Raw genomic sequence first — 57,671 nt, 5'->3', positions numbered from 1 at the left:
ATCACTAGAAAAGCCTACGGCGGTGCATACGATGTAATGAACTCTAAGCACATCGGAGCAGACATGAATTTTGCATGGCCAGGGGCTGAGATAGCCGTGATGGGAGCCAAAGGAGCTTCTGAAATCATATTTAAAAAAGAAATTTCTGAGGCAGCTGACCCAGCTGCGAAACTAATAGAGAAGGAAGCAGAATACGCCAAACTCTTCGCAAATCCTTATACTGCTGCCGAAAGAGGATTTGTCGACGAAGTGATAGAGCCACGTTTCACTCGAAGAAAACTCATTAAAGCCTTCGCCATGCTCGAAAACAAAGTAGATCATTTGCCCAAGAAAAAGCACGGGAATATTCCGTTGTGAGGAGGATTTAGTTTGTATTTTGTCTGAAATTGTTAGACAATGCTTTATAAAAGCAATGACTCAATTTGAAAATTGCATTCCGACCACGAAGTGGTCAAATATGAATAGCCCCGAATGAAATTCGGGGCTATTCGTAAATATGGAGTTTCGAGACCCTGAAAGGGTCTAGTTTTTGGTTACTTTTATAATGATTGGATATGTTTTAGAATTCATTTCGTTTAAATATTCAAATATTCATTAACTTTATTTCAAAATAATAATCGAATTATGAATTTTAAAGAATTGTATGCCACATCCAAAGAGAGTGTAGAGAGTGTTCTTACAAGTGAACCACTGGACTTTAGATTAGAGCAAGCGACAAAGAGTAAAGATGATGAAACTTGGGAGGTTGTTGTTTCATATTTGGTCAACAATTTGAATAAACCAGCAGCTTCACCTCTCACGGCGGCCTTTGGTACAACTAATCTTCCATATGAGCGAGTTTTTAAATTGATTAAAATTAGGAATAAAGACGTTTCTGAGTTTTTAATCTATGAAAAAGTTTGAAGCTAAAATAATCAATGATAATTCTGGATACCAACAGTTTACTCGTTTTGACATTGGGTTTGGTTAATCCAAATATTGTAAATTCTCATGAAAGAACTTCTATTTATTCAAAGGAAGATTTCGATTTTCTATTGGAACAAATCAAGGACTTTAAAAGGCTTGTTATATTTCCAAACGTATGGACTGAATTGGACAACTTAATGAAGAAATATCCATTGATTTCCCGAAATAAATATGTGGAGACTTTGAAAGTTTTAACCAAGGAAACCACAGAAGAGTTTGTTCGGTCAGTAGAAGGTCTTGAAATGTATTCTTTTTATAAATTAGGGTTAACAGACTCAATTATACTTTATTATTCTACCAATTTTAAATGCGATTGCGTAATTACTTCTGATAGCAATCTTTCAGACCATTTAATTGCACACGGAGTAAATGTTATTGATTTGGTTAAGATTAAAAACTCAAAATATTCATATTAAACCGCTCACCCCTCTACAATCTCCTTAGTAGGGTCAATAAAAAACCACAGAGCGGAGGCTACAATCAAGCAGCCCGCTATCAGAAAAAGTGGATAATTGAAATTACCAGTTTGCTGAACAATTGTACCGAAAATAATTGTGATGAAAAATCCTCCCATTTGTCCTGAGAAATTCATGGCCCCAGTTACTGTTCCAGCGTTTCGTTTGCCGATATCCACACACACAGCAAAAGCAACTGGGAGTGTGAGATCCTTTAAAAAAACGCAAAGTGCGAGTACATATCCTGCTATTTGATTGTCAGTTGTCATTCCAGCCCAAAGAAAACAGACGCTGGAAAGTCCTAATCCTGTGACGCCAACAATTCTTCTGCCTAGTTTTAAACCAAATTTTTTGCTCAAAAAATCACTCGCAAATCCGCCAACAATACAGCCAATGGCACCTAGAAAATAGGAGAGCGAAATGAAGTTTTTGGTTTGATCTTCGGTCATCATTCGGCCTTCCTGAAAATAAGTAGACGACCAGTTGGTAAAGAAATAGGAAGCGTAAAAAAACAAATGACACATAATCATCAGAAGCCAGATGTTTGGATTTTTGATGATGGTTTTCCAATGTATTTTGTGAGAAATCGGGGCGTTTTTTCTGGCACTTTCTATTTCATCTATCTCTTTTTGCGTAGTGCCCTTATGCTCAGATGGATTATCTCTAAACCAATAATACCACACCGCGGCCCAAATACTTCCTACAATTCCTAGTATAAAAAAAGCCATTCTCCAACCCACCAAATGAACCAATGGAATAACCAAAAGCGGGGTCAAGGCTCCACCGATACGTCCTGCAGCCCAAATAACAGACTGTGCTCTGCCAACCTCTACAGCCGGAAACCATCGAGCGATTGCAATTGAAGCGTTCGGATAAGCACCAGCTTCGCCCATTCCAAATAAAAACCTGACAATGAGTAAGTAAACAAAGCCAAAGGCTGTACCGGTTAAGGCTGTAAATCCCGACCACCAAAGCACTACTCTGGTGAGGACTTTTCTTGGGCCGATTCTATCGCCAAGAATACCTGTTGGGAGTTCAAACAATGCATAAGCCAACGAAAATGCCCCAAGAATATATCCAAAAGATTGATTGTCAAGGTCAAGGTCTTCTTTTACATACTTGCTCACTACGTTCATGCAAACTCTATCCAAAAACGTAATGATGGATAATAGGAACAAGAAAAAGAGAACTTTGTGGCGTATTTTCATAGTTTTGGGTAAGGGTTATTCAAAAATAAGGAAGATGTTCTATTTATCCTATTTCCGTTTCCCAAACCTGAAAATTCTATTCTTTTAGACCATCAATCCAGTCTGAAATGAGTTTTACTCCTTCCTTGTGAACACTCACACGACCTATCTCAGGCATCATAATGCCCGGATGCGTGCTGTTCATGCGGTAAGTAAGGATGGATTCAATCCCCTTACCTGGATTGATATCGTATTTAAAAGTTCCGGCTCCGATTCCTGCCGCCACCGGTGATTTTTTTACTCCCCAGTGATAAGGATCAGTTTCTTCGAAATTTAATCTAAGTCCTGAACTTGCAGCTGGGCCATAAGTGCTGTGGCAATGGCCGCAATTTACATCTAGATACGACCTTGCTTTGGAATCCAGACTAGCCGTGGCATCGTTGATGGATTTTAGCCCATTTATTTTACTTTTATCAGGCAAACTGCTCAAATAGCCTACTTCTACCCATTTATCCAGCTGATTTTTCTTTTCAGTGCCATAGCTTATTTCGTGGTTTAGTTGTTTGGTTTTTGGTCCAATCGGGCTAAATGTACCGTTTCGGTTGTGGCAGCTTTTGCACTGATTTTTGTTGGGCATGGCATACTTTATGTTGTGCATTTCTCCTTTTTCGTCTTTCCACGAAACTGGAATAACTCCACCAATTGATTTGTAATCAGCATCTTGTTGGTCGTTAGTCCATTTGTAAGGAAATGCCTCCCACTTGTTGTTCTTTTTTACCAAAAGTCTGGTTTCTAAGATTCTTTTATCTCCTTTTGGCTTAGAAAAGTCCGCGGGATAATAAAAGTTTTTGACAATAATGGTCTGTTCAGGGAAATCAAACGGTTTGTCTTGGTCATTGATATCAAAATTAGCTTTTGATCCCTTAGGTATCCAAACAAAGCGGCTCTTGTGGGCATAGTCGGTGAATAAGGATGCTGCTGGTTCATACAAAAGTACCCCTTCGTTAGCTTCCAAATTGGCTAAATCACCTTTGAAAAAGCCGTATTCAGAGAGTTTTTTGTAGGGCAGCTTTTCAAAGTCTATTTCCGAAGGAATTCTGCTTTGTTTCATCTTAAAACAGGAAACACCAATCCAGATGAACAAAGCAAAAAGGGTAAGTTTTTTTACAGAATTCATAAATTTCAGATACCTTTTACATCCGTTTTTACTTCAACTTTGCATTTGTTGAAATTCTCCAAATCGCTCACCACCGCTATATCCATGATTCCTCCATGGTCTGGAATGACAAAACGTGTGAAACGAAAATCAGTAGATTTTTCGTTTATACAGATATTCATTGGATTTTTAGTTGGGTCTTTGCCGATTTTTTCGTCTATAATTCCGTCATATATTACATCTTGTGGTTTACGACACTTGGCCGTTATGAGTTTTCCAAAATCTTTGGACATATCAGGAATAGCCATTTTTCTTTCAAAAACATTGTCATGAAAATATATATCGCTAGAGTAAGGAGACCAGCCCGGATGATTAGGTACTTTCAATTCCGTAATTTGATAATCCAGAATAGCCACACCGGTGGTTTTGTGGTTAATAATTTGATTTTCATATACTTCCACGTTTTTTCCAGCCATTATTATCACTCCGCTTCCTGGTGGAATCATCGTAATAGGGTTACCATTTTCAGAAGCTACCCCTTGGGCGAAATTGTCGTGATTATTGTCTTTAATGAGGTTTTTATACACTTTGGTATTTACTCCAAAAGCCTTTGGCAATCCAGGAAGATTAAACACTAAAATCCCAGAAGTATTGTTGATAGCTCTGTTCTTATATACTTCTGCATTGTCAGAGTTTTCGATTTCTATTCCTGCCACATTCTCAAAAACATAGTTATTTCTCACCACAATATTTTCAGATTGCCCCACATAAATTCCAGCATCTCTTGAGTGTGAAACCTCACATTCTTCTATTAAGACATTTTTACATTGAACCGGATAAATGCCGTAAGTGCCGCTTTTAGCCAAGTCAGAATGCGTCCAAGTTGTATTTACTCGTCTGAATGTCAGGCCTGTACACTTTTGGGTTTTTATGTCGTCGCCAGGAGCATCCATTACCGTAAAGTCTTCTAGGGTTATGTTGTTCCCTGCTATTTTCATACCTTCGCCACCTGTGCTGAGGGTTTTAAAAGAAATTACACTTTTGTACATTCCGGCACCTTTTACAGTGATGTCGTTCAAACTGTCTAAAATCAGCTGAGTGCCAATTTCATAAAAACCTTCAGGAATTTCTATGACATCACCATCTTTTGCATCAATAAATTTGGTCACCAAGGCTTCAATGTCTTCTTCTGAAGCTTTTTTTAGATTTGTAATATCGAGTTTAGAAGTAGTTTTTTCGCCTGAATTACAAGCGATTAACATTGAAATGCTAAGCAATGCAAGTAGAAGATTTCTCATTTTATTGATGGGTTAAATAGAACTCTTGCAAAGCTATTTGAAATTTCACGAAATTTATATTGATAAAAGTCAAAATCAAGACTTCTTAGCCCTTATGCGGCTCAATGTTTCATTCGAAACACCCAAATAGCTGGCAATATAGTGGAGTGGAACACGGTTGAATATCCACATTTTTTCTTGCTGGAGTTTATCAAAACGCTCGACGGCAGTCAAATAATGAAAATCATAATGATAGGTTTCGGTGCTAAGCAAATAACTTTCGGCTACGAGTCTACCCATTCTTTCAAGTTTATGAAACTTACTGTAGAGCTCTTCGAGTTTTTGTTTTTCCAAATAAAATCCCTTCGAATCTTCTAAAGCTTGAAGGCCAGTATTGCTTCCTTTAGAATGTATCAGGCTAGAGAGCGAAACAACAATATCACCTTCAAAACCAAACCAAACGGTAACTTCCTTTTGGTCTTTGTCGAGTATAAATTCACGAATGGCTCCATTCGTTAGAAAATAAATTTTGTCGCATATTTGACCTTTTTTAAGCAGAAAATCTCGCTTTTTAAAACTGAAAGGGTGCAGATTCTCAGAAATAGCTTCCTCTTCTGCTTTTCCAAATAAAGCAATTTTCTTTAAATTTTCAATTAAGGCATGTTTTATAGTTTCCAGATTCCAAGGGTTTTAAATTGCTTACAAGTTAGAAACAATTTTTCAGATAAAAACCAATTTTACCTGCCAAAAAACTCAATTACGGCTTGTTGACCGGCAGTCATCATCATTTGTTTTTCTTGGTCGGGCACTTTTCTAACTCGGGCACTTAATCCGTTGTCGTTGATGAAGATGGTTCGCTCCAAATCTCTTTTATTGGGAGCATTGACATTTCTCATCATTAGTCCACCCAAGGCATCCATGTAGGAGCTTATATCGTTGATATTTTTTATGGCCAAACCTTCTTTTTTAGCCAATTGATGGTCTATTTGAGTGCATTTTTCAAGTCTCAAACCTATCGTTTGTTCGTTAAAAATTTCTTTATCACCTTCGTGGCTTATATATTTTACTTTATCAAAAATATCAATTGGATAGTTGAGCATAAGTCCACCATCGACAAATAGACTACACTTTTTGTTGGCTGTAGGCTCCTCATACACAGTGCCTTCCTGGTCTATCCATATACTTTTATAGTAGAGAGGAATGGACATCGAAATCCTTACCGCATCTGCAATTCGCATCTTTGGGTAGGTTTCGTATGAAAAAACTACCAGTGATTGCTCCGTAAGATTGGTGCCTGTTACGTACAAATCTCTGAAAGGTGTTGCCTCTGCCAGTCTATGCAATTCTTCAAATGTTAAATTTGCATTTCCCGTTCTTTGATAGATAACATTTTCCATGGTTTTTAGGAAGTTTTCTCCTTTAAACCAACCGTATTCTTTGAAAAGTCTTTTTGTGCCTTTGGCCACAAAACCGTCGTCGTTGAATGTCTCTATGGGTGTTTCATTTACTATTCCGATAATCTCTTTCGGTGTGTATCCTACTGATAATAAGCAGGCTTGTATGGCTCCGGCTGAAGTGCCGGCCACTCTGGTGATGTTTTGCAAAATGCCTTTTTTTTCTAGTTCAAGTAAAGCCCCACCGTAGGCAATACCTTTTATCCCGCCGCCTTCCATTACCAGATTGCGATAATTGTTTTTTTGAGAGAAAGCAGTTGACGAAATTAATAATGCAAAAAGAAATGTGATTTTTATTCTCATTATAACAAATACTGATGATAAAAAACAACTTCGAGAATCGTGAAATATTGTTTAAATGCCATGGATAAATACCGAAAAGACCAAATTAGTGGTATTTTTGCAGCGGCAAATAAACCGCCAGAGATGAAATTCAGTATTATCACAGTTTGCTACAACAGCATTAGTACCATAGAGCATACCATTCAGAGTGTTTTAAATCAAGCATTTACGGATTTTGAATATATTGTGGTTGATGGTGGTTCGAAAGACGGCACTGTGGAGGTTTTGGAGAAATATAAAGATAGAATTAGATACATTTCTGAGAAAGACAAGGGGATTTATGATGCCATGAATAAAGGCCTCAAAATGGCCGAAGGGGAGATCATAGGTATGATTGGTTCGGATGACTTTTACCCTTCAAATGATGTTTTGGAAGTGGTTTCGGCGGGTTTTGATACCTATAAAGCAGATGCCATTTACGGTGATAAGCAGTTTGTAAATCCTGATAATATTGACAAAATAGTTCGCTACTGGACTGTTGGCGAGTACAAAAAAGAATATTGGCTCAAAGGCTTTATGCCACCACATCTTTCATTTTATGTAAAAAGAGCCTGTTACGAAAAGTTTGGCAATTATCGCACAGACTTTACCTGTTCGGCAGATTATGAGTTGATGTTGAGGATGTTGTATAAAAACGATGTTTCGGCCCATTACATTCCCAAAGTATTGATGACGATGAGAAACGGAGGGACCAGTACGGCCTCATGGAAACACAGATGGGTGGCCAATCAAGAAGATAGAAAAGCATGGAAGGTGAACGGATTGAGACCAAAATGGTACACACTTTGGTGGAAACCGCTTTCGAAGATTGTGCAGTTATTTAAGAAAAAATGATTTTGTTTAAAATTTGATTTTTTAAAAATGAGAATAATAATTCTTACACAAGACGACCCATTTTATTTGGGAAAAAACATTGATTTTTTGGTAAAAAATATGCCAAAAGATGCTGAAATAGTTGGAACAGTGCTGTTCGAGGTTTCGCCCTTTGGTAAAAGAGAGACTTTTTTTCAGAAAATGAAAAAGACTTTTGATGTTTTCGGACTAAGTTTTTTTCTGTATTACAGCTTCAAATTTTTAAAGTCGAAATTGAGTGCTGAAAATTCGGTTGCAAAGGTTTTGGGAAAGCATGGAATTCCACTAATTCATATTGATAGAGGGATAAATGCAAAAGAAAATCGAGAAATTCTTAAAACTTACAAACCAGATTTATTGGTATCAATCGGTGGAAACCAGATTTTTAAAAGACCTTTGTTGGACTTGGCCACTTATGGATGTGTAAATCTCCATACCGCACTTTTGCCAAAATATAGAGGTTTGATGCCCTCTTTTTGGGTGTTGAAAAACAACGAAAAATATACGGGTGTATCTGTTTTCTTTGTAGACGAAGGGATAGATTCGGGTCCAATACTGGTGCAGAAAAAAGTAGAAATTGGCGATAGAAGTCAAGAAGAATTGATATATCATACCAAGCAAATTGGTATGGAATGTATTATAGAAAGTGTAGAATTGATTCAAAAAGGTGGATACGATTTGATTCCAAATCCAGCGGAAGACATGACCTACTTTACTTTCCCGACTAGAAAGGATGTGGACGAGTTTTACAAAGCTGGAAAGCGTTTTTTTTAATCTGATTCAATTAGTTATTCTTTACAAAATTACAAATTGCTGATCCTTAGTGGCATAGCGTCTTTGCGGTAAAACAAATGAAAATACTCACTTTCGACATAGAAGAATGGTTTCATATTCTGGACAACGACGCTACCAAAACAGAGGCCGAGTGGGAGGGATTTGAGTCGAGAATCCATGGAAATATGGACAAAATTCATGGAATGTTGGGTGATCAAAAAGCCACCTTCTTTTGTTTGGGTTGGGTAGCTCGAAAATTCCCGGAAGTTTTAAAAGAAATTGATCGAAAAGGGCATGAAATAGCTACGCATTCTGACTTACACCAATTGGCTTATGAGCAAAATCGCCAGACTTTTGAGCAAGATTTGGAACGCTCAATCAAATCCATTGAAGATGTTGTAGGTAAGAAAGTGAGAGCCTATAGAGCTCCAGGTTTTTCTTTGATGGAGCAAAATAAATGGGTTTTTGAGGTTTTGATGAAAAATGGAATTGAGATTGATGCCTCCATTTTTCCAGCTGAGCGTTCACATGGTGGATTTGCACACTTTGGTCATGCCGAGCCTTGCTGGATCGACATTGACGGTATGCGAATGAAGGAGTTTCCGATTAATCTTTCTTCTTTCGCAGGTAAAAACCTCATTTTTTCTGGGGGTGGATATTTCAGACTTTTTCCGTATCCATTGTTGGATATAATGACCAAAAACTCAGATTATGTGATGACTTATTTTCATCCCAGAGATTTTGATGCAGAACAACCGATGGTGCCAGGTTTGAATTTCATCAGAAAATTCAAATCGTATTATGGACTAAAAGGCTGCCTGCCAAAACTCGATAAACTTATCAAAAAACACGAATTTGTAGATATTCATACTGCCGAAGCGTCTATTGATTGGGAAAAGGCAAAAGTGGTAAAGTTGTAATAAAAAAAAGACACGAATAGAAGCCTATCCGTGTCCAATCTATTAAATCAGTGTTCCAAAATTATCCCAAAAACGGATATTTATAATCAGTGGGCGAAACAAAAGTTTCTTTAATTGTCCTAGCATTTACCCAACGCAAAAGATTAAGTTTTGAACCTGCCTTATCGTTAGTTCCTGAGGCTCTGGCTCCACCAAATGGCTGTTGACCCACTACTGCTCCAGTTGGTTTGTCATTGATATAAAAATTACCCGCAGCGTTTTCTAAAGCCTTTGTCGCTTGGTCAATAGCATACCTATCTTGAGAGAAAACTGCACCTGTGAGTGCATAAGGAGAAGTGGTGTTTACTAATTCCAAAGTCTCTTCCCAAGCGTTTTCCTCATATACAAAAATACTTAGAACTGGGCCAAAAATCTCCTCACACATGGTTTTGTATTTTGGATCTTTGGTCAAAATCACAGTAGGTTCTATGAAATAACCCACGGATTTATCAAAACCACCGCCAGCTATAATTTCTGCATTCTGAGCATTTTTAGCTGCTGATATATATCCCGATATTTTATCAAAAGCTTTTTCATCGATAACTGCATTTACAAAATTGGAGAAATCTTCTGTCGGTCCCATTTTTATATCAGCCAAATCTGCCAACATGTGTCTTTTTACATCTTCCCAAATATTAGAAGGAATATAGGCTCTCGATGCCGCCGAGCATTTTTGTCCTTGGTATTCGAATGCACCACGAACTAAGCCAACTGCAACGGCCTTGGCATCAGCAGATTTATGAGCAATCACAAAGTCTTTACCACCTGTTTCACCCACAATTCTTGGGTAAGATTTATACTTATGGATATTATCTCCAATCGTTTTCCAGATATTTTGAAAAACGCCAGTGCTACCCGTAAAGTGAATTCCAGCAAAATCAGCATGATTAAAAACTATATCGCCCGTAACCGGTCCATCAACATAAACCATGTTAATTACACCATCTGGTAAGCCTGCCAATTTGAAAACTTCCATGATGACATTGGCTGAATATATTTGCGTATAGGCTGGTTTCCAAACTATTACATTGCCCATCATGGCCGCACTTGCAGGGAGATTTCCTGCGATGGCTGTGAAATTGAAAGGCGTAAGTGCAAAAACAAATCCTTCCAATGGTCTATATTCCAATTTATTCCAAACGCCTTTCGACGATTGTGGCTGTTCTGCCATTATTTCTTGATAAAAAGCTACATTGAATCTCAAAAAATCTATCAGTTCACAAGCGGCGTCTATTTCTGCCTGATACGCATTTTTTGATTGCCCCAACATCGTGGCAGCGTTTATTTTTGCTCTAAAAGGACCTGCCAACAAATCTGCTGCTTTTAAGAAAACTGCGGCTCTTTCATTCCAAGGAAGATTTGCCCAATTATTTCTGGCTTCTAAGGCTGCATCTATGGCTGCTTTTACATGCGAAGCATCACCTTCAGAGGCAAAACCCAACACATGTTTGTGGTCATGAGGGGGCGAGAGTTTTATTTTTTTATCTGTAAAAACTTCATTCTTGCCAATATACATCGGCACTTCTAGGGTTTTTGAACGAAGTTCTGATATTGCTTTTTTAACGTTTATGGTTTCCACACTTCCAGGAGCGTAGTTAAGTACTGGCTCGTTCTGAGGAAGCGGAACTTGGTATATGGCATTATGCATTTTCTGAGGTTTTATTGATGAGTATAAATCTGCCTGCAATTTCCGTAAAAATCTATTAAAAGAAAATCGTAGCTACAAAAATCTTTCCTTCAACTCTTTAGTGGGTATCCAACAACTCTCCCTTTGGCCAAACCATTTCAAACGGTTTTTGGAAACAATATCATAGAAAAAGTCAGAAATAAGAACTGGTAAGAAGTTGAAAATACGCAGCCAAGCGTATTTGGGTAGATATTTAGCTATTTTAAAAACTGCTTTTGATTTTACAAAAATTTGGTCATTTTCTATTAAAATTAGTGTCCCGAAGTTTTCAGTTGGCAGTTGTTGTGTTTTTAAGAAATCTTGGGCGAAATTAGACTGTAAAGACGCAAATTTAAAGATGTTTCGGCTGTCATTTTTCAAAACAAACTGCACTGCCCCGTTGCACAGGTTACAAACGCCATCGAATAAAATGATAGGTGAGTGCATAAAAAAAGCCCCTTTCGGGGCAATATTTTTAGAATAATCTTTCGAAAGGAAGTCTACTCAAAATAAGTATAAGAGCCAAGCCAAAGTAAATCATCGATACTTTAAATTTACGTCCATTTCCTACTGCTTTTTTAGATTTGGCATTTCCAATAGTAGCAAAAACAGCGGCAAGAATGTTCACAAAAGGATGCTCGACAACAGCTTTTCTTACAGCCCCGTCTTTCATAGCAGCTCCCATATCAGCAAATGCGTTTTGTGCAATAGGCGAAATAATCAAAAGAATTATTCCCAAAAGCAACATGGTATGTGTAGAAATCAAAGCGAATAAGTTGATTTTTCTGTTCGAATCATCAAATGCTTTTTCTGAATTTGAGCCAACCGCTCCGTTTATAGTAGCATAAGCCAACAACACCAAAGCGATGAATGCAATCCAATGGTGAGCTTGTAAAATGATAGAATACATAATTTTTGGTTTAAATGTTTGTCAAAAATAATTGAATATTTCAATATAAACACCCAAAAACCGCATTTTGGTTTAGCGTCGTTTTTTTATTATTTATTTTCGGACTAAATTACCGTTCAATAAACCTGATAAACCTGAATGAAAAAATGGTATGAGTATATTCCACATCCTGTAATTATTCTTTTTGGAATGATAGTTTTGGCATGGCTTTTTACTTATCTCTTACCTGCTGGGGAGTTTGATAGAGTGGAGATTGATGGTAAAATGAAAGTAGTTGCTGGTTCATTTCATTATGTGGAGTCTACCAAACTGAGTCCATCAGTTGTTTTTCAATCTATGCCCAAAGGTTACAAAGCGGCCATTGAAGTCATATTTATCATCGTTGCCAGTGGAATAATGTTCGGAGTTTTGAATGCTACTGGAGCTGTTGAAAACGTGGTAGGGTCATTTGTAAAAACGCTCGGGAAAAACAATCAAAACGTGCTTATCGTAGGTATGACCTTTGTTTATGGGGTTCTGGGCATGTTTATAGGTTATGAAAACAACATAGCGATGATCCCAATTGCAGCGGTTTTGAGTTTGGCCATCGGTGGAGATTTAGTATTGGCCACGGGCATTGCGGTTGGTGGCGTAACTGTCGGTTTCGGCCTTTCTCCATTTAATCCTTATACGGTCGGTACGGCTCAACGAATTGCTGACCTGCCACTTTTTTCTGGAGCTTTATTAAGAATTGTTTTGTGCGTTCTTGGACTTGCTACCATGGCTTGGTACAATATTTCTTATTTCAAAAAAATACAAGCCAACCCTGAAAAAGGGCTTGGGTCCGGACTAGATTCTTCTGGTTTTTCTCTTTCAAAACCCATAGAATCTTTTAAAATGCATTGGAAGGATTGGTTGATTTTGGGAGCTTTTGTTATAATGTTGACTATCATGATTTACGGCGTTTTTGAATACAAATGGTATCTCAACGACATATCTGCATTGTTCCTAATTTTAGCTTTCTTTCTTGTCTTTTTCTTGAAAAAAAGTAGTATTGAAGTCGGAGAATTGGTACTTGATTCTGTAGCAAAAGTAGCTCCAGGGGCTTTTATGGTAGGCTTTGCAGCAACGATTAGAATTGTGATGGAAGAAGGCAAAGTGAGCGATTCTATTACCTATTATTTGGCAAATTCATTGGAAGGTTTGCCCAATTATCTTTCAGCTATAGGAATGGTGATTACACAAAGTTTGATGAATTTCATGATTCCAAGCGGTAGTGGACAGGCATTGGCCACCATGCCGATTCTGATTCCTTTGGGTGAAATGTTGCACTTGACCAAACAAACTGTGGTATTGGCTTTTCAAGTGGGGGATGGTGTAAGCAATTTGGTGAATCCAACTTTCGGAGGACTCATTGCCATGATTGCTATTTGCAGAGTACCGTTTGAGCGTTGGCTCAGATTTATTGCTCCAGTTGTAGCAATTTTGGTTGTATTGACCATTATTTTTGTGGTCATTTCGGTATTGATTAATTATGGACCAGCGTGATTTTATCAAAACATAGTCATTATTATAGTGGAGAAAAACCAGTGCTTATTTCTTAGAATATTAAAAAATAGCAATTTCAAGTCTTTATAAAGCAGATTAGATAAATCTTCGCGTCATTCTGTCTTGGCGGTAAATTAAAAAAAATGAAACTTCAGAAAACAAAAGAAATTTTAACAGACTTGGTGGCTTTCCAAGTTTTGGGTGGACAAGGAAATCTTGTAATTATAGATTATTTGAAAGAATACTTAAACTCTCAAGATATTGAATTTCAGGTTGTTTCCAACCTAGAGGGCAATAAAGCACTTTTGCATTGCCGAATTGGGCCAGCAGTAGATGGTGGCGTAATTCTTTCAGGACATACCGATGTGGTTCCGGTAAAAGGGCAAGATTGGGTTACGGAACCATTTGTATTGACCGAAAAAGACGAAAAATGGTATGCCCGAGGCTCATGCGATATGAAAGGTTTTTTAGCCTGTTTTTTAGCAAGTGTGGATCTTTTTAAGAAGTCAAATCTTAAGAAACCGATATATTTTGCTTTTTCTTATGACGAGGAAGTGGGTTGTCTTTCTGGTTTTGAAATGGCTTGTGCCATAAGAGATTTTTATACAGAAAAACCAAAATATGCAATAATCGGGGAGGCGACGATGATGCAGCCTGTAGTTGGTCAAAAAGGAATATGTGTTTTGAAAACCACGGTTCACGGCTCAGCTGGACACAGTAGCCGCATCAAACGTGAAGTGAGTGCTATTCATGTTGCTGCCAAATTGGTGGTTTGGCTCGAAAACAAAATGAACGAACTTTTTGAGTCGGGTGAAATAGATGAACGATTTACCCCAAATCATACTTCAATACATGTAGGGCAGTTTAATGGTGGAATCGCTCCAAATGTCATTGCCGACAAATGTACTTTCTACTGGGATGTCAGAATCATTCCAAAAAGTAGTCTTGAGAATATACTGAAAGACTATCACAATTATTGCAAAGAATTAGAAAAAGAACTACAACAAAGATTTGATGGTGCAAGAATCATCACAGAAGAAGATCATCCACCCGTACCTCCTTTGGATACACCTGAGCATTTTGAAGTTGTACCTTTTATCCAAAAAATCTCTGGAAATCAAGAATTAGGTACTGTAGCTTATGCTGCAGAGGCTGGCCAATTTGCTTTGGCTGGTTTCGAATCAGTCATTTGTGGCCCGGGAGATATAGCCCAAGCACACAGAGCCAACGAGTTTATTGCCATTGACCAAGTTGAAAAATGCTTGATTATGATGGAGAAATTGGCGGAGGAATTGAGTTGAAATTGAAGGAGTATTTTTGGACTCCTTCAGTTTGTAAGTTTTCTCTTTCTTTGTCTATTTGTTACGTATTCTTGAACAGCACTTTTTGTAGTTACCCAATTTTTGCCTTCTTTGTATGCGTCAATTTTGCCTTGACGAGCCAGTAAACTAACATATTCCATTCCATAGGCTATTTCTGGCTCTTCTACAATTCTCTGAATGGGCAGATATTCTTCATAGGTGTTATACAAATGACTCGTATAAATATCTAAAGATCGTTCTGCCGCTTGCAGTACTAAAAGTAAGAGCTTAGAGTAATCACCATTATTTGCCTTGTTAAGAGCGTCATAATATTTTTTTCTATCGTTTTTTAGAATTATGGCTGGAGGAAAACCTTCTTTCATCAAAATAATATTAAAAAGAAGCCGAGCAGTTCTCCCGTTCCCATCAAAAAAAGGATGAATCCATACGAAGCGATGATGAAATATGGCCGATCTTATTATCGGATGAAAGGCCAAAGACTCCGAATTTGCCCAAATCACTAAATCTTCTACCAAGTCTGGTACTTTCAATGCATTTGGAGGTACAAAGTTTGCTCCCGAAATTCTCACTCCAGAGGTGCGAAACCTTCCTGCAAAATCTTTTTCTATTTTCTGTAAAACTAGAGCGTGAACATCCAGAATATCCCTGTCATTGAATTGATAATCCAGTTTTACAAGGTTTTCGACATACTCAATGGCTTCCTGGTGGTTTATTACTTCAAAATGTTCTCGAAGTGATTTGCCTTTAATTGTAAAACCTTCTTCAATTACCATTTTTGTTTCTTGCAATGTCAAGGTATTGCCTTCTATACTATTGGAGTTGTAAGTCCACTCTATGGTTAGGCTCTCCTTTATTCTTGCCAATGCATAGTTTGGTATTGGCCTTTTATTGTCCAATAGTGTCTTTTTTGAATCAATTCTATTCAAATACTCTTGAAGACCATCAAATTCAAACGCATGTTTTTTCCATTCCATCCCCAAAGCTACTAAAATTTTCTTAATATCGGATATTTCTTTTAATTTTTTGTGCCGATATTAAGATTGTTCTGAAAAAAATAAGTATCCTCTCATAAAAGATACTTATTTTATAAAAATAATTTTCAATCTCACCTCATGCCAGCCAAGTACTCTACCAAGTCACGAATCTCTCGTTTTGAAAGAATATCGCCCATTGGAGGCATGCTTGATGGCATATTTTCCCTTTTTGATATTCTCGATAAGGCAACTTTGGTTGGCTCAGCGTCAGAAGTTGCCAATACTATTTCGTGCTCGTTTTCTGACATCAAAGTTCCTGTTATTTCTTGTCCGTCTTTTAGTGTCAAGCTTACCTGACCAAAACCTGGTGACAATCTATTACTAGGTTTTACTAAGGCTTCGAGTATAACTTCACGAGTAAGTTTGCTGCCAATTTTACCTAGATTTGGTCCAACTGTTGAAGCCGCCCCAGGATTTGTGGTGTGACACCTAACACATTGAGCAGTAGAGTTGTTGTTGAAAATATTCCTACCTTCTCTAAAATCTCCTCCGAATAATGCCACTTTGAATTCTTCAAACCAATCGTCTGATTTTTTGTTCGCATTCAGTTTTGTCAAAAGCGTTTCAGAGTTGGTTTTCTTTACAGCTTCGCCCAAGTCTAATAACAATTCTTTGTCCAGCTTTTCAGCTGCCATTAAGTCTATCATCGAACCCAATACTTTCTCTGTTTTGGAGATTGGCATATTTGCCAATGTGTTTATCAACCTTTGTTTTTCTCGGATTAAACCTTTCTCAATTATTGGTTTCACAATTTCATTCAGGCTATTCTCGTCAATATTTAGTTTTGATAATGCACCAATCGACGCCACTCTGACTTCTGATTTTTCGTTTTGCAAGCCACTCTGAACTATTTTGTCCAAGCCGCTATAGTTCAAATTCGAAAGAGCTTCTATGGCAGCGATTTTTACTTTAGGATCTTTGGCGTTTTCAAAAATATTGACCAGCTTGTCGTTAAAATTATCTATTTTTAAGTTAGAAAGTAACTGACTGATAGCTATTTGGGTTTCAGGATTTTCTGCATTTAGGAAAGCTGACAAATGCGGTTCTATTGTACTTTTTACGCTGGCCACATCTCTCAAAAATATTCCTCTGTAACGACCATCTACCCTATCCAAAACCGATGGATCAGCCCAAGTGCCCAATGCCGCAATGGCCTCAGCTCTTAGTTCGTCAGTTATTTTTTCTTTTTTGGCATAATTTATCAATTCATCCAACGATGTTTTGTCGCCTACACGCAAAGCCACATTGATGGCTCTTCTGAACAAAGGCTCTGAAGTAAATTTGTCATTGCTCAGCAATTTCACTAAAGCTGGAAACGCATTCGGAATCGACAAATCATCATTGATGGCTCTTGCAGTTTCTTCCACTATAAACTCATCCTCATCTTGCAAGAAAACCTGAATCTTATCGCTTTTTAGTCTTCTCAAAACCAACACTGCTGCCAATCTCAAAGATTTGCTTTTATTTCCCGCCAAAGCAACCATTTCAGTTTCTGCACCTAATTTACTTAGAGCAAATACGCCAGCATGTCTCAAATAAACATCTTCGTCCTTGTTTTTATCTATCATGCTCAGAATGTTGGCGATGGCAGATTTATCATCCAATTTTCCGAGAGCCTCGGCGGCATAGAATTTTACTCTTGAATTATCACTTACTAATAGACTTTTTAGTTTTTCTACGGCACTTTTATTTCTGATTTCCCCCAAAGTTTTTGCAGCCTGAGCTTGTATTTCAGTGTCGGTATCATCTAAAACTTTCAAAAGTAATGCTGAATATTTAGCATCGGTTCTAGCCAACATTCCAATTCCCCAAATCGCATGAATCTTGGCCAATTGGTTTTTTGAAGTGTTCAGCGTATTTTCAAAAACAACAAAGCCTTTTTGTCCACGATTTACCAATTCAAACTGAGCTTTTTTACGAATCCTCATGTCTTCAAAACCCAACAAATCAGCCAGCATTGGGTCAGTTTGCAATGGATATTTCAAAGTCATGTAGGACAGTGTTTTCTTTCTCAATGCTTCCAAATCGTTCTCTTTTTCGGTAACATCGATTTTCCAAACTCGACCATAATTTTTTGTATCCCAGCCATTTACCCAGTCGGCGGAATACAATGCTCCTTCGGGCCCAAACTGTATAGCGGTTGGTAAAATTCCGCTCAAAATATCTTTGTCTCCATCCAATTCAAACGAAGCACCTTTTTGTTTCAAACCAAATGACCAAATATGTGAACCAGTTGGCGTTCCTACGAATTCTACTAAGAAAAATTTATTCAGCCAATTTTTGCCAAAAGCTGTGCCAGGGTTAAACTGCATTCCCGTTGGGCCATTGTGAAAGTTCATAATTGGTGGAATAATATGGGCCGCCTGACCTTCCCAGCGAGGTACTGAAAGACGCTCGTCCATCCACACTTTGTATTTATTGTTTTTGTTGTCGGTGTATTTTCCATACTGCCAGTTAGATCTCCAGCCCAAGTCGGCACCTTCTACTAAATGCACCAAACGCTCTCTTTCAGTAGGATGATCGCCGTCGTTATCTGACGAAATGATGTTGCCGTAATTATCAAAAACAAACTCGTGTGTATTCCTAATTCCCGATGCAAATACTTCAAAATCAGTTCCGTCTGGGTTAGAACGTACCAAAACGCCTTCATTGGGATATTCAAATCTTTTGCCATCCACAGAAGTGATGTTGGCACCGATATCGCCTATTTGCCAATAAATTTTACCGTCAGGACCTTCGATAATCCCACTCATTCCATGGCCTCCAAAGCCAATGTGTACGGCATATCCATGGCTAATCGATTTCTTGGTTTCATAAAAACCGTCTTTGTTTTTGTCAGTTAAACGCCACAAATCTGGGCCAGTAGCGATAAAAGCGTCTTTTTCTCTTACCAAAACTCCGCCAGCCACATCAGTAATTTCTTCGTACAAATCGTTGAAAACACGAGTAGAAACATCAGCAATGCCATCTTTATTTTTATCTTCTATCTTCCAGATTTCTTCTTTTTCTACGGCCAAATCTTTCCAATCGTGCACGCCGTCTTCGTTCAAATCGCTCAACCAGCTATTCTCAGTACTTTTTTCAGGAGCAAAAGTTTTCCTAAGGAAAGCTCTTCTGTCTTCTACAGTTTGCAAACCAATTGAAGCCGTCATCCAGTTTTGGTGACCTCTGATGTCAAACTCAGAATGTTTTTGGCGGTTGGTTCTTGTCAAATATACCGCACCGTTGTCGTCAATAGACATAGCGATGGGGTCAGGAGCCAAGGTATCACTGGCCCAAAGTTTAATTTGGAGACCATCAGCTATTTTTATGGGCATTTTGTCTCTAACTTCTTGTGCTTTTTTTATGGGGTCTGGCGAGTTGTCGCTGATTACTAGAAACTCTTCATTTCCAGTGTTTTTTTTGCAAGAGTTTGCTAAGAAAATAAAGGAAAGTGCAACAAAGAGACTCAGAATTTTAGATGTACTAATCTGCATCGTTTGATAATTATGGTTGAAAATTCTACAAAAATATTTAAAAAAAGCTATATTCGAATTCGGTTCTGTTTATAAATTTGTAATTAGTTATTACATGAGAAACTTTCTAAAGAAATCAAGTTCATTTGCGGTTTTAACCATCTTTATTTTAATCAATTATTCTTGTAAACCCACTGCACAATCTATTGTGGATGAGTGTATTGGGTTTCATGGGGGTAAAAAATATGATGACCTTTGCGTAGATTTCGATTTTAGAAATATGCACTATACTATAGAAAATAAAAAAGGCCAATACATATACACACGTATGCAAGTAGATAGCTTAGGGCATAAAATCGTGGATATGGTAACCAATGATTCGTTTGAAAGAAATGTTGACGGAGTAAAAACTACTGTTGCAGACTCGATGGCTAAAAAGTACACGAATTCAGTAAATTCTGTTGCTTATTTTTTCTTGTTACCGAAGCCACTGAACGATCCAGCCGTAAACAAGGAATTGCTCGGCACAACAAAAATCAAAGACAAAGAATATTACAAAATCAAAGTAAAATTCAATGAAGAAGGCGGTGGAAAAGACCACAACGACGTGTTTATGTATTGGATAGAAAAACAAACCAAGTCGATGGATTACTTTGCATATTCCTACGAAACTGATGGTGGAGGTATCAGATTCCGAGAGGCTTTTAACCAGAAAACTCAAAATGGAATCAAATACAGCGACTATAAAAATTATGGTTTTGAAGATTTGAAAACTAAACTGGAGGATTTGGACGTACTTTTTGAACAAAACAAAATACCTTTGAAATCTGAAATTATCAACCTTAACGTAAACATAAAATGAAAACCCTTTTATTTGGATTATTTTTAACTTCTCTACTTTTTGCATTCAAAGCCGATACGCCAAAGAAAATTATATTTTTTGGAGATTCTATAACTCAAGCAGGTGTAAATCCAGGTGGGTACATCACCATGCTAAAGGAAATGTACACAAAAGCAAATGACAAATCGGAGCTGATTGGTGCCGGAATTGGTGGAAACAAAGTGTACGATCTTTTCCTAAGAATGGAGGACGATGTTCTTTCAAAAAAACCTGATGTGGTGGTGATTTATGTCGGTGTAAACGACGTTTGGCATAAAGCCAGCTACGGAACAGGTACGGATGCAGATAAATTCACGAAATTTTATACGGCATTGATTAAGAAAATGCAATCGCAAGGAATCAAACTTATTCTTACCACTCCAGCTGCGATAGGTGAAAAAACTGACCATAGCAACCAACAAGACGGTGACTTGAATCAATATTCAAAAATCATCCGTGACCTTGCCAAAGAACATAAATGCGGCTTGGTGGATCTGAGAAAAGAGTTTTTGGCCTACAACCTTGCCAATAATCCTGAAAACAAAGGTCAAGGTATTCTCACCACCGACCGAGTACATCTTAATGAAGCTGGGAACAAACTTGTTGCTGAGCTGATGTTTAAGGAGTTAATGAAGTGATTTTTTAGTAACCTATAGTTTTTGTCTGAGTTTCTAAATTCGCTCAAATTCGAGATTTAATCTCTTTCACCAGTTGATTTCGGTAATTGAATTTACGTGCGATTGTATAAATCACCAAAAGGATTATTGCCAAAAGCAACAGTACATAATTGTCTTTAAGTGCATAAGTTGAGAAAGCTACTATGAGTATTGCAATTACTAAGGTTGGATAAAATATTTTTGGAGCAAAGAAAGTGTCGTTAAGTGTTTTTTCTTCTTTGTAAAGCTCCTCGACGGTCATTTCCGAGAGTTTTTTGTTGGTGTTTATAGCCATAGTATTTAAACTTTATTGAAATAGTTTAGGGTTTTGTCAAACTGAGTTAAAAACTTTGATTTAAATAAGTGAAGCATTTAAATCGTCGTAAACTAAAGAAAAACTCAAATTTTAGAATGGTCTAAATATCCTTTTCGAAAAACAAATGGATATAGATGGCGTATCCAAAACCGGTGGAAGTTGTAGAAATAAGTCGGTACCCATTTTTAGAATATTCGTCCAACTTTTTTTGGATTTCCTCTTGCGATGATTTGGCGATGTGGTTTTTGTCAAATGTAAATTTTGAATAAAAAATCAGAGTTTCTACCTTGGTGTCTTTCATTTGTTATTGTGTTTGTTTTTCATTTTTAATAAATACTAAATTAGTAAAAAATAGACTTCTTTAAATACTTGAGTGTTCTTTTTTGTTTTCTTCATTCAGTTTTGAGATTATTTCAATGTAATTAGTTCACCTCTTCAATGCCTCCATCAGCAAAGGATAAAACTTCTCGGGTTGTTCGTACATCGGGAAATGGCCGCAGTGGTCTATCCATTTAATGCTGGTTTTGGGTGCGTTGCGTTTGTATTCCTCCGTTAGAAATGCCAGCGGATCTTCTTTACAAGTAATGATGGTTATCGGCATCGCCAAGGTTTCAAGCTTGGCCGAAATATCAAAATTTTGCTTTTTTTGGTCGTTTCTTAGCAATGTGAAGGTGGTATAATTATTGGCTCCTCTCATTATTTTTTGTTGTTTCCACGCTAAGTTGGTAGTGTCGTAGGTATTGTATTTTACACCTAAAACAGCTACAGTATAACGTTCGTCCTTGCTCCATTCAGTCGAGTTTTTGCTTGATATTTCGTTGAATATTGCTAGTTCAGAACTGTCGAGTTTTGCTAATCTGTTTTTTATTTTTATTTGGTCATTTTCAGGCGAAATTTTGATATCACCCACACCCGTAAGAGCCAATAATTTTACTTTCTCTGGGTACAAAACAGCAAAGGCAGAGGCATAAACTGCTCCCCAAGAGTGTCCATAGAATTTGGCTTTCTTGATTTTTAAACTGTCCATCACATACAAGATATCTTTCATGTAAGCCTCCATGTTGATGCTGTTTGAGTCCAAAGTTTTTGGCATGGAGCGGCCAGTACCACGTTGTTCTAGTAAAATGGCTCGGTATTTTTTGCCAATTTCTATCGCCACGTCCTCTTCTTGCATACAGTTGTTGCCTGGGCCACCGCTCAACACAAATACGGGTTCGCCTTTGCCATAAATATTAAAATGTATAATACTACGATCATACGGTTTACTTTGGGCGAGATTCTCGAATGTGGTAAGGAACAAGAAGAAAAATAGTATAAGGTTTTTCATGTGTTTAGTTTTTACCGTTAGGACGAAAAGATGCAAGGAAATAATTATTTTCCAATTTAGCTAAAACCTAGATAAGGATATTTCTCATTAGCTACGACCGTTCGTTAAGCGGCAGATTTTCCGAATAATCAAATAATTCACCCTCCAAAATATGTTCTTTTTTGCCGTAGGAATAGAAAGCTATCCAACCGACAACTGGCAAAAACATAACCGCCAATCCCCAATAAAACTTGGCTCTAGGCGGATAGAATTTCTTTTTACGAATGTTGAAAAACCAAATGGCAAATGAGATAATCCAGAGCGGCATGGTGGTGGGGTTTATGTGAAAATTAGTTTTTTTTCAAAGAATTTAAAGTTGTAAAGTTAAAAGATTAAAACAAATTAGCAAGGATTAGATTTGTAAAATGAGTTCAAATAATCATCTTGGAATCTCAGATATTTTCATATTCAAAATTAAGTTTTCAGGAGTGCATCGGGAAATCAAAAAGGAATTATTTATTTTTGATTAAATATTCATATTTTCGTTGTCTGAGCGTTGGTCATTGAGCAAGTTGAAATGAGTCGAAGACAAAAATGGAAGGCCGTAAACAATGCCAAACTGTAATAAAAGATCGTATTTGACTGAGAATCTTGCTTTAGATGCTCTGATTGAAGCCCGCATTCGGTTTTTACAGAATTCCTCTGTAACGGTCTATCAATGTGAAGATTGTGGGCAATGGCATTTGACGTCTCGTGGTAATGTACACCCAAGATTGGCCAAAGAATTGGAGTCTGGGAATGTGGCAAAAAGTAGGCTGGCGTATCAGTGGGAGAAGAAGCTGAGATACTGAGTTGTTTTTTATGTATCGGTGTTTTTTTACCACTGAGTTTCTCAGAGTGTTTTTTGATTAACGTGGCGTTTTTGAGTTTCCCAGAGTTTTCGCTTCGCTAAATGAAATAAAACCTTTTCTTTGCGTCTCTGCGGCTTTGCGAGGAATTGATTTTGAAAAATAGAACCCTAGCGTCTTAGCGGTAAAAAAATATAAATAGGAAATTTGGAATTTGTAGCGATAGATTTTGAGACCGCCACTTGGCACAAAGATTCTGCTTGTGCGGTGGGAATCGTTCATGTCAAAAACGAGGAAATTGTGGAGGAATTTTATACACTCATTCAACCTCCGGGCAACGAATACATGTACCACAACACCAAAGTACATGGCATTACGGCTAAAGATACCTTTTCAGCACCGACTTTTGAGGAGGTTTATCCCAAAATAAAGAGCCTCATGCAAGGCAAAATGGTGGTGGCACACAACGAATCTTTCGATCGAAATGTGTTGTATCACACCATGGAGTCTTACGGACTCAATTACTCCGATCTTCAAATAAAATCTCGTTGGGAGTGTACGGTAAAGATTTTTAGAAAAAAAGGCAATTTTAAGGTGAATCTTGCTGCTTGTTGTGCCAGATACGATATTCCGCTGGATCACCACAATGCACTTTCTGATGCTCGGGCATGTGCTAAGCTTTATTTGATTCATAAAATGCCTTTGTTTCATTAGGCTTCGGCTCTTTTATTGGAACACGGATGACATTCCGATAGCTATCGGAACTAGCAGCACGGATTAGTACGGATTTTTTTCTATTTATTAATACTTTAATTTTTATAATTCGCTATTCATGAGTGGGTTAAGTTTTTAGAATTCTTCTTAATTATAAAAGGTGTAAATTGCGGAGCATTATAAAAATACAGATGAACGAAAAAGAAATTATAGAACGCAGCGGTGGCGTGTGTGAATTATCGGGTGCAACTGACAACTTACAGATTTACGAGGTAAGCCACGCTCCAGACGAATCCAACGATTCTTATGCTTACATTAGCGAAACATGTATCGAGCAAATAGTGGACAAAAATGCCACAGATGCTAACTTTTGGAGATGTTTAAACGACAGTATGTGGAGCGAAGTACCTGCCGTTAAAGTATTGGCTTGGAGAATGCTTGATAGACTGAAAGGCGAAGGTTGGCCGGGAGATTTGTTGGATATGCTGTATCTCGATGAAGAAACTTTGGCTTGGGCTCAAGCTGGTGCAGATCAGCCAGAAGGCGAGGGCGACCCTGTACACAAAGACAGCAATGGAGCTTTATTGGCTGACGGCGACACGGTGGTTTTAACAAAAGACCTCAACGTAAAAGGCACTACTTTCACTGCTAAACGTGGTACTGCTGTCAGAAATATAAGATTGGTGGATGACAATCCCGAGCACATTGAAGGCAAAGTAAACGGCACGCAGATTGTGATTTTGACTAAGTTTACAAAGAAGTCTAGTTGATTTATAAGAAATTAATAAAGAGCAGATTAGAGGTGTAAAAGCCCCCAATCTGCTTTTTTATTTAAACACAATCGGCATGTGATAGTAGCATCGTGCATTCCTGTATCTGATTTGTCCCGGTTTCCATTTGGGCATCAGTTTAATGACTCTTTTGGCTTCTTCGTCGCAGGCTGGGCATAGGCTACGCAAGATTTCTACATCACCAATGGAACCGTCTTTTTCTATTACAAATCTCAAATTGACCCTTCCCTTTTTGGTGGCTACGGCTTCGTTGATATTCTCAGATATAAATTTGTACATTTCTGTTAGACCGCCGATATATTCGGGGCTTTTGTCCACACCTATAAATATAATATCATTTGGGTGGTCTTTGGGATTTTTGAGTGTGTCTGCTATAGTTTCATTCTTTCTTGCTAGTTCCTTTCCAAAACAAAAAGAAGCCATCAAGCAAAGACAACCGAAGACAATACACTTACTTTTTGTCATCGGTTTTGATGAAATTGGTTTTTGTTTTTATCAAAATAACGCCGTCTTTGGCTCTTGGGCCGTAGAGTTGTAGTTTGGCAGGTTCTTTTATAACCGACATGGACTCTATTGTCTCGGGTTTAACCGAACTTAGTCCATCCATTCCTAAGAATAGTTCTTTTCCATCAACGAAAACCATTGGTTTTGCTTTGGATCCATTGAGAGTTGTTATTCCATTGCTGGATTTTACGTAGGTATAAGATTCTTTTGGCTCTTTATCGTTTCTCAAAAGGTTAAGCTTTTCAACTGGTTTAGTGTCATCATGAAGGAGGTTTTGAGGTTGAAAGGCTCTTTTTTCGGGAGCCTCGATTTCGTTCGGATTGTTGGTCTTTATTGTATGTTCGCCAGATTCTGTCCTCTTTATTTGAAACAACATACTTTCGTTCGACTTAATATTACTCAATTTCTTATTTTTAGAAACAAGTAAAATTGCACCATCTTTGGCTTGATTTCCGTAAAGTGGAATCGCCTTTTGTGGAATCAGAAATTTGAAAGAGGAATAGTCGCTATTTATCATTTTTATATCAATTCCTCTGGTATCTTTTATTATTTCGTTATCGATTATTATTATTGGGTTTATTTTTTCATTGCCAAGTTTAAACTTCGGTGATTTGTTTTTGGAACTCGGGTAGGAAACTACACTAAATTTTCTATTCTTCGTAGCTTCTTCGTGTTCAATGACCATCATGTGTTCATCAACAACATTTTTGTGCCATTTAAATACTATCGGTATATTATAATAAATCGCTACTGGATACCCATTTTGCATTGCGGGTTTCCAATTCGGCATAGCTTGTAAAACCCTAGCGGCTTCCTCATCACATCCGTATCCGATTCCTTTCATAACCTTAACTTCTCCAATTTCACCATTGGCTTCTATTACGAATCTTACATAAACCCGACCTTCAATTTTATTATTTTTGGCTTCTAGAGGATATTTTATGTTTTTTGCAAGCCATTTATAAAGTTCTGCTTGCCCGCCTATGAATTCAGGGTTTTGTTCTGCTGTGGTAAATATTTGTTTATTCGAATTGTTTTGAGGAAATGTATCTACTTCTATTGATGGAAAACTCAAGTCTTCTACCCCAGCAACTTCATTATCGGGTAGGAAATTTAAAATATTATTATTACCAGACTCAATAGTTTCCCCAGTTTCTAAAATACCAACTTCTTCATTTACAAATGCTTTTGTGGATGAAGGGAAACCCAAATCTTTAAAAGAGTTTTGGTTGATTTCATTGTTCAAATTGTTAAAAATGTTTTCCATTTTTGGGTTATCCACTACCGTAAACGAACTTATAGCCAACATCACAAAGAAAGCGGGTGCTAATAACCCATATTTCAATAAAGCGGTTTTTTTAGATGGATTTTTTGATAACATGATGATTCGAGATTTAAGCGTTGAATGATTGAAAAAATGTTGGGTGAATACCGTAGCGGGTTGAATGCTAAACTGTTTGCTTACCAAAAGGCTTGCGTAAGCTATTTTGTCTTGGGCTATTTTACTGGCTTCTTCGTCGGCCAAAAACTCATGAATGATGCTTATTGATTTTTTGTAGAAATATATCACTGGATTAATCCAAAATACAATTTGAAGCATTTCAAAGAATATCAAGTCCAAGAAATGCATTTGCTTTACATGTATGTCTTCATGTTTAAAAATCACAGATTTCTGCTCTAAATGGTTGTCTATGAATATTTTACCCAGAAATGAAAATGCTGTTCCATTGACCTTTTTATTGGTTTTTAACCAAAATATGGTTTTTGTGATTCTTGCTAATAGTGTTATTCCAGCTACAATCAAACCCAACAAGTATGAGTATTTCAGTATGTCAAAATAACTGTAGGTTTCTACAGCTGAGCTGACAATCACCTCTTCGCTTTGGAAATACAATTCATAGGCAACTGACTTTATTTCGGTCGAAACTATTTCAGGTTTTTGCATTTGGCTAGACCTGACAAATGGCAAAAGCAAAGCAATAATGGCCCCGAGAACCAAAAAATATCGGTTGGCTTTATGGAAGGTTTCGTTTTTGAAAAAACAAAAATAGAAAGCATAAAATACCACCAAAAAGATATTGGCTTTGAGAAAGTAAAGGAGTATTTCCATAATGTTGTATTGCCGTTTTAATCTAATTTATAAACAATAGGCATGTTGTAATATACACGCACATTTTTGCCGTTTTGCACACCTGGTTTCCAGCGAGGCATACTTTTTACAACTCTTATAGCCTCTTCGTCGCAGCCGAATCCAATGCCCTTCATAACCACCACGTCACCAATAGAGCCATCATCTTCTACCACAAATTTCACAAAAACTCTACCCGAAACATCCGCTCTTTGTGCGGCGGCTGGGTATTTTATGTTTTCGCCCAAGAATCTATACATTGCGGCTTGTCCTCCCATAAACTCTGGATTTTGCTCAACCGCTGTAAAGATTTCTTTTTTCTGGATTTTGCTTGCTGCATCGGCTTCATCTATTGGTAGAGGCGGCGGCGGTGGCGGAGGTGTTGCCAAAGTTTCGTCTTTGCTTAAATCTATTTCCACTGGTTCATTTACGTTGGTGTCAGAACAAGAAACTGAACTCGCCAAAACAGCCAAAAACAAAATAGGAGCGACAACACCATATTTCAAAATCGCCCAATTGTTCGATTTACCTTTCAGTAGCATTTGTATTCTCATTTTTAAGGTTGATTTATTGTAAAACGGCTGCACAAAAAGATGCTCAGGAGCTATTTTGAATTGTTTGCTGAGTAGGAGAGTGGCATAGTCGGCTACGCTTGGCAGTGTTCTGCTCGCTTCTTGGTCGGCTAAAAACTCGTGCAAGTTCTTTATCGTGAATTTATAGAGATATACCACGGGATTGCACCAAAACACCACATTCAGGAGTTCAAAAAAGAACAAATCCAGAAAATGTAATTGGATGGTATGCACACGTTCGTGAGCTCTGATGGTTCTGAAATGCGGTAGTTTTTTGTCAATTTTTATAATTCCAAAAAATGAAAAGGCATTGCTTTCGTTAAAACTCGGCGACTGTATAATGGCATAAGCCCGAGCTACTCCAAAAGCCAGTTTTAGAAATAAAAGGGCTACAACGGTAAGGTATAAAATGCTAATAATCAACACCCAGTTGAGGCTGTGATCGGTGTTTTGCGACACCACCAGCTCGGGCAAATTATATTCATAAATAAGGTTTTGAATTTCTCCTGTTACCGCCCAAGTCCTTACAGAGCTGAGGTCTATAAACGGCAGCATAACCGACAAAATACTACTACCCAACAGATAAAATCTATTGACTTGGTGGAAAGTTTCTTTGCGAAGAAACAGCCAATAAATAGCATAAAACACCACTAAAAATAAGTTGATTTGGACGAACGGGATTAGCTTTTCCATAATTATTGCCGTTTTTTCATTTCTTCAATCATTTTCAAAATCTCATCTGCTTCTTTGAGGTCTATTTGTTCGTTTTCCATAAAAAACGACATCATTGCACGGGCGGAGTTATCGAAATACCCAGCTCTCAACTTGTTGGTTACAAACGTTCTGTAGTCTTCTTTGGCCACTGCTGGGTAGTACTGGTGCGTTTTTCCATAAGCTATGTGCTTCACAAATCCCTTGGTCTCCAGTATTCTGATAATGGTAGAAACGGTGTTATAAGCGGGTTTTGGTTCGGGCAAAACTTCCAGAACATCCTTTACAAAAGCACTTCCTTGTTGCCACAGCACTTGCATTATTTCTTCTTCGGCTTTGGTTAATTCTTTTAAATTCATCACTTGATATTTTTGTTTAATCAAACATAAAACTATTATTTTAGTTTTGCAACTATTTTGTTAGTTTTTTTTGAAAAATAATATTACTCCAACGTTTCTGCATAAATTAGCATCTCCTTATAAAATATTCATTGGTCTCATGAAATACCTCCTTGTGTTGTTGCTGTTTATTTCCAGTGCTTGTTCGGTAGATTTTGTGAAAGTCGAAGATTTGACGGGTAGTTGGGGCAACGAAAACCAAAACACGGATTTGATTGTGAATAGGCAGCAAGCTATTTTTAATTTTACCTGTGCATCAGCCATTATAAATGACGACATTACCGATTATGGCTCTCAATCGTTCAATACTGCAGGTACTTATATACAGCAATTTGGTAATATTCCGCAAGATTATGACCCCGCCAAATATACTTATGCTGCCACTTTTAAATTCTCACGGACTAACGATGTATTGCGGGTAGAGATTCTTAAAGTGGCTGACGGCACAACTCTGGGTATTTTTGAGTACCAAAAGAACGTTTTGGTGAATGTCAAAAAGTGCCCTTAGGTAAAGGATTCTTGTGTTATCTCATTTCAAAAGCTTATTTTTGGCACAAATACCTTAAATATGACTTCAGCTCAGCCACCGAAAGACTTTACTGGCATAAAGCAGGAACCCAATACACCACAAACGGCAGTAGGATGGCCGGGAATTATAGCTAGCGTAAAACACGTTTTTGGAGCCATGCCTTTTGGGCGGGGTGTGAAAACATTGCTCAGTCTCAACCAAAAGGGTGGTATTGACTGTCCGAGTTGTGCTTGGCCTGATCCCGACCATCACCGTTCTTCAATAGGCGAGTTTTGTGAAAACGGTGCGAAGGCCATAGCCGATGAAGCCACCACAAGAAAGGCAACACCTGTTTTTTTTCAAAGATACTCGGTAGCCGAATTGGCCGCTAAGTCTGACTATTGGTTGGGTCAGCAAGGTAGGTTGACACATCCGATGGTCATAAAAGAAGGCCAGACGCATTATGAGAAAATTTCTTGGGAAGAAGCTTTTGGGTTGATTGCCACGGAATTGAATGAATTAAATAATCCTGACGAGGCCATCTTTTATACATCTGGACGATCCAGCAACGAGGCAGCGTTTCTTTATCAATTGTTCATACGGGCGTTTGGTACCAATAATCTGCCCGACTGCTCCAACATGTGCCATGAGTCAAGTGGGGTAGCTTTGACCGAGACGCTTGGCTTGGGCAAAGGTTCGGTTACGCTCGATGATTTTGAAAAAGCGGAAGTTATAATCATTATGGGTCAAAATCCTGGGACAAATCACCCCAGGATGCTCACTTCGCTAGAAAAAGCAAAAAAAAACGGGGCGAAGATTGTTGCCATCAATCCTTTGTTTGAAACTGGACTCTTGGGTTTTAAAAATCCCCAAACTATGGAGGGCTTGTTTGGAAAAGGCACTACATTGACAGATTTATATCTTCAAATCAGAATAAACGGTGACTTGGCCTTGTTGAAAGCTGTTTGCAAACGACTGGTTGATCAAAACGCTGTGGATATTGAGTTTATCCAAAAAAACACCAGTAATTTTGAAGATTTTTTGGCACAATTTGAAAACATTGAAATAGGAAATTTACTGACTGATGCAGGAATTTCAGAACAACAATTTGACGAATTGATGAACATTTTGGCAACAAATTCTAAAATCATTGTCTGTTGGGCTATGGGACTTACGCAGCATAAAAACTCGGTGAGTACCATTCAAGAAATAGTGAATCTACTGCTTTTACGTGGAGCCATTGGTAAGGAAGGTGCTGGCACTTGTCCAGTGCGTGGGCATAGCAACGTCCAGGGCGACCGTACCGTGGGCATTATGCACAAGCCATCTGCTGCTTTTAATGCGGCCATTCAAAAGAATTTTGGATTTAGGCCACCTCAGCAGCACGGCTACGATGTGGTGGAGGCCATTGAGGCCATGTATGAGCAAAGAGCCAAAGTGTTTTTTGCTTTGGGAGGAAATTTCCTTTCGGCTTCGCCAGATACCGAATATACGGCTCAGGCTCTGCAAAACTGTAATCTCACGGTGCAGGTTTCTACCAAGCTTAATCGGAGCCATCTGATTCATGGAAAAACTGCCCTTGTTTTGCCCTGTTTGGGACGAACCGATAAGGATTTTCAGAAATCAGGCGAACAGTTTGTAACCACCGAAAACTCTATGGGCGTAGTACAAAAATCGAAGGGCGTACTACGCCCCTTGTCAGAAGACATGATGTCTGAGCCTGCCATCGTGGCTCATTTGGCTCATGGTGTACTTGGCAATAGGCACAATATCAATTGGTTGTCCTATGCGGAAGACTATCGTTTAATTAGAGAGGACATTTCTAAAGTTATAGAAGGCTTTAAGGATTACGACAAAAAAGTAAATGAAGATGGTGGGTTTTATTTGCCAAATGCTCCAAGGGAAGGAAAGTTTAAAACTTCAACAGGTAAAGCACTATTTACAGTGAATCAATGGGAAAAGATATTGGTAAAAGAAGGTGAATACTTGATGATGACCATCCGAAGTCACGATCAGTTTAATACTACTGTGTATGGCTTAAATGATAGATATAGAGGTATTTATAATGAGCGACGGATTGTCTTTATGAATGCCCAAGATATGCAGAAAGATGGAATTGAAAACTATGACAAGGTGAATATTATCAACGAATTCGGCGGAATTAAACGAACGGCTGAAAGCTTTTTGGTGGTTCCTTATGCTATTCCAAGGGGGTGTTTGGCCACTTATTTTCCTGAAGCCAATGTTTTGGTGCCATTGCATTCAAGAGCAGATGGAAGTCAAACTCCTACGAGTAAAAGTGTGGTGGTAAGACTGGAGAAATCATAGATTGAATGTGATTAGACTATAAGAAACAAGTGTCTTTTTGACACAAAAATTCACTAAAATTATCTTTTTAAAAACAAATCTCGTATTTTTCGGTTGATTTTAGTAGGCTCTAACCCAAAAAGAATTAATGAAAAAAACGATTTGCAGTATCGTACTGATACTGTGTTGTCTTGTGTCATTTTCGCAAGAAATCCCTCAAAAAGTTCAACTTAACTTTTCAAATCTTTCTCAAAAACTTTTACAATCAAAAACTGAGAAAACTTTAGGCATAGGTCAATTGGCCAATTCTGAAGCCATTATTAACCTCCCTTTACCGGATAATCGATTTGCGGATTTTAAGATGGTGGAATATCTCATAGTGCCTGACAATGCGAAAACAGACATATGGACCTATTACGGGGAAAAAGTAGGCGATCCAACAGTAACCTGTAGAGTGACCCTAACCAAAGAAAAAATTATGGCCAGCATTATTGAAAACGGCCAAATAATAATTATCGAAAAGTCTCCTAGTGCATTGTTGAGTGATGAATATCAAGTGTTTATCTCAGCAAATTATGAGCAAGCATGTGAATTGAAAGTGCATTCTGAAAAGCAAGGTAAAATCTCTGCTGGTAAGGGAATTCTTAGCTATTCCTATGGTGCAACTCTCAAAACTTATAGACTTGCTTTGGTGATTACTTCCGAATTTTATGTAGCAAGGGGAAATTCTGACCCATTAGTAAATAGTGAAATTGCAGCCATAGTAAATAATCTGAATGGAATTTATGAGAAGGAAGTTGCAGTAAGATTTACCTTGGTGACACCCAATAACCCTATAAGTAGTAATTTTTTTTACAAATATACAGGTACAACCGCCACCTTAATAGGAGATTTGTTCAATATACAAAACGAAGTCTTTTCCCGATTTGGTTCGGCGAACCTAGACATTGGACACTGCCTTCATAGTAATGGCGGTGGGGTAGCTTATCTAAATGGAGTTTGTAATAGTGGATATAAAGCGGCAGCACTCTCTGGAAGCACCACGTCTTCAAATGTTTTGTTATTTGCTCATGAACTTGGGCATCAGTTTAATGCTGATCATACCTTTAATGGAAATGGAAGTGGAAATTGTGGTCCATCTAATAGGGCAGATGATTATGCTTATGAACCAGGTAGTGGCAATACTATTATGTCTTATGCCAATTTGTGTTCTCCCTCTGCCTATAATTTAACTGGTGGTAAAGTGCCTTACTTTCATGCCAAATCTTTGGAAGATATCTCTTCCTATATTACATCTGGCACAGGAAGCACTTGTGGAGTCTCTAATACAACCTCAAACACACCACCAGTAGTTTTGGCTGGTTCGGCTTATACTATTCCTAAAAATACTCCTTTCAAACTTATAGGTTCGGGTACAGATTCGGATGGTGATGTATTATCATTTACGTGGGAGCAGTATGACTTAGCTGCTGTGAGTGATACTGGTAAACTAGGTAACAAGGCTAATTTTCTAGGTGGAGATGCTGTCAACAGCACCACTGCACCATTGTTTAGGACTCAGCAATCTGCCAATCCTTTCAGAAGTTTTCCTGCTATGACTTATGTTCTAAATAATACAAATAATCCAGCCGATAATGTTGGTGAAGACTTGCCCAATGTCAGCAGAGCTATGAACTTTAGGTTAACTGGAAGAGACGGTAGAGTTGGTGGCGGCGGAGTCCATTGTTCAACCGTCGCTGTTACTGTTGATGCTACAAAAGGGCCTCTTTCTGTAACTTCTCCAAATACTGCTACAAATTTGTCGGCAGGAGCATCTCATACTGTTACATGGGCAGTAAATAGTACCAACTCATTAAGTGCTAATGTAAAAATTCTACTTTCAATAGACGGAGGCTCTTCATTTCCATTTGTATTGTCAGCCTCAACATCCAACGATGGGAGTGCAGCTGTGATAATTCCTTCAAATGTACCCAACAGTACTACTGCTCGTATAATTGTAGCAAGTAACAACAGCACTACCGCTGAGTTTTTTGATGCGTCGGATGTGAATTTTACTATAACTTCCACTTGTTCGTTGTCAGCAACATATATTTGTAATGAAGATGCCATCTCTGTAAATGCTGCTAACTCGTCTTTAAATTTAGGTTTATCAAAGTTCAATGGGACGGCTTTCGCAAATGGTTATAGATTTATTCAGAATATATCTCCTTTTACTTCAAGACCCTTTATTCAACATTCTAATTCAAATTATACTGGCTGCGTTGATAATTTTGGGGATGTATATTCTAAACGAATCCTTATCCGAGTTACAAAATCTGGACAATATAATATTTCTGTAGACGCTGTAAACGGATTTTATAGTTATTATTCTGTATTTAGTAATGCTCCATATAATTGTACAAGTGGTACTTTTATCGGTTCAAATTCAAATTCCATTTCATCTACCTATTCAAGAAATATACAACTTGAAGAATGCCAGTTATATCATGTAATTGTATATGACAATGTGAATTTTGATTTAAATATTTCCGGCCCTGGTGAGGTCTTTGAGGATATTTCCTTGCCATCTTCTGGTACTTCTTACACATATGTTGCTATTAACCAAACCACAAATAGGATTACCGATGTGTCTGCCTCTTCAAACTTCACGGGTACGGCCGCAGGAATTTACAAAATATATGGTTTGATGTATGCTAATGGATTTAATGTTAATACTTTGATTGGGAAAACCATTGAGCAAGCCTATGGTTTGGGAAGTTGTATTTTGTTTAGCAATAATTCGAAGCCAGTCACTATTCTTCCCAATCCTTGTGCGGCTACGCTTTCGCTTACAAATCCTGCTGACAATATATCTTCTGGCGTAGTAATAAAAGCAGCGGCAAGTGGAGTAGGAGGCAAGATAACCGCCACTAACCTAGTAAGTGGCAACGGCACCAGAGCAACCTACACCGCTAGAGCTATAGAACTAAATGAAGGCTTTTTGGCAGACCAAGGTACTGTTTTTAGAGCTGAAGTAGGTGGTTGTAATTGATCACTTAAATCAAGTTTTTGGATATAAAATACACCAAAGAGTCTGGTGATATTTTTTCATGCGATGGTAGCTGCTGGCGTAAGAAAACGGTGAGTTCGTATTCAGGGAAGAACTTGCTGAGGAGTTGATATACTGTCAAATAAGATTCTTTTTCTGCTCTGCCAATTTCCGCTTTTAAACTAGGCGACGTATGCTTAAAGTAGTTAATGATATTTAAAAATGTCTTCTTTTTATTTTGCGTCAACATTTCTTCTAAATAGGGAACATAAAACTGAATGAAGCGGAAATCTACCAGATAGTCTATCAATTTATTGTAGTTTTTCTCATATCCCGCCAACTTGATGCAGAACAAATCGGTGGGAGTGAAATTACCTCTTTCTGAGTGAGTTCTGAACTTGGTCAGAAGATTGATACGATAGCTCTTCTTCTCGTTTTCGTCTTCTATGTTTTCATAAACCTCCAAGAAATCCTCAAAGTTGCCTGTAAAGGGGATCATTTGTTTTTTAATTTCACGCGATTTTTCAGGTTGTTTAGTTGCTGTATATAATTTTTTTAGAAAAGCCCAATAGGGAAAGTTATACTCGGCATAATAGTTATTTCTGATAATGGCATTACAGAATTCAATTGCTCTTTCAAACTTTTTGTTTTCTATAAGTTTTCCAATAAGATCTACATTGAAGTCATTGTCATAACCTATCGGAAGTAGATAATCTTGGTATTTTTCAAATGTCTGGGTAGTTTCTATCATAGACCAAACCACTTGTGTGAAATATTTGTCGCCAAATTTGGTATCGGCATGAAATTTTTTGTACTGCTCTAGTACCAAGTCAGTAATTTGCTTTTGATTATTTTCATTGGCTTTTCTAAAGATACCCCAAAGTATTTTTAGCATGGTGGCGTCAAATCCTCGCGATGTCACCAAATGGAAGCTTAGAATCTCTACGGCCAATTTGAAGTCAACCTCAGAGAGTTGTTGGTTAAAAGTCGTGGCAATTTCTGCTTCTATCTTTTTCTGAATATTGCTATAGCTTGTGGAGCTTTTGGTATATAATACAGAAACTTGGTTGAACATGGCTATATATAGTAAGTCCAGCTGTTCAAAATGAATATAAAGGGTTGGATTTTTAAGGTACAGTTTTAGGTGATTTAGTGCAAAACTTTCCCACAACGACATCGCCTTTTTGAAATCGGCAGTCTCAATATTCTTTTTAGCTCCAATAACTAGTTTCAGAAGTCCTTTTAGTTTTTTTTCAAGCTCAGGCAAAGTCCAAAGTTTTTCTTCTTCTTTGGTAAATTCTTGAATAAATTCTGCTTGAAGTGCCTTATCTTTTTCGAAGGTTTTTAGTACCCAAGTTTTGAGGTCCTCGTGGCTCAGGTCTGAAAATATACTGTCTAATGGTGATATTTTGTTCTTAATGAGTTTTGGGGTCGCAACCTTTTCGTTTCCAGCTAAATGTATCATTAAAGCAAACTTATGTTGACACATTCCGTCGCCTTTTGGGCATTCGCAAGTGCTTGAGAGGATTTCCTGCTTTGTACTTATGTTAAGACTTACATCAAATGACTGGTCGCCTTGGTCTACAAACGCCACGAAGTTTCCTTTTTTCTCTTCGTCACATTCTCTTACGGTACACTGTGCCGCCCAAAGTTTGGTATCGTCGGCAAAATGCTTTTTGAAATTTTTGAGGCTCAGGTTGGCCATAAAATATTCTCTTTTTTATCAAAAATAGCTATAGGTTTTTTGGTCAGCAAATATTTGAATCAGAAAAGCGTAAACACAAAAAAACAGCCCCTCTTTCGAGAGACTGCCTTTTATCTATATCACTTTTACCCCAACCTTAATTCAAAGCGAACTCACCACTTGCTGTCAATTCTACGTCTTCAGCAACAACAGCACCCGGCATAGCACCTACACCAAAGTCTGTTCTTTTTATAGTACCTGTTGCTTTAAAACCTACCAATTTCTTTCCTTGACGGTTTGTTCCAGTTCCAAGTTTAGTAAGGTTCAATGTAACAGGCTTAGTAACACCTTTCATGGTCAAGTTACCCGAAAGTGCATATTTGTTTCCTCCTGTGCTTTTGATTCCTGTGCTTTTAAAAGTCATTGTAGGGTGCTTAGCAGTGTCGAACATATCTTCTTTTTGTAAGTGTCCATCACGCATGTCATTGTTGGTGGTTACTTTAGTCAAGTCTGCTGTAAGCTCAAATTCGGCATCAGAAAAATCTTCTTTTGAAGATGTAATGCTGGCGTCAAAAGATTTGAAAACACCGTCAACTTCTGACATCAAAAGGTGCGTAACCGTGAAAGTCAACTTTGAGTGTGCTTTGTCTAGGGTCCATTTTTGGGCTGAAACGGCAATTGTAGTGAAAAGTGCGATTGCCAAAAGACTGATTTTTTTCATTTTAGAAATAAATTTTAGATTAGAAATTATATAATTGAATTATAAGAATACGGTTTAAATTTGAATTGGTTGCTAGAGATTTTAAAAATTAGCAAATCTTTAACATATAGATTTGCTAATTAATGTCATTAATTCTCGTCTCCACCACCGCTTTTCACGTCGTCGTTTTTAACTTTTTTCTTGTCTGCTACAAACCTCATGTTTCCTATTTTATAGCTAAACGTCGCTTTTATGTTCGAATTGTACATGTAATTCACCGACTTTTGGAAAATCACGGGTGTATCTGTTGAGTTTCTCATTACCATACCTCCAAAGAAGTTTTCTGCAGCCATACCAAGGCTGGCTTTTTTGCCGAAATCCTTTCTGACACCCAATGAGTACATACCCATGCCGCCTTGTGTTCCTTGTAGGTTTATGTTGTTGCCTCTCATACCACCACCGGCTTGCATGGCCCAGCCTTTTTTCATTTTTAGGTTGGACATTAATCTTCCGCTCAACACTATGCCGTCGTTGCTAACTTTTTCTGATATGCCAGTTAAGCCAGTTTGGAAACCTTCCAAATATCTGTAATACACATCCACACCACCATTAAGTGTCCAGTTTGATGATAAAATAACGTTTCCGAAAACGTTGGTACCCAAAGTTTGCTCTTTTCCGATGTTTTCGAAAGTAGTCACAATAGCACCTGGAATAGAATCAGATGCAAAACTTACTCTTGTTATGGAATTGTTAGATTGACGAGCAAAAAGCGAAACTGTCAAATATGATTTTTTGATGCTTTTGCTTATGCTAAACTCCACGTTATCTGTCAATTCTGGATTTAAGCTTGAGTTACCGTAGCTTATATTTAACGGATTCACCAAGTTTATGTTAGGGTTGAGCTGTTGTAATCCAGGTCTTTGTATTCTTCTGTTATATCCCAACTTGTAAGTAGTAGCCTTTATGGATTTGGAAACATTAAAACTCGGTACCAAGTTAGAGTAGGCAGGTATTTCTATGGCTCCTCTTGAGTCATCAGCAGTTATTTCGGTGTATTCGTATCTTGCTCCTACCTTAAAATTGAATTTCTTTTTGGTTGAGAACAAATACGAAGCATAGGCTGCCATTACGTTTTGCGAGTAATTAAGATATCCTGAAGGATTTCTTGCATCGCTGCTAAAGCTTCCAGTAGGGTTTGCCAAAAGATATTCAAACTCACTTTCTACGGTTCTAAATACACCTTTTGCACCGAATTCAATCTGTTGTTTTTTGCCAATTGGACTTACATAATCTGATTGCAAAGTGATTTCGGTGTTTAGGTTATCGTTGATATTTTTTTGTCTGCTCAATATTTCGTTTGAAATACTCAAAAGGTCAGAGTCAAAATTGTTAATCAATTTATTCTGGCTAAACTGTGTCGATACCGACCATTCTTGGCCAGGCTTAAAGGTTCTGATGTAGTCAATATTGGCGTCCATAGAGTTTGATCTGTCTACAGAAGATATATCTCTGATAGACGAATTAAGCAAAGAACCATTTAGGAAACTAGAAGAATTTAAGACTTGGTCTCTGTCAAAGCTACGTAAGCCGAATGCTAAAGTTCCAGACAAAGATTGGTTTTTCGCCAAGTCATAGTCTAGGCCTATATTATATCTGCCGAACATACCAAAATGGTTTCCGTCTTGGTTTTGCTCTGTGCTAACGCCTGTGCTTTTCAGCAACTGACTTGTTTCGCCTGCAGATTTATTATAAAATGCTCTACCAAAACCACCAAGTGTAATACCTAGCTTGCCCTTACGGAAGTTTCCGTTTAGGCCAAGATTAGACCCTCTCAAACCTACGCCTGAGTCTATATTAAGGTTTAAACCTTGCAAAGAAGATTTTTTGGTAATAATGTTGATAATACCCGCAGAGCCTTCGGCATCATATTTGGCAGATGGTGAAGTTATTACTTCCACACTTTTGATAATGTCTGCTGGAATCATTTTCAAGGCATCTGCTATACTGCTCGCTACAATTGTTGAAGGTTTGTTGTTGATCAACACTCTGATGTTTTCACTTCCTCTTAGGGAAACATTACCTTCCAAGTCTACGCTCAACATGGGTACATTTTTAAGTATATCCGACGCATCGCCGCCTTTGGCTGAGAGGTCTTTTTCGGCATTGTAAACCAATCTGTCCACTTTTTCTTCTATCATGGCGGCTTGTCCGCTTACCACCAACTCGTCCAGTTGTTTGGCACTTTGTTTAAGCTTTATAACGCCCAATTCAACATCTTTGCCTTTTTCTACGACAACTTTCTCTATTATTTTATTGTCAAAGCCGATAAAAGATATTTGAATATTATAAGTACCAGCGGCTACCCGTTTCATGGAGAAGAAACCTTTCTCGTCAGCCATTGTGCCATCCACAGGTTTTTTGGTTACTGGGTTTATCAATGCTATGTTAGCAAATTCTACAGCCGTAGTTACTGCGTCATCTACTACATTACCCGATATTTTTGAGTTTCCTTTAGGCACATTGGCCTCAAGGTCAAGTGTTGCAGGTTTCTGGGTATTTCCTGATGGTCTTCCGTTTTCGTTGCCGCCAGGTCTTCCCATTCCTCCACCGCCTCCGCCACCCGGAGGGCCAAACTGTGCAAATGTTGCATTAAATCCAAGGCCAATCAATACTGTCAATAAAATCTTTTTCATTTTGTTTTTTTTTAAATGATTTATGTCTTTCGGTGGAATAATGACACAAAATAAAGATAGAAGTTTAAGAACATTTGTGAGCAATAGACCAAAAGGGCTAATAATTCGACAATATGGTGTGTTTTCCAACTTTTGACTGCTTTTAGACGAATAATGCCAATCTTCGAGCCAAAAAGCCCATTTGTAGAACATATAGGCCGAGATATATAAAACAGTAGGTTTTATGAGATAATATCTTCAAAATCACCGTAATATTGAATGTTAATAACCTAGATAAATGCAGACTAAAGCAATATTTTCAAACAAAAGAGTACTTGTGATGCACCTTTCTTTTTGGTGTCTATATTTCTCTTTTTTCTTTTATCAGATTACTTTTTTTAGACATAAAGACGACATCAATATCGGTCGGGCACTCGTTGATGCCTTGTCACATGTCTTTTTTATGGGTACGGCCAGTTATCTCAATTATTTCATTTGGTTACCCAGGTTTCTTAAACACAAGAATATTTGGAAGTATCTGTTTGAGTTTTTTGTGCCTTTCGTAATAGTTGTTTTCTTGCATATTTCGTTTAAAAGATTTTTATACTCAGAGTTTATAGAACAAGGAAAGGGTTTTATGAATACCGGGAAATTTATATTTCAACACACAGCCGTAACGCTTTTTATAACGATTTTTGTAGGTATGCTCAAGTTTGTGGAGGATTGGTTTGCTTTGGAGTCTAAAAAGAAGGAAGTAGAAAATGAAAAACTTGTGTCGGAATTAAGATTTTTGAAAGCCCAGATTAACCCGCATTTTCTTTTCAATACACTTAATAATCTGTACTATTTGGCCACCGTAAACTCTCCAAATACCACCGAGGTCATAGAAAAACTCTCGCAAATGATGCGTTACATGTTATATGAGTCCAATCATCCGCTGGTTTCATTAGAAAAAGAATTGGCTTATATGGAAAACTACATCAGTCTCGAAAAGTTGCGATTAGACAATCAAGTACCGGTGACTTTTGATGTAATCGGTAATCCTAAAACTGTGCAGATTGTACCTTTGATATTAATTACCTTTCTTGAGAACGCTTTTAAGCACGGTGTAAGCAATAATTTCAAAGGTTCTTATGTCGAGCTTTCCGTTGAAATACTCCCTAAAAGTATTGTTTATAAGGTCAAAAACAGTAAATTGCCCAAAGATTCTATTTTGGAAAAGTCAGGAATTGGCCTGCAAAATGTGAAGCGAAGGTTGGAGTTGAGCTACCCCGATAAATACATTATGGAGCAGACCGAAACCGACCATACTTATGAAGTTTCGTTGAAAATTGACCTTTAGAAATGACCCCTTATAGCTGTATTATTGTTGAAGATGAGCCACTTGCACGCAATCTCCTGTCGGCCTATATCTCTAAAGTGCCAAGGTTGGAACTCAAACAATCGTTTTCGAATGCATTGGATGCCCTTGAGTATTTAAGAGAAAATCCAGTAGATGTTCTTTTTTCTGATATTCAAATGCCAGAGGTAACGGGTATCACTCTCCTTAAATTATTGAAAACCAAGCCTCTGATTATTCTTACCACAGCATATTCGGAGTATGCTCTAGAGGGTTACGAACTCGAAGTGTACGATTATCTTTTGAAACCCATCAGTTTTGAGCGTTTTTTGAAAGCCGTAGAAAAGGGAATTGCGAGATTGGACGGCAATGTTTCTCAGTCAATTACCACAGTCATTCAGGAAGTTCAATCTGCTCCAAATCAGGACTATATTTTTGTAAAAGACGGAACAAAACTCATAAAAATCAATCTCTCAGATATTCTGTATATAGAAGGCTTGAAAGACTATGTGTGCATATATACACCTCAAAAAAAGATAATTTCTCTTCAAACTATGAAATCACTTGAGGCTTCATTACCGAGTGATAGGTTTATAAGGGTTCACAATAGTTTTATAATTGCATTTGCGGCCATTGAAGAAATAGAAAAAGATAGATTGGTAATAAACAAATCTACAATTCCGATTTCAGATACATACAAAAAAGCCTTCAGAGAAATGATAGATAAAAGGCAGATTGGGGGATAGTTGTTTGTGTAGTATCCACAGCGGTCAGACGATAGTCGGACCTGAAAAACGCCAGTTTTTTTTTAACGCAAAGGCCCCAAAGGTTTTTCGCAAAGCTCGCAAGGTTTTTTGTTAATATTTGGCAAATCTTTATTCTATAAGCAGCCTAACACTAGTCGAACCTGAAAAAACGCCAGTTTTAAAAAGAAAGAACTTAACATTTTCTGTCAAGGAAGCGGTCAGACGATAGTCGGACCTGAAAAAACGCCAGTTTTAAAAAGAAAGATGTTTGCTTTTCCTGATAACCAGCAGCACACTTCAACTACCGCCCAGTGTCAAATAACCAGTCAACCAATCTACCAGTCAACCAATAACCAGTCAACCAATAACCAGTAATGAGATCACTTAATCTTAGTACTCAATGAAATAACATGTGAAACCATGCCATTTGTACGGTTGTAATGTCCATATCTAACTTCCAGCGAATTCCACCAACGGTTACCCAATATTCCTCCTGGAGGAGCAATTCTTAACCCAGCACCCCAAAATGCACTGTTGAATCCCGAAATGTCGTAGTCGCTGGTATAATATTCTTCGGCTAAAGTATGCTTTTTATAAGCTGCAAAGTACTTTACTGCCGTTTGGCTATTGAATCTATAATGCGGCGTAAAAGATAAAAAAGAGTTGATTTTTACAGAAGTTTCGGCACTGACGGTGTGGGCGGTCATGCCCCAAGAGTCCGTGTAGTATCGGTAGAAAGTCCTAAAAATCACCCTATCACCCATGAAATAGTTGGCTCTAACACTCATCGGTAATTTTGCTCTTTGTCCAGGTAATTTCTCTACTTTTAGCGTGTTATTTGTGAAATATACTCTATGAAATGGAGTACTCAATAGGCCTTCTTGAAATGCAGGTTCAACAGTCAGCATCATTTGTAATCTTTTAGAAATTACTCTGGACACTCCAATAGATGCATTGTAGGAATTTCTGTTTTTGAAAGCAATGCCCCCTTGATCCCCTTCAGCACCAGACGGATATGCAGTTGGACGAAGTTCATAAGGCAAAATGGCCATCCATTTATCAAAAAAAGCACCTGCTTTGAGGCTCAATTCCGTATTGTTGTCTTTAGAACTTTTGCTGTAGCTAATGTTTCCTCCAAAAGACTCATAGTCCCATTCGGTAGAATACGCTGCACTTAGCCCAAAATTGCTATGTTTAGATTCATCTTTTCTACTCCAAGCCACAGTTGGGTAGAAGTGGAGGTCAGTCATAGATGCAGAAGACAGAGAGCGAGAGTCTATCATATCTGATGAGGCAGATGAATAATAATCCATGGCGGCATCTAATACTACAGCGTTAGTTCTAAGTTTTTTGTCAGTAAACGACAGCTTCAAATCTAGAGAATTGGCAGCATCCCAGAGCTTTTCTGTACCGATTCCACCTGTAATGGCAGAGTTGTTGCCGGTTTGGGTGTAATAAGAACTTACCAAATTAACCTCATCAATTTTCAAACTTTTTAAGCCTGTTTTTTCTTTTTTAGCTTCTTCTAATTTGAGTTCAGGAGTTTTGGTTTGGGCATTGGCACCCAAAACTACGCTACAATATATGCCTATGCTTATAATTACTTTCTTCATCTAATTTCTAATTGTTTGATAATGGCCCGATTAGGTTTGTTTTTTGATTAATTACAACCACATCCACCACCACTTTTTCCGCCGTTGGCACCAGCAGCACCTTCACGATAGAGATAAAAATTGGTTTCAAATTTTTCTACTTTTCTGTTCGCCAACTCCATTTCGGAGTCGTTTATTCTGCTTTTTTGGTATTCCTTTACACTCACACATGAGCCAAAAGACAAGGCCAAAAATAAGATTGAAAGCATTTTTCGCATTTTAGTCGATTTTAATATTGTCTGATTTATAAACATGGTTGTGATCATCAATTATCACGCACTCTACACCTTTTAACTGATTTATGAGGTTCAATCCAGCCTCTACACCCATAATGGTAACGGGAGTAGCTAAGGCATCGGCAAGTTCTGCAATCGGGCAAATAATACTTACGCTCTTTATTCCAGAAATTGGATAGCCCGTTTTTGGATTGATAGTATGCGAGTATTTTTTACCGTCAATTACTACGAATTTTTCATAATTTCCAGAGGTTGCTACTGCTAAGTTGCTGATATTCAATTCCGAAAACGCTTGTGTCGGTTGATCGGGATGAGCTAAGGAAATAGTCCATGGCTTACCATTGGGCTGATTTCCCCAAGTTATGAGGTCTCCACTTGCATTCACAATTCCCGTTTTTACGCCTTTGTTTTTGAGCAAATTAGCAGCCCTGTCTGCCGCATATCCTTTGCCTATTCCTCCAAAACCTATCCGCATTCCTTTTTCTTTCAAGAAAACAGTTCTTGCTGTTTTATCTAAAATGATATTTTTAAAATTTATCAATTTGACTTTTTCTTCGGCAGTTTTAGGATCAGGTATTTGAGTCATGGCCTTGTCGAAATTCCAGAATTGTTTGTCTAAAGAACCATAACTCAGGTCAAAGGCTCCATCTGTCAATTCCGAAATTCTTTGGGCCCTTTCTATTAATTCAAACACCTCTAAATCTACTTTTACGGCCTTTATTCCAGCATTTTCGTTTATTTGGTTGGTCTGGCTATTCTCCGAGAATGTAGTCAGTAAGCTTTCAATTCTCTGTATCTCACTTACGGCCTCATCTATTAGTAATTCTCCTTGAGTGCTATTATCAGCAGCCAAGGTAATTACAAATCTGTTGCCCATCAATCGGAGCGTTCTTGAAAAAAGCTTTTGATTCAAAAGTGCGTAAGTATTTGTTTTTTAAGGGATTGTGTGTCGAGATTTTTGGGGTATCCGTCCCATTCTGTTATCACTTTGCCTTCGGGGTTAATTAATACCGTCAGCGGGAATTTACCTTTAGGATTATATTTTTCGGCCAATTTCTCGTTGTACGCAGTCTGTTCTTTCGATAGTTGATTTTTCTTCATTCTTGGAAAATCTGCTCTTACCAAATTCAGATGCTCTTTCGCGAAATCCTGAAATTCAGCAGTTTCAAGTACTTCCTGCTTCAGTTTTATGCATGGTCCACACCAGTCAGATCCAGAGAAATACAACAAAACCAGTTTGTGGTTTTGCTTTGCATCTGATTGTGCTGTTTCGAGGTTTTCGCCCCAAAGAGCAGCATTGAGCATAAACGCAAAGAGGATTTTTATTGCTAATAGTTTCATTTTCTAGTAAATTATGAGCGTATTGCCGTCGGTGGCTGTTTTGTAAATTGTTAACCCTTTACTACCGTTGGAGTTTAATCCTTTACCTGCTAGAGAAAATCTAGCTCCATGATCAGTACAATACCACTCTTCGTTGGAGTAAATGATTCGTTTTTTTGGTTCGTGGCTACACGTTACTGTGGCGGCTATGAATTTGCCTGTTTTTGAAAGTGCCACTACGTAAGAACTACTTACTACTACGTAACCACCCAAGGATTTCAGTTTAGTATAAGTAGAAGATGTTAAATCTATCTTGAGCTTGGCTGTAAGTTTGTTTAGCTCTTCGGTCGTAATGAACTGAGTCTTGTCAGCATTGGTAGCCGCATATGTCGTTGCAGTGCTAGTTCCAGTAGTATTACTTGTACCAGTTGTCGTTCCCGATGTAGTACCAGTAGTTGATCCAGTGGTAGCTGTTCCTGTAGATCCGTCAGGGTTTTGTACCAACGCTTCTACATAGCTGTCGTCAGTTTTCACGCAAGAAAGCAGTGTCATCAAAGAAGCCCCAGTAAATCCAGCAGATTTTAAAAATTCGTATCTCGTCATTAATATGCGTTTGTTTTGTATTACTTTACGAATTAGGAAATTGAAATGTTGCCACAAATATTTAAACTTTATTAATTTATAATCATTCTAAAATATCGTTGTTTAATCTTTACATTTCCACACTGGACGTTTTTTTTTCTAAAGATCAAAAGACATAAATGAGGTTTTGAACAAATATTTGAAGTCAATGTTTTATGATAATCATTAGCTAAATTGAAGGTCTAAAAAGGCCAAACCAAATAGGTTTATTGTATTTTGAATAGATTTTTGAATTTTCAAACTGAATTACTATATTTTTACAAACAATTAGTGTTTTCATGTTTATTTTGCATTGTCAAATTTGATTACAATCAATAAACTCGGAAATGAAAGTTCCAATCTACGAAAAATTGATTCCTAAATCTATAAGATTACAATGGCTCAAAAATAAAATTGTAAAGTATTTAGGTGATCGCGTTCTGAATGATGAGCAAAGAGAGGTGTATGAATATTTGCAAAATCATAAACTGAGTGTTTTTCCGTATAGTTTTCCGCAAAAGTATATTTCTAATGATATTTTCATCGAAACTGACCCTGAGAATGGACTTTATTATACGCTTTGGGAAGGTAAAAAACTATATTATAAAAACGGACATCAGTTTAATAAGGCACAAGTGTATTTTAATAGTTTACTGCTGGAGCAAGACCCACTTTCTCCCCATCGTTATCTTACTGATACATTTGATGTAGATATAAATGACGTCATAGTAGATGTTGGAGCCGCCGAGGGTAATTTTTCTTTGAGCGTTATAGAAAAAGTTAAGCAAGTCTATATTTTTGAGGTTGAAAAAGACTGGATAAAGGCTCTCGAAGCTACTTTTGAGCCTTGGAAAGAAAAAGTCAAGATAGTTCAGAAATATGTTTCTGATCAGGACACCAACATGAGCATCAGATTGGATACTTTTTTTAACAAAAATCAGAAAGTAAACTTTATTAAAGCAGATGTAGAGGGTGCTGAGGCTCAAGTGATTAATGGAGCCTCGGACTTGATAAAAGCACAATCAAATCTCAAAATTGCTATTTGTACTTATCATCGCCAGACAGATGCCGAGGATTTAGATAAGTTATTGAAAAACAAAGGATTTGAAAATAATTTTTCTGACAAATACATGATTTTCTACTATGGAAAAACAAATATTGTTAAGCCTCCCTATTTAAGAAAAGCCGTTTTGAGGGCAACAAAAGTATAGTTTTTTAGTACTTTCATTTCTCTATTTAGATTTTCTTGTTTCCAAATTTCGATTCCAAATGGATATTCTTTCAGTTGTCATTGTAAACTACAAAAGTTGGAGCATTCTTAGAAAGAATCTTGATCTATTGGCATCTTATCATTTTGAAAATATCGAGTTGGAGGTTGTTGTAGTTGACAATTTCTCTGATGACAAAGTTTTATCAGTCTTCAAATTAGATTATCCTCGGTTTAAAATAATAGAAAATTCAGGTAATTGGGGCTTTGCACACGGCTGCAACTTAGGAGTAAAACATACACACGGTAATATTTTACTATTCTTAAATCCTGACACTTTGGCTCCTCAAGAATCACTAGAAAGGATGTTTTGGGAATACAAGGCAAATCCAGAAATTGGGATTTTGACTTGCAAGCAATCTGAAAAGGCGTCTTCCTATCAAAAAATATCTCCAAGTATTTTTACACTTTTCGGGCCTCAAAGAAGCCTTTACAAGCTATTAAATTCTTCAAAATTCAAGGAATCGAACTGCCAAACATGTAATGCCAAAGTAGTTTTTCCTGACTGGATTTCAGGCTCTGTTGTAATGATTTCGAGGGCGTGGTTTGATAGGGTAGGAGGCTGGAATACAGACTATTGGATGTATTCGGAGGACGTGGAACTATCTAAAAAAGTTAAAGATGCTGGAGGATTGTTGGCCTTGCTTTGCAATGTAAACATAGTACACGAACACGGAGGTGCCAGCAGAATCAACCTAGAAACGTCCGCTCTTACAAAGACCGAAGTAATTATTTCGCAGCATGTTTATATCCAAAATAATTTTTCTGAAATACAGAAAGTGCCGAGTCATATACTTTTGGTGATCAATACTTTATTCTTTAAAGTGATTCTCGGAGCTTTTGGTCTGGTTTTGTTTTTTTTACCCAAAGCGAAAGTTCAAACGCTAATTCTGAAGAACTGTTTAAGATACTATTTTTTGGCACTAAAGAATCAAACTTGGCTGAGCCCGAAGAGTTATAATTTTAGAGAGCGATAGAATTGTTTCACATTCGTTTTTTCATCCTTATATTTGAAATAAAAACCTTATGCTTCGTAATAAACTGACTTTCATCTTACTTTTTAGCACATTTATTTCGGCATTTTCTCAAAAGCTCAACAAGCTGCCTGAATACACCCTTTCTCAAACCGAAGCTGAGTCGCACATCAGGTTTTTGGCTTCCGACGAAATGCTGGGTAGAAGAACAGGAGAAGTAACCAACAATGTGGCGGCCAGATACATTGCTGAGCAATTTCGAAAATTGGGCATAAAAACGACAGGTGGTCAGCCCGATTATCTACAAAAAGTGCCACTAGAGTATTCAAAAGGAGGTAAAGCCAGCGAAATGTTTGTGGGAAAAGACACCCTGAAGTCTGGCAAAGATTTCGTTATGTTGAGTGGAAAGGCTGCCAAATTTCAAAATACACCTGTAGTTTTTGTGGGTTATGGCTGGATAGACGATAAACAAAACGATTACAAAAATATAGACGTAAAAGGCAAGATAGTAGTTTGTCAGTTTGGAATTCCGAACAACGACAAACCATTTGAAAACATGACTGGCTCTACAAAAAAAGCCAAGTTTGCTGCCGAAAATGGTGCTTTGGCCTTGGTTCAGTTGTATAATCTAAACTTCCCGTTTGCATCCATCATCAGAAACTTTGGTGGCGAAAGACTCATGGCAGCTTCGGGCGTCAACTCTGAAATTCCTCACATTTGGGTCAACAGTACATTTATTAAGCAGTTTTCGAAAGAAAACATGAACTCTTTGGGAATGAATGTAGGGGAAGTGGTGAAGAAACAAGTACCGGCTTACAATGTGGTTGGTGTTATAGAAGGCACTGATTCAAAGCTCAAAAACGAATATTTGGTTTTGTCGGCACATTTTGACCACATCGGTGCAGGTAAAAATTATGGAAAAGTGACCGATTCGGATACTATTTTTAATGGCACAAGAGACAATGCCATGGGTACAACTGCTCTTTTGATGGCTGCAAGGTCGTTTTCTGCTCAAAAAACCAAGCGGTCTATTCTTTTGATAGGCTACACCGGAGAAGAAATGGGTATGTTGGGTTCAAAATATTACGCTGAAAATCCACTTGTCCCACTCAAGCAATGTATTTTTAACCTCAACAGCGACGGTGCAGGGTACAATGATTCTACAAAAGTGACCATCAATGGTTTGGATAGAACTGGAGCCGAAGGAGACATCAAAGCAGCCGCAAAGGCTTTTGGAATAGAGGCTATAAATGATCCAGCACCTGAGCAAAATTTGTTTGATCGTTCGGATAATGTCAGTCTGGCCGCCAAGGGAATTCCTGCACCAAATATGGCTCCGGGATTTACGGCTTTTGATGCTGAAATTGGTAAATACTACCACCAAGCAGCAGACAATCCCGAAAACATAAGCATGAGTTATTTGACAAAATTCTGCAAAGTTTATATTCATTCAGCCAGATTGATAGCCAATAGGGCCAATGCACCGAAGTGGAAAGTTGGCGATAAATATGAAAAAATAGGTCAAGAGTTGTATGGGAAATAGAGAATTGAATAACTACCTAAAAGCCTTAGAGTTACTGCAAAAGCTACTTTCGGCCAATAATGAACCTTTTTGGGCCAACTGGATGCAGCAAGATATGGAGGAATGGAACATCTCGGAATCCACTGAGCATCATCTGCATGCTTTTGGCGGAGCTGGGTCCTTCAACGATATCAATCTCAATTATGGAGAGAGTTTAGGGTATTGGAAGAATGCCTTGTTGGGTAATTTGGCCAGTATTTCCTACGGTTTTGCAAAAGATCGTTCGTTTGTATTGCCTGATAATGGTTCCGCAACTTTGGATGGGTCAGTGTGTCAAAAATGTAAAAACGTTGTGATAAATGAAAACACAATTACACGGTTTTTGGCGGGTAAATTCACTCCAGTTTTTATAGCAGAGTATTTTTTGACAGATTCGTATCATATCTTGTTGGAATTGGAGAAATTGGTTTTAGATACCCGAATTGAGACATCTAGGAAGGAACTTGAGCATGAAATTGATCAAAATAATGCTCAAATTAGCTCAGAAAATAATGCTTGGGCTCCAAATTGTGGTGCTTGCGGCGGCACTGAAAAGGTTTATTGGGAATTCTCACCCGTGTTAAATAATCGGTCGTGATTTCACTTTGAGAAATTAAAGATTCGGTTTAATAGATACCTTACTGCAATTTCTCAATCAGCTCAAACTCTTCAGACAGTTTGTACGTTAGCCTTTGAAATATGTCAAACAGTTTTTGGTAGGTATCGTTGTTTTCGGCTACAGGTTCAAAAACATTTTTCATGGCGATACTTTTGGCGGCTTCCTCTAAGTTTTTAAAAATCCCAGCATCTATCATTCCGAGCAAGGCCGCTCCTTTGTTTACGTTTTCTGCCTCGTCTGATACGATTACTTTTTTGCCAAATACGTCGGCTATTATGCCAGCACAAATGGGCAAGGCTGCGTATTTTCCAGTCAAATATAGCTTGTCAATTTTGCGATATTTCTCTAAAATTTTGCCAATGCTGTATATTTCAAGAATAATACCCTCAATGGTGGCACGCAAAAAGTGTTTTGGTTGATGTTTGATATTTATTCCAAAATAACAACCTCGGGCGTTGGAGTTCCAAATTGGAGCTCTTTCGCCTAATAAATAGGGCAAAAACAGTAGTCCGTTCGAACCTGATTTTACTAAAGTGGCTTCTTTGAACAAATCCTCTACTGCGTCTTCAAAGTCGACTATAACGGGGTGGTTTCTGAAATTACTCGCAAACCACTCCAATACAACCCCTGCGTTGTTGGTTGGCCCGCCAGAAATATAGGTTTCTTCGTCAAGTACGTAGTTGAAAAACCTATTCTCATTGTCTTTTATTATTTTTTGACCTGCCACTCTCACAGCACCCGTATGGCTTATCGATATGGTGGCTTGGCCTTCTCCAAACACTCCCGACCCAAGTGTTGCAAGACATCCATCTGTGCTTCCTAAAATTATTTTGGTGTTTTTGGGCAATTGAAGTGATTTTGCCAGCCCTGGTTTTATTTTAAGATCCGTGTTAAATACAGAGGCGTGGTCAGAAAACTGCATTGTTTTTAGTCCTGAAATATCCAACGAATCCTGCTCCCATTTCTTCTCTTTGATGTTGAAAAGGCCTGTAGCTGAAGCCATGCTATAATCTATAACGTACTGATTTGTAAATTGATATATAATATATTCTTTGATAGATATGAACTTGCTGGTTTTCTTGAAGCGTTCGGGTTGGGCGGTTTTTATCCAAGCGATTTTGGCCAATGGCGACATGGCGTGTATAGGTGTGCCGGTGTTCTCGTAAATCTTTACCCCATTCGCAGATTTCTTTATCATGTCGGCTTCTTTTTTTGCTCTATTATCCGCCCAAATTATTGCATTTCCTAGCGGATTTCCGCGGCTGTCGATGGGCAATACGCTGTGCATGGCAGCACTGAAAACGATAGATAAAACCTTGTGGTTTTGTCCTAATATTTGCTCTCTTATGAGATCCTTCAAAACAAAAAGCACCGTTATGAATACCTGTTCGGGGTCTTGTTCGCTATAGTCGGCCTGCGGATAGAGTATCGAGAATGAACCCTTCCTAAAGGCCACGAGTTTTCCGTCAAGGTTGTATGCAGCAATTTTAACAGCCGAGGTATTTATGTCTATAGTTATGATACAATCCATTTTCTTTCGTAATTATTTGTTTTTTCTAAAATGTCCAGGAGTATATCCTGTGAGTTTTTTAAAAGTAGTGGAAAAGTGTTGCGAAGAATAAAATCCGGTATCTAAAGCTATGTCTGTAAGGCTTTTATTAGAGTTTTTTAACAACCTTATAGCTTCCGAAATCCTTAAATTTATGAGATAATTGAGAGGTGGAAATCCCGAAAACGCCTTTACTTTTTCAGTAAAGGTTGTGGTGCCTAAGCCCATAATAGCTGCCATTTCTTCTACCGTCCACGGATGTGAAAGGTTTTCTCTGAGCATTTGGTCCAATCTATGAAACGTCTGCGGAAATATCCTTCCTTGGTTTTCGTTTTTGCTCATTTGGCGAGCCAACCATATCCATATCTCATCCAGAAGGTTATTTACCTTGCTTTTGTAGGCTATTTCGTTTGCAAACATTTCATGTTCAATCTTCTGTAGCAATTCTCCACAAAGTTTGAAGCTCGGAATTATCGACTGGTCTTTTTGAGATAAAATTTGACTGATTAACCTTTGTTCAGAATCCGAAATACTGCTCCAATCGCCAAGTCTGAGTTCGGAGTTGTCCTGAAAACCAACACCAAGGCTTAATGAAACGAAAGTGCCAACCTCAAACGAGCCAGAAAGACTTCCGAAAGTTTGCCCAGGAAAAACCACCACCAGGTCATTCGGGAAAACCGTAAAAGTTTGATTTTCTATGGTCCAATAATATTTGCCGTCTATCACAAACACAAACCGGATGCCTTGATTTTCTTCCATCAAAAAAGAATCGGCCTTTACAGACTGAATTTTCATCTTCGAAAACTCCAGTATGTGCGGCCAAGGTGAGATTTCTTGTGATTTACCTTTTATTAGAGAAAAGAGATTCATTTACTGATTTAAAAAAAAATATTTTGGACTCAAAGCTTGATTTTATGTAAAAATAGTGCAAAAAAATACATTTATTATTATAATAATCACCAGTGAAGAGATTTGGAAGTTTATCACGAAAGTTTACAGGACATTTGCTAATGGTAAAAAACTGATACTTTTTTAACCTGTCCTTTATTCAATTTAATTAACCTTTTTTTATGAAAAAAACACTACATTTTATTCTGCTTATGGCGGTGGGAGTACTCCTGTCCTCGCTCGCAATGGCTCAGAAAATTTCGGGCAAGGTAACTGGCGGCCGAGACGGTTCATCGCTTCCAGGAGTTTCTGTACAAGTGAAAGGAACTAATGCGGGTACGTCTTCCAACGCTGACGGAAATTATTCTGTCAATGCTAGCTCTGGAGCTACTTTGGTTTTTAGTTATATTGGTTTTAGTACCAAAGAAGTGAAAGTGGGCAGTCAAACTATCGTTGACGTGAGTTTGGATGAAGATGTTTCCAGCCTTGAGGAGGTGGTTGTAACGGCCCTGGGTATCAAAAAAGACGCAAAAAAACTTGGTTATGCTACCACCACTGTCAATGCCGCTGCTATTACTGAAAACCGCTCGCCAAATTTCATGAACACGCTTCAAGGAAAAATAGCCGGTGTAAACATTTCGGGTTTAGGAACTGGCCCTGCTGGTACTTCCAAAATCCGTATACGTGGTCAATCGTCTATTTCGGGTCAAAATAACCCTCTTATAGTGGTAAACGGTGTGCCAATAGACAACACTAACTTTGGTACAAACCCAGGAAATGCGGCGGCTGATAACTCTATAGGTGTTAGAGGCGGTGGAAATACATCAGATGGTGGTGATGGACTTTCGTCTATTAATCCCGACGACATAGAAAGCATGACGGTACTTAAAGGAGCTACTGCGGCAGCACTTTATGGCTCAAGAGCCAAAGACGGTGTAATAATGATAACTACAAAAACCCGTGGTGCTGGTAAAGGAATTGGGGTAACTTACAACATGAACTACACCAACGAAACGCCTCTTGACTTTACCGATTATCAATATGAATATGGACAGGGCGAAAATGGCCTTAGACCGACTTCTGCCAATCCAACTTCTGGTCAATGGTCTTTTGGAGAGAAATTTGCCCTAGGTATGACCCAAGTATTATTTGACGGTGTAACAGTGCCTTACGAGCCTCAGTATGACAGAATCAGTAAGTTTTTTAGAAATGGGCAAAATTTAACAAACACTGTGAGTTTATCTACCGGTGGAGATAAAGGAGGAATGAACCTTTCGTTTTCGAACATGGATAGCAAAGGAATAGTACCCAACAATAGTTTTAACAGAAAGACCATCAATTTGGGCTACAGTTATGATTTGTCTAAAAAATTGAGTTTTGCTGGGAATATCAACTATTCAAACGAATACAACAAAAACCCACCGAACATTGCGAACCAGGACAACTCGATTCCAACGTCAATTTACAACATGGCCAACTCTATGCCTTTAGAATTGTTGGATGAAAAGAAATACAATGCAGCTGGAGATGAATACGTGTACTCGAGATTTAGAAACCGTACCAACCCTTACTGGGTACTGGCCGAGCAGTTTCAGAACATCCGTAGAGACAGAGTTTTTGGAAATATTTCTGCCAAATATAACCTCTTGCCTTGGTTGTTTTTGCAAGGCCGTGTAGGTCAGGATTTTTGGTCACGTGATCAAGATTTTAACAATTTCCCAACTGGCCACGCTTCATTAGCACTTGCACCAGCAGGTTTTGTAAACGGTACTTACACACAAGAGTCTCGTAGATTTAGAGAAACCAATGTGGACGTTTTATTATCAGGTACACGAACTTTTGGTGATTTCGGTATTGACTTTAATGTGGGGGGCAATCAAATGTATCGTCGATCGGACCTTAATTCTGTATTGGCACAGGATTTTGTTGTTCGTGGACTTTATACAGCAATGAATTCAAGAGTTAAAGACCCAATTTATGGTCTTTCAGAAAGAGCAGTAAATTCAGTCTATGGAGCGAGTGAATTTTCTTATAAAAACTTTTTGTATTTAAATATTACAGCCAGAAATGATTGGTTTTCAACACTTTCAAAGGCCAATAGAAGTATTTTATATCCTTCACTATCTGGCAGTTTTGTATTCTCGCAGGCTTTTGAAAATATGCCAAACTGGTTGAATTTTGGAAAACTTAGGGTTGCTTATGCAGAAGTGGGTAGTGACACCGATGTTGGGCCTTATGCCAATAATTTATTTTATGGTGTAAATTCAAACTTATTTAATAATCCAGCCGGAATTCCTCAACCAGTTGGTGGGTCTTTGGGTACAGTTGTGCCAAATGCTAACTTGATACCAATGCGTACTGCCGAGTCAGAAATAGGTTTAGAACTGAAAACTTTGAACAACAGAGTGTCTTTGGATATGGCGGTGTATCGTAAGATCACAGATGACCAAATCGTGTCGGCTCAGATTTCTGATGCGTCGGGATTTATCACCACATTGATAAACAGTGGTAGCAGCAGAAACAATGGCGTAGAGGCTTTGTTAACTTTGGTGCCAGTAAAAACCAAAGATTTTCAATGGGAGGTTAATTTAAACGGTTCTTATAACATCACCAAGGTTTTGAGCTTGAAAACCAGCACAGAAGGGGAAAGAATTACGGTCGGAACGCACGTTTTTAATGGAGAGCTTCGTCAGGTTGTTGGTCAGGAAATGGGCCAAATCTACGGGTTTGGTTTCAAAAGAAACGATAAAGGGCAAATGATTCTTGGTTCCAATGGTATTCCGATTCCTACCACTGATCTTATTTCTTTCGGTTCGGCATTGCCAAAGTGGGTTGGCGGTATCAACAACAGTTTCAACTACAAGGGGTTCAGTGTTTCTGCTTTGATAGATTTCAAACTGGGCAATACTGTTCTTTCGGGTACCAACTTCAACGCCGTTCGTCATGGCTTACATAAAATGACCTTGGAGGGGCGTTCAACAAATGGTATTACGGCAGTGGGCGTTAACGAAAAAGGCGAGGTAAATGCTGTGAAAGCCAATGTTCAAGATTATTGGTCAGTAGTTCGTTCTCGTGCTTTGATTGAGCCGGTTATTTTTAATGGAGGCTATTGGAAATTACGTCAGATTACGGCTGGATACGATATTTCTAAGTTTATTCCAAAAAACACCCCTATACAAGGTGCTAAAATCAGTTTTGTTGCCAATAATGTGCTGATGTTGAAAAAATGGATAGACAACATAGATCCAGAATCATTCGGATATTCATCAGACAACTTGGTAGGTATGGAGTCAACAGGTTTACCAACCACCAGAAGTTTAGGATTCAATTTAAATGTTAAATTCTAATCCCAAACTGATTTTTTTAAAACATAAAAAGAAAATATTATGAGAAATATATTTAGAAAAAAATGGTCTTTCGTTTTCACTTTGATAGCCTTCAGCTTTGCCTCTTGCGACAAGGGTTTTGATGAGTTGAACATCAATAAAACTGCCGCTACAGCCTTGAATCCAGTATTTATATTGAACAATGCCACTGTTAATTCCTCTTTTCCGGCCTCAACGGTATTTTATGAAGTTGGAATTGTACAACAGATGGTTTCTCCAAACTCTGGGGTTTTAACAGGTGCAAACTTTAACCAAGACAGTAGAGACAACACCGTTGTAAACTGGCAAAGATACTACCGAAACGTTGTGAGAAACACCAAAGATGTGCTGTTGGCAACCAAAGATTTGCCTGCTAGAAGCAATTTGTACAACATGGCTAGGATTTTGCAATCCTACGCTTTCATGATTTTGACAGATTCTTACGGAGATGTTCCTTATTCAGAAGCCGGAAAAGGGTATTCAGATCAAATAGTTTTGCCAAAATATGAGTCACAGCAAGCAATATATGCCGGCATTATTAAAGAATTAACCGAGGCCTCAGCGGCACTTGATGCTTCCAAAACCATAGAGGCGGCTGATGTTCTTTATGGAGGTGATGTGGCCAAATGGAAGAAGTTTGGAAACTCACTTCTTTTGAGAGCTGGAATGAGGTTAAGCAAAATTGATCCTACACAAGCCGCACAAATAGTAGCAAAAGCTGTAAGTGGTGGACTAATGACTTCAAATGCCGACAACGCCTTAGTAAGGCATGATGCCAATTATACAAATGGTATAGGAATTACTTTAAACGCTACTGAGGCAGCCAACGTTTTCATAGCAGCACCTTTTGCCAATTATCTAAAGAACACCAAAGACCCTAGGTTGAAGTCCATAGCTGTGCGTTATGTGGGAGCCAAATCTGGCGTAGACATGGTAGCTGCAAAAGCCAGTACTGATCCTAGTGTACAAATTGGTATGCCGTTCGGTTATGACAACAGTACAATTTCAGGTCCGGTAAAAGACCTTAGTTTGGCGAGTTTTTATGATTTTTCGCAAGTAGATAGAACGAGAATGGTAAAAACAACCGCTCCGATGTTTTTGGTAACGTACTCTCAAACGCAACTTTTGTTAGCGGAGGCGGTACAAAGAGGTTGGACAACTGGATCCGTAGAGACATTGTTTAAAAATGGTGTAAAGGCTCACATGGAACAACTGGCAACTTACGATGCCAATTCGGCTGTAGCACCTGCCGATATTGATGCCTATTTTGTGGCCAATACTTTTGATGCTGCTAAGGCTTTGGAACAAATAAATACACAATACTGGGTTTCTTCGTTTTTGAACGGCCCAGAGGCATTTGCTAATTTCAGAAGAAGTGGATTTCCTGTCTTGACACCTAATCCATTTCCGGGGAAAGGTATCAAGGGTAATTTTATCAATAGACTCACTTATCCGAATTCTGAAATATCGGTAAA

52 protein-coding genes and 1 pseudogene (2 of these 53 cut by a window edge) are annotated in these 57,671 nt (G+C 38.0%); 24 read left to right on the top strand and 29 right to left on the bottom strand.

The annotated features are described in order from the left end of the window. The 3 genes from EGI26_RS20490 to EGI26_RS20480 form a co-directional block, all read left to right on the top strand. Nucleotides 1–357, top strand: partial view of an acyl-CoA carboxylase subunit beta gene (locus EGI26_RS20490; protein WP_255080943.1) — the 3' end only. The gene continues 1,185 nt to the left of window position 1, outside the view; only the last 357 of its 1,542 coding nucleotides appear in the window; the start codon falls outside the window, past its left edge; its stop codon occupies nucleotides 355–357. A 267-nt stretch (nucleotides 358–624) separates the two neighbouring features. After that, nucleotides 625–903: a hypothetical protein gene (locus EGI26_RS20485; protein WP_255080942.1), complete on the top strand. Its 279-nt coding sequence runs from the start codon at nucleotides 625–627 to the stop codon at nucleotides 901–903. 14 nt (nucleotides 904–917) lie between these two features. Then, nucleotides 918–1,382, top strand: coding sequence for a hypothetical protein (locus EGI26_RS20480; RefSeq protein WP_255080941.1), 465 nt, complete (start codon nucleotides 918–920; stop codon nucleotides 1,380–1,382). Nucleotides 1,383–1,387: 5 nt separating this feature from the next. Here EGI26_RS20480 and EGI26_RS20475 read toward each other — a convergent pair whose 3' ends face one another. The 6 genes and pseudogenes from EGI26_RS20475 to EGI26_RS20455 all read right to left on the bottom strand — a co-directional run bounded on the left by EGI26_RS20475 (nucleotide 1,388) and on the right by EGI26_RS20455 (nucleotide 6,714). Next, nucleotides 1,388–2,629, bottom strand: a complete 1,242-nt coding sequence (locus tag EGI26_RS20475; protein WP_255080940.1) for an MFS transporter — start codon at nucleotides 2,627–2,629, stop codon at nucleotides 1,388–1,390. Between the two features lie 76 nt (nucleotides 2,630–2,705). Continuing rightward, nucleotides 2,706–3,785: an SO2930 family diheme c-type cytochrome gene (locus EGI26_RS20470; RefSeq protein WP_255080939.1), complete on the bottom strand. Its 1,080-nt coding sequence runs from the start codon at nucleotides 3,783–3,785 to the stop codon at nucleotides 2,706–2,708. Between the two features lie 5 nt (nucleotides 3,786–3,790). After that, the gene (locus EGI26_RS20465) at nucleotides 3,791–5,062 is read right to left on the bottom strand and encodes a parallel beta-helix domain-containing protein (RefSeq protein WP_255080938.1); all 1,272 of its coding nucleotides are present in this window, start codon (nucleotides 5,060–5,062) and stop codon (nucleotides 3,791–3,793) included. Nucleotides 5,063–5,137: 75 nt separating this feature from the next. Continuing rightward, nucleotides 5,138–5,341, bottom strand: coding sequence for a hypothetical protein (locus EGI26_RS20460; protein ID WP_255080937.1), 204 nt, complete (start codon nucleotides 5,339–5,341; stop codon nucleotides 5,138–5,140). 30 nt (nucleotides 5,342–5,371) lie between these two features. Then, nucleotides 5,372–5,632: pseudogene (locus EGI26_RS21330) on the bottom strand (Crp/Fnr family transcriptional regulator); the annotation flags it as partial. A gap of 146 nt (nucleotides 5,633–5,778) precedes the next feature. After that, entirely contained in the window at nucleotides 5,779–6,714 is a 936-nt protein-coding gene (locus EGI26_RS20455; protein ID WP_409035397.1) for a patatin-like phospholipase family protein, read from the bottom strand. A 123-nt stretch (nucleotides 6,715–6,837) separates the two neighbouring features. Here EGI26_RS20455 and EGI26_RS20450 point away from each other — a divergent pair, with 123 nt between their 5' ends. The 3 genes from EGI26_RS20450 (at nucleotide 6,838) to EGI26_RS20440 (ending at nucleotide 9,383) form a co-directional block, all read left to right on the top strand. Beyond that, on the top strand, nucleotides 6,838–7,671 hold the full coding sequence (locus EGI26_RS20450) for a glycosyltransferase family 2 protein (RefSeq protein WP_255080935.1): 834 nt from the start codon (nucleotides 6,838–6,840) through the stop codon (nucleotides 7,669–7,671). A gap of 27 nt (nucleotides 7,672–7,698) precedes the next feature. Next, on the top strand, nucleotides 7,699–8,463 hold the full coding sequence (locus tag EGI26_RS20445; RefSeq protein ID WP_255080934.1) for a methionyl-tRNA formyltransferase: 765 nt from the start codon (nucleotides 7,699–7,701) through the stop codon (nucleotides 8,461–8,463). A gap of 77 nt (nucleotides 8,464–8,540) precedes the next feature. Beyond that, nucleotides 8,541–9,383 carry a polysaccharide deacetylase family protein gene (locus EGI26_RS20440; RefSeq protein WP_255080933.1) on the top strand — a complete coding sequence of 281 codons (843 nt, stop codon included), beginning with the start codon at nucleotides 8,541–8,543 and terminating at the stop codon, nucleotides 9,381–9,383. Nucleotides 9,384–9,444: 61 nt separating this feature from the next. Here the strand turns inward: EGI26_RS20440 and pruA are convergent, their stop codons facing one another. From pruA to EGI26_RS20425, 3 genes are all read right to left on the bottom strand, one after another. Next, nucleotides 9,445–11,070 (bottom strand): L-glutamate gamma-semialdehyde dehydrogenase, encoded by a 1,626-nt coding sequence (gene pruA, locus EGI26_RS20435; protein ID WP_255080932.1) that lies wholly within the window; start codon nucleotides 11,068–11,070, stop codon nucleotides 9,445–9,447. Between the two features lie 72 nt (nucleotides 11,071–11,142). Beyond that, a complete protein-coding gene (locus EGI26_RS20430) occupies nucleotides 11,143–11,535 on the bottom strand; it encodes a thiol-disulfide oxidoreductase DCC family protein (RefSeq protein WP_255080931.1) in 393 nt (130 codons plus the stop codon). A 28-nt stretch (nucleotides 11,536–11,563) separates the two neighbouring features. Then, entirely contained in the window at nucleotides 11,564–11,998 is a 435-nt protein-coding gene (locus EGI26_RS20425; RefSeq protein ID WP_255080930.1) for a hypothetical protein, read from the bottom strand. 138 nt (nucleotides 11,999–12,136) lie between these two features. Here EGI26_RS20425 and EGI26_RS20420 point away from each other — a divergent pair, with 138 nt between their 5' ends. Continuing rightward, on the top strand, nucleotides 12,137–13,525 hold the full coding sequence (locus EGI26_RS20420) for a YfcC family protein (RefSeq protein ID WP_255080929.1): 1,389 nt from the start codon (nucleotides 12,137–12,139) through the stop codon (nucleotides 13,523–13,525). A 143-nt stretch (nucleotides 13,526–13,668) separates the two neighbouring features. Then, nucleotides 13,669–14,826 (top strand): acetylornithine deacetylase, encoded by a 1,158-nt coding sequence (gene argE, locus EGI26_RS20415; RefSeq protein ID WP_255080928.1) that lies wholly within the window; start codon nucleotides 13,669–13,671, stop codon nucleotides 14,824–14,826. A gap of 26 nt (nucleotides 14,827–14,852) precedes the next feature. Here argE and EGI26_RS20410 read toward each other — a convergent pair whose 3' ends face one another. Next, on the bottom strand, nucleotides 14,853–15,821 hold the full coding sequence (locus tag EGI26_RS20410) for a Fic family protein (RefSeq protein ID WP_255080927.1): 969 nt from the start codon (nucleotides 15,819–15,821) through the stop codon (nucleotides 14,853–14,855). Nucleotides 15,822–15,952: 131 nt separating this feature from the next. Next, the gene (locus tag EGI26_RS20405) at nucleotides 15,953–19,357 is read right to left on the bottom strand and encodes a HEAT repeat domain-containing protein (protein WP_255080926.1); all 3,405 of its coding nucleotides are present in this window, start codon (nucleotides 19,355–19,357) and stop codon (nucleotides 15,953–15,955) included. A 94-nt stretch (nucleotides 19,358–19,451) separates the two neighbouring features. On the opposite strand from EGI26_RS20405, the gene EGI26_RS20400 reads away from it, so the two are divergent. Together EGI26_RS20400 and EGI26_RS20395 are read left to right on the top strand one after the other, a co-directional pair. Next, nucleotides 19,452–20,198, top strand: a complete 747-nt coding sequence (locus EGI26_RS20400; RefSeq protein ID WP_255080925.1) for a DUF6503 family protein — start codon at nucleotides 19,452–19,454, stop codon at nucleotides 20,196–20,198. Beyond that, nucleotides 20,195–20,854 (top strand): SGNH/GDSL hydrolase family protein, encoded by a 660-nt coding sequence (locus tag EGI26_RS20395; protein WP_255080924.1) that lies wholly within the window; start codon nucleotides 20,195–20,197, stop codon nucleotides 20,852–20,854. Before EGI26_RS20400 ends, EGI26_RS20395 begins: the two co-directional genes overlap by 4 nt. Before the next feature lie 43 nt (nucleotides 20,855–20,897). On the opposite strand, the gene EGI26_RS20390 is transcribed toward EGI26_RS20395, so the two are convergent. From EGI26_RS20390 to EGI26_RS20375, 4 genes are all read right to left on the bottom strand, one after another. After that, on the bottom strand, nucleotides 20,898–21,167 hold the full coding sequence (locus tag EGI26_RS20390) for a hypothetical protein (protein WP_255080923.1): 270 nt from the start codon (nucleotides 21,165–21,167) through the stop codon (nucleotides 20,898–20,900). 121 nt (nucleotides 21,168–21,288) lie between these two features. Next, the gene (locus EGI26_RS20385; RefSeq protein ID WP_255080922.1) at nucleotides 21,289–21,489 is read right to left on the bottom strand and encodes a DUF4177 domain-containing protein; all 201 of its coding nucleotides are present in this window, start codon (nucleotides 21,487–21,489) and stop codon (nucleotides 21,289–21,291) included. Nucleotides 21,490–21,615: 126 nt separating this feature from the next. Continuing rightward, nucleotides 21,616–22,515 carry an alpha/beta fold hydrolase gene (locus tag EGI26_RS20380; protein ID WP_255080921.1) on the bottom strand — a complete coding sequence of 300 codons (900 nt, stop codon included), beginning with the start codon at nucleotides 22,513–22,515 and terminating at the stop codon, nucleotides 21,616–21,618. A gap of 91 nt (nucleotides 22,516–22,606) precedes the next feature. Then, nucleotides 22,607–22,822 carry a hypothetical protein gene (locus EGI26_RS20375; RefSeq protein WP_255080920.1) on the bottom strand — a complete coding sequence of 72 codons (216 nt, stop codon included), beginning with the start codon at nucleotides 22,820–22,822 and terminating at the stop codon, nucleotides 22,607–22,609. Nucleotides 22,823–23,105: 283 nt separating this feature from the next. On the opposite strand from EGI26_RS20375, the gene EGI26_RS20370 reads away from it, so the two are divergent. From EGI26_RS20370 to EGI26_RS20360, 3 genes are all read left to right on the top strand, one after another. Then, a complete protein-coding gene (locus EGI26_RS20370; RefSeq protein ID WP_255080919.1) occupies nucleotides 23,106–23,345 on the top strand; it encodes a hypothetical protein in 240 nt (79 codons plus the stop codon). 204 nt (nucleotides 23,346–23,549) lie between these two features. Then, nucleotides 23,550–24,056, top strand: coding sequence for a 3'-5' exonuclease (locus EGI26_RS20365; protein WP_255080918.1), 507 nt, complete (start codon nucleotides 23,550–23,552; stop codon nucleotides 24,054–24,056). Between the two features lie 191 nt (nucleotides 24,057–24,247). Further along, on the top strand, nucleotides 24,248–24,826 hold the full coding sequence (locus EGI26_RS20360) for an alkylphosphonate utilization protein (protein WP_255080917.1): 579 nt from the start codon (nucleotides 24,248–24,250) through the stop codon (nucleotides 24,824–24,826). 57 nt (nucleotides 24,827–24,883) lie between these two features. On the opposite strand, the gene EGI26_RS20355 is transcribed toward EGI26_RS20360, so the two are convergent. Genes EGI26_RS20355 through EGI26_RS20340 form a run of 4 tightly spaced genes read right to left on the bottom strand, consistent with a single transcriptional unit; the run spans nucleotide 24,884 to nucleotide 29,121 of the window. Then, complete coding sequence (locus EGI26_RS20355) at nucleotides 24,884–25,312, bottom strand: energy transducer TonB (RefSeq protein ID WP_255080916.1); 429 nt, start codon at nucleotides 25,310–25,312, stop codon at nucleotides 24,884–24,886. Further along, complete coding sequence (locus EGI26_RS20350) at nucleotides 25,299–27,461, bottom strand: TonB family protein (RefSeq protein WP_255080915.1); 2,163 nt, start codon at nucleotides 27,459–27,461, stop codon at nucleotides 25,299–25,301. Before EGI26_RS20350 ends, EGI26_RS20355 begins: the two co-directional genes overlap by 14 nt. A gap of 17 nt (nucleotides 27,462–27,478) precedes the next feature. Next, on the bottom strand, nucleotides 27,479–28,744 hold the full coding sequence (locus tag EGI26_RS20345) for a M56 family metallopeptidase (protein WP_255080914.1): 1,266 nt from the start codon (nucleotides 28,742–28,744) through the stop codon (nucleotides 27,479–27,481). 2 nt (nucleotides 28,745–28,746) lie between these two features. Further along, a complete protein-coding gene (locus EGI26_RS20340) occupies nucleotides 28,747–29,121 on the bottom strand; it encodes a BlaI/MecI/CopY family transcriptional regulator (RefSeq protein ID WP_255080913.1) in 375 nt (124 codons plus the stop codon). Nucleotides 29,122–29,260: 139 nt separating this feature from the next. On the opposite strand from EGI26_RS20340, the gene EGI26_RS20335 reads away from it, so the two are divergent. The 3 genes from EGI26_RS20335 (at nucleotide 29,261) to EGI26_RS20325 (ending at nucleotide 35,006) form a co-directional block, all read left to right on the top strand. Further along, nucleotides 29,261–29,668, top strand: coding sequence for a hypothetical protein (locus EGI26_RS20335; RefSeq protein ID WP_255080912.1), 408 nt, complete (start codon nucleotides 29,261–29,263; stop codon nucleotides 29,666–29,668). A gap of 60 nt (nucleotides 29,669–29,728) precedes the next feature. Continuing rightward, complete coding sequence (locus EGI26_RS20330) at nucleotides 29,729–31,996, top strand: FdhF/YdeP family oxidoreductase (RefSeq protein WP_255080911.1); 2,268 nt, start codon at nucleotides 29,729–29,731, stop codon at nucleotides 31,994–31,996. Nucleotides 31,997–32,123: 127 nt separating this feature from the next. Then, a complete protein-coding gene (locus EGI26_RS20325) occupies nucleotides 32,124–35,006 on the top strand; it encodes a reprolysin-like metallopeptidase (RefSeq protein WP_255080910.1) in 2,883 nt (960 codons plus the stop codon). A gap of 4 nt (nucleotides 35,007–35,010) precedes the next feature. Here EGI26_RS20325 and EGI26_RS20320 read toward each other — a convergent pair whose 3' ends face one another. The 3 genes from EGI26_RS20320 to EGI26_RS20310 all read right to left on the bottom strand — a co-directional run bounded on the left by EGI26_RS20320 (nucleotide 35,011) and on the right by EGI26_RS20310 (nucleotide 40,080). Then, nucleotides 35,011–36,708 (bottom strand): hypothetical protein, encoded by a 1,698-nt coding sequence (locus tag EGI26_RS20320; RefSeq protein WP_255080909.1) that lies wholly within the window; start codon nucleotides 36,706–36,708, stop codon nucleotides 35,011–35,013. Between the two features lie 136 nt (nucleotides 36,709–36,844). Continuing rightward, nucleotides 36,845–37,408 (bottom strand): YceI family protein, encoded by a 564-nt coding sequence (locus tag EGI26_RS20315; protein ID WP_255080908.1) that lies wholly within the window; start codon nucleotides 37,406–37,408, stop codon nucleotides 36,845–36,847. Between the two features lie 128 nt (nucleotides 37,409–37,536). Continuing rightward, nucleotides 37,537–40,080: an outer membrane beta-barrel family protein gene (locus tag EGI26_RS20310; protein ID WP_255080907.1), complete on the bottom strand. Its 2,544-nt coding sequence runs from the start codon at nucleotides 40,078–40,080 to the stop codon at nucleotides 37,537–37,539. A 277-nt stretch (nucleotides 40,081–40,357) separates the two neighbouring features. Here EGI26_RS20310 and EGI26_RS20305 point away from each other — a divergent pair, with 277 nt between their 5' ends. Both EGI26_RS20305 and EGI26_RS20300 read left to right on the top strand, forming a co-directional pair. Further along, a complete protein-coding gene (locus EGI26_RS20305) occupies nucleotides 40,358–41,401 on the top strand; it encodes a sensor histidine kinase (RefSeq protein WP_255080906.1) in 1,044 nt (347 codons plus the stop codon). Nucleotides 41,402–41,403: 2 nt separating this feature from the next. Next, complete coding sequence (locus EGI26_RS20300; protein ID WP_255080905.1) at nucleotides 41,404–42,144, top strand: LytTR family DNA-binding domain-containing protein; 741 nt, start codon at nucleotides 41,404–41,406, stop codon at nucleotides 42,142–42,144. 380 nt (nucleotides 42,145–42,524) lie between these two features. On the opposite strand, the gene EGI26_RS20295 is transcribed toward EGI26_RS20300, so the two are convergent. From EGI26_RS20295 to EGI26_RS20275, 5 genes are read right to left on the bottom strand one after another with little or no spacing between them, the layout of a single operon-like run. Continuing rightward, nucleotides 42,525–43,757, bottom strand: a complete 1,233-nt coding sequence (locus EGI26_RS20295) for a DUF3570 domain-containing protein (protein ID WP_255080904.1) — start codon at nucleotides 43,755–43,757, stop codon at nucleotides 42,525–42,527. 47 nt (nucleotides 43,758–43,804) lie between these two features. Next, on the bottom strand, nucleotides 43,805–44,005 hold the full coding sequence (locus EGI26_RS20290) for a DUF4266 domain-containing protein (RefSeq protein ID WP_255080903.1): 201 nt from the start codon (nucleotides 44,003–44,005) through the stop codon (nucleotides 43,805–43,807). A gap of 10 nt (nucleotides 44,006–44,015) precedes the next feature. Further along, the gene (locus tag EGI26_RS20285; protein ID WP_409035391.1) at nucleotides 44,016–44,945 is read right to left on the bottom strand and encodes an FAD:protein FMN transferase; all 930 of its coding nucleotides are present in this window, start codon (nucleotides 44,943–44,945) and stop codon (nucleotides 44,016–44,018) included. Beyond that, on the bottom strand, nucleotides 44,942–45,373 hold the full coding sequence (locus tag EGI26_RS20280) for a thioredoxin family protein (protein ID WP_255080902.1): 432 nt from the start codon (nucleotides 45,371–45,373) through the stop codon (nucleotides 44,942–44,944). Before EGI26_RS20280 ends, EGI26_RS20285 begins: the two co-directional genes overlap by 4 nt. 3 nt (nucleotides 45,374–45,376) lie before the next feature. Next, nucleotides 45,377–45,955 carry a (2Fe-2S)-binding protein gene (locus EGI26_RS20275; RefSeq protein WP_255080901.1) on the bottom strand — a complete coding sequence of 193 codons (579 nt, stop codon included), beginning with the start codon at nucleotides 45,953–45,955 and terminating at the stop codon, nucleotides 45,377–45,379. Between the two features lie 365 nt (nucleotides 45,956–46,320). On the opposite strand from EGI26_RS20275, the gene EGI26_RS20270 reads away from it, so the two are divergent. The 4 genes from EGI26_RS20270 to EGI26_RS20255 are packed head-to-tail and all read left to right on the top strand — an operon-like array spanning nucleotide 46,321 to nucleotide 50,373. Next, nucleotides 46,321–47,184, top strand: a complete 864-nt coding sequence (locus EGI26_RS20270) for an FkbM family methyltransferase (protein WP_255080900.1) — start codon at nucleotides 46,321–46,323, stop codon at nucleotides 47,182–47,184. Nucleotides 47,185–47,242: 58 nt separating this feature from the next. Next, nucleotides 47,243–48,217: a glycosyltransferase family 2 protein gene (locus tag EGI26_RS20265; protein ID WP_255080899.1), complete on the top strand. Its 975-nt coding sequence runs from the start codon at nucleotides 47,243–47,245 to the stop codon at nucleotides 48,215–48,217. A gap of 49 nt (nucleotides 48,218–48,266) precedes the next feature. Next, the gene (locus EGI26_RS20260; protein WP_255080898.1) at nucleotides 48,267–49,757 is read left to right on the top strand and encodes a M28 family peptidase; all 1,491 of its coding nucleotides are present in this window, start codon (nucleotides 48,267–48,269) and stop codon (nucleotides 49,755–49,757) included. Then, nucleotides 49,747–50,373, top strand: a complete 627-nt coding sequence (locus EGI26_RS20255; protein WP_255080897.1) for a DUF6966 domain-containing protein — start codon at nucleotides 49,747–49,749, stop codon at nucleotides 50,371–50,373. The genes EGI26_RS20260 and EGI26_RS20255 overlap by 11 nt, the downstream gene beginning before the upstream one ends. 40 nt (nucleotides 50,374–50,413) lie before the next feature. On the opposite strand, the gene EGI26_RS20250 is transcribed toward EGI26_RS20255, so the two are convergent. Both EGI26_RS20250 and EGI26_RS20245 read right to left on the bottom strand, forming a co-directional pair. After that, the gene (locus EGI26_RS20250; RefSeq protein WP_255080896.1) at nucleotides 50,414–51,925 is read right to left on the bottom strand and encodes a gluconokinase; all 1,512 of its coding nucleotides are present in this window, start codon (nucleotides 51,923–51,925) and stop codon (nucleotides 50,414–50,416) included. Nucleotides 51,926–51,937: 12 nt separating this feature from the next. Then, nucleotides 51,938–52,813, bottom strand: coding sequence for an AraC family transcriptional regulator (locus EGI26_RS20245; protein ID WP_255080895.1), 876 nt, complete (start codon nucleotides 52,811–52,813; stop codon nucleotides 51,938–51,940). Nucleotides 52,814–53,013: 200 nt separating this feature from the next. On the opposite strand from EGI26_RS20245, the gene EGI26_RS20240 reads away from it, so the two are divergent. Together EGI26_RS20240 and EGI26_RS20235 are read left to right on the top strand one after the other, a co-directional pair. Beyond that, a complete protein-coding gene (locus EGI26_RS20240) occupies nucleotides 53,014–56,178 on the top strand; it encodes a SusC/RagA family TonB-linked outer membrane protein (protein WP_255080894.1) in 3,165 nt (1,054 codons plus the stop codon). Nucleotides 56,179–56,217: 39 nt separating this feature from the next. Beyond that, nucleotides 56,218–57,671, top strand: the 5' portion of a protein-coding gene (locus EGI26_RS20235) for a SusD/RagB family nutrient-binding outer membrane lipoprotein (protein ID WP_255080893.1). 76 nt of this gene lie beyond the right edge of the window; the window shows 1,454 of its 1,530 coding nt (coding positions 1–1,454); it begins with the start codon at nucleotides 56,218–56,220; its stop codon lies beyond the right edge, outside the window.

The organism is Lacihabitans sp. CCS-44 (assembly GCF_024343735.1).
GTDB lineage: Bacteria > Bacteroidota > Bacteroidia > Cytophagales > Spirosomataceae > Leadbetterella.
The sequence above is the reverse complement of the archived record's forward strand: the minus strand, read 5'-3'. Positions and strand labels throughout refer to the sequence as shown.

Coding starts and splice junctions, on each gene's coding strand:
- EGI26_RS20485 (WP_255080942.1), top strand. CDS start 625: ATGAATTTTAAAGAATTGTATGCCACATCCAAAGAGAGTGTAGAGAGT.
- EGI26_RS20480 (WP_255080941.1), top strand. CDS start 918: ATGATAATTCTGGATACCAACAGTTTACTCGTTTTGACATTGGGTTTG.
- EGI26_RS20475 (WP_255080940.1), bottom strand. CDS start 2,629: ATGAAAATACGCCACAAAGTTCTCTTTTTCTTGTTCCTATTATCCATC.
- EGI26_RS20470 (WP_255080939.1), bottom strand. CDS start 3,785: ATGAATTCTGTAAAAAAACTTACCCTTTTTGCTTTGTTCATCTGGATT.
- EGI26_RS20465 (WP_255080938.1), bottom strand. CDS start 5,062: ATGAGAAATCTTCTACTTGCATTGCTTAGCATTTCAATGTTAATCGCT.
- EGI26_RS20460 (WP_255080937.1), bottom strand. CDS start 5,341: ATGGGTAGACTCGTAGCCGAAAGTTATTTGCTTAGCACCGAAACCTAT.
- EGI26_RS20455 (WP_409035397.1), bottom strand. CDS start 6,714: ATGGAAGGCGGCGGGATAAAAGGTATTGCCTACGGTGGGGCTTTACTT.
- EGI26_RS20445 (WP_255080934.1), top strand. CDS start 7,699: ATGAGAATAATAATTCTTACACAAGACGACCCATTTTATTTGGGAAAA.
- EGI26_RS20440 (WP_255080933.1), top strand. CDS start 8,541: ATGAAAATACTCACTTTCGACATAGAAGAATGGTTTCATATTCTGGAC.
- pruA (WP_255080932.1), bottom strand. CDS start 11,070: ATGCATAATGCCATATACCAAGTTCCGCTTCCTCAGAACGAGCCAGTA.
- EGI26_RS20430 (WP_255080931.1), bottom strand. CDS start 11,535: ATGCACTCACCTATCATTTTATTCGATGGCGTTTGTAACCTGTGCAAC.
- EGI26_RS20425 (WP_255080930.1), bottom strand. CDS start 11,998: ATGTATTCTATCATTTTACAAGCTCACCATTGGATTGCATTCATCGCT.
- EGI26_RS20420 (WP_255080929.1), top strand. CDS start 12,137: ATGAAAAAATGGTATGAGTATATTCCACATCCTGTAATTATTCTTTTT.
- argE (WP_255080928.1), top strand. CDS start 13,669: ATGAAACTTCAGAAAACAAAAGAAATTTTAACAGACTTGGTGGCTTTC.
- EGI26_RS20410 (WP_255080927.1), bottom strand. CDS start 15,821: ATGGAATGGAAAAAACATGCGTTTGAATTTGATGGTCTTCAAGAGTAT.
- EGI26_RS20405 (WP_255080926.1), bottom strand. CDS start 19,357: ATGCAGATTAGTACATCTAAAATTCTGAGTCTCTTTGTTGCACTTTCC.
- EGI26_RS20400 (WP_255080925.1), top strand. CDS start 19,452: ATGAGAAACTTTCTAAAGAAATCAAGTTCATTTGCGGTTTTAACCATC.
- EGI26_RS20395 (WP_255080924.1), top strand. CDS start 20,195: ATGAAAACCCTTTTATTTGGATTATTTTTAACTTCTCTACTTTTTGCA.
- EGI26_RS20390 (WP_255080923.1), bottom strand. CDS start 21,167: ATGGCTATAAACACCAACAAAAAACTCTCGGAAATGACCGTCGAGGAG.
- EGI26_RS20385 (WP_255080922.1), bottom strand. CDS start 21,489: ATGAAAGACACCAAGGTAGAAACTCTGATTTTTTATTCAAAATTTACA.
- EGI26_RS20380 (WP_255080921.1), bottom strand. CDS start 22,515: ATGAAAAACCTTATACTATTTTTCTTCTTGTTCCTTACCACATTCGAG.
- EGI26_RS20375 (WP_255080920.1), bottom strand. CDS start 22,822: ATGCCGCTCTGGATTATCTCATTTGCCATTTGGTTTTTCAACATTCGT.
- EGI26_RS20370 (WP_255080919.1), top strand. CDS start 23,106: ATGCCAAACTGTAATAAAAGATCGTATTTGACTGAGAATCTTGCTTTA.
- EGI26_RS20360 (WP_255080917.1), top strand. CDS start 24,248: ATGAACGAAAAAGAAATTATAGAACGCAGCGGTGGCGTGTGTGAATTA.
- EGI26_RS20355 (WP_255080916.1), bottom strand. CDS start 25,312: ATGACAAAAAGTAAGTGTATTGTCTTCGGTTGTCTTTGCTTGATGGCT.
- EGI26_RS20350 (WP_255080915.1), bottom strand. CDS start 27,461: ATGGAAATACTCCTTTACTTTCTCAAAGCCAATATCTTTTTGGTGGTA.
- EGI26_RS20345 (WP_255080914.1), bottom strand. CDS start 28,744: ATGGAAAAGCTAATCCCGTTCGTCCAAATCAACTTATTTTTAGTGGTG.
- EGI26_RS20340 (WP_255080913.1), bottom strand. CDS start 29,121: ATGAATTTAAAAGAATTAACCAAAGCCGAAGAAGAAATAATGCAAGTG.
- EGI26_RS20335 (WP_255080912.1), top strand. CDS start 29,261: ATGAAATACCTCCTTGTGTTGTTGCTGTTTATTTCCAGTGCTTGTTCG.
- EGI26_RS20330 (WP_255080911.1), top strand. CDS start 29,729: ATGACTTCAGCTCAGCCACCGAAAGACTTTACTGGCATAAAGCAGGAA.
- EGI26_RS20325 (WP_255080910.1), top strand. CDS start 32,124: ATGAAAAAAACGATTTGCAGTATCGTACTGATACTGTGTTGTCTTGTG.
- EGI26_RS20320 (WP_255080909.1), bottom strand. CDS start 36,708: ATGGCCAACCTGAGCCTCAAAAATTTCAAAAAGCATTTTGCCGACGAT.
- EGI26_RS20315 (WP_255080908.1), bottom strand. CDS start 37,408: ATGAAAAAAATCAGTCTTTTGGCAATCGCACTTTTCACTACAATTGCC.
- EGI26_RS20310 (WP_255080907.1), bottom strand. CDS start 40,080: ATGAAAAAGATTTTATTGACAGTATTGATTGGCCTTGGATTTAATGCA.
- EGI26_RS20305 (WP_255080906.1), top strand. CDS start 40,358: ATGCAGACTAAAGCAATATTTTCAAACAAAAGAGTACTTGTGATGCAC.
- EGI26_RS20300 (WP_255080905.1), top strand. CDS start 41,404: ATGACCCCTTATAGCTGTATTATTGTTGAAGATGAGCCACTTGCACGC.
- EGI26_RS20295 (WP_255080904.1), bottom strand. CDS start 43,757: ATGAAGAAAGTAATTATAAGCATAGGCATATATTGTAGCGTAGTTTTG.
- EGI26_RS20290 (WP_255080903.1), bottom strand. CDS start 44,005: ATGCTTTCAATCTTATTTTTGGCCTTGTCTTTTGGCTCATGTGTGAGT.
- EGI26_RS20280 (WP_255080902.1), bottom strand. CDS start 45,373: ATGAAACTATTAGCAATAAAAATCCTCTTTGCGTTTATGCTCAATGCT.
- EGI26_RS20275 (WP_255080901.1), bottom strand. CDS start 45,955: ATGACGAGATACGAATTTTTAAAATCTGCTGGATTTACTGGGGCTTCT.
- EGI26_RS20270 (WP_255080900.1), top strand. CDS start 46,321: ATGAAAGTTCCAATCTACGAAAAATTGATTCCTAAATCTATAAGATTA.
- EGI26_RS20265 (WP_255080899.1), top strand. CDS start 47,243: ATGGATATTCTTTCAGTTGTCATTGTAAACTACAAAAGTTGGAGCATT.
- EGI26_RS20260 (WP_255080898.1), top strand. CDS start 48,267: ATGCTTCGTAATAAACTGACTTTCATCTTACTTTTTAGCACATTTATT.
- EGI26_RS20255 (WP_255080897.1), top strand. CDS start 49,747: ATGGGAAATAGAGAATTGAATAACTACCTAAAAGCCTTAGAGTTACTG.
- EGI26_RS20250 (WP_255080896.1), bottom strand. CDS start 51,925: ATGGATTGTATCATAACTATAGACATAAATACCTCGGCTGTTAAAATT.
- EGI26_RS20245 (WP_255080895.1), bottom strand. CDS start 52,813: ATGAATCTCTTTTCTCTAATAAAAGGTAAATCACAAGAAATCTCACCT.
- EGI26_RS20240 (WP_255080894.1), top strand. CDS start 53,014: ATGAAAAAAACACTACATTTTATTCTGCTTATGGCGGTGGGAGTACTC.